The organism is Thalassotalea euphylliae, assembly GCF_003390395.1.
Lineage (GTDB): Bacteria > Pseudomonadota > Gammaproteobacteria > Enterobacterales > Alteromonadaceae > Thalassotalea_F > Thalassotalea_F euphylliae_C.
Genome location: NZ_QUOV01000001.1, coordinates 2,422,200 through 2,479,870 on the forward strand (window position 1 = coordinate 2,422,200; position 57,671 = coordinate 2,479,870).

The 57,671-nt window shown below is 42.4% G+C and carries 53 protein-coding genes, 5 tRNA genes and 1 riboswitch (1 of these 59 only partly in view); of the genes, 15 read left to right on the forward strand and 43 right to left on the reverse strand.

The annotated features are described in order from the left end of the window. The 33 genes from DXX92_RS10765 to yceD form a co-directional block, all read right to left on the reverse strand. Positions 1–481, reverse strand: the start of a protein-coding gene (locus DXX92_RS10765; RefSeq protein WP_116000445.1) for an efflux RND transporter permease subunit. The gene continues 1,856 nt to the left of window position 1, outside the view; the window shows 481 of its 2,337 coding nt (coding positions 1–481); it begins with the start codon at positions 479–481; its stop codon lies off the left edge, out of view. Positions 482–486: 5 nt separating this feature from the next. Beyond that, positions 487–1,497, reverse strand: coding sequence for a WD40/YVTN/BNR-like repeat-containing protein (locus DXX92_RS10770; protein WP_116000446.1), 1,011 nt, complete (start codon positions 1,495–1,497; stop codon positions 487–489). Between the two features lie 80 nt (positions 1,498–1,577). Further along, positions 1,578–2,945: a DUF1329 domain-containing protein gene (locus DXX92_RS10775; RefSeq protein ID WP_116002389.1), complete on the reverse strand. Its 1,368-nt coding sequence runs from the start codon at positions 2,943–2,945 to the stop codon at positions 1,578–1,580. Between the two features lie 10 nt (positions 2,946–2,955). After that, entirely contained in the window at positions 2,956–5,007 is a 2,052-nt protein-coding gene (locus DXX92_RS10780) for a DUF1302 domain-containing protein (RefSeq protein ID WP_116000447.1), read from the reverse strand. Between the two features lie 863 nt (positions 5,008–5,870). After that, the gene (locus tag DXX92_RS10785; protein WP_116000448.1) at positions 5,871–6,086 is read right to left on the reverse strand and encodes a DUF2835 domain-containing protein; all 216 of its coding nucleotides are present in this window, start codon (positions 6,084–6,086) and stop codon (positions 5,871–5,873) included. 20 nt (positions 6,087–6,106) lie between these two features. After that, positions 6,107–8,719 (reverse strand): aminopeptidase N, encoded by a 2,613-nt coding sequence (gene pepN / locus DXX92_RS10790; RefSeq protein ID WP_116000449.1) that lies wholly within the window; start codon positions 8,717–8,719, stop codon positions 6,107–6,109. Between the two features lie 326 nt (positions 8,720–9,045). Next, on the reverse strand, positions 9,046–10,512 hold the full coding sequence (nhaC, locus tag DXX92_RS10795) for a Na+/H+ antiporter NhaC (protein ID WP_116000450.1): 1,467 nt from the start codon (positions 10,510–10,512) through the stop codon (positions 9,046–9,048). A gap of 275 nt (positions 10,513–10,787) precedes the next feature. Next, positions 10,788–12,827 carry a carboxy terminal-processing peptidase gene (prc, locus tag DXX92_RS10800; RefSeq protein WP_116000451.1) on the reverse strand — a complete coding sequence of 680 codons (2,040 nt, stop codon included), beginning with the start codon at positions 12,825–12,827 and terminating at the stop codon, positions 10,788–10,790. Between the two features lie 15 nt (positions 12,828–12,842). Then, positions 12,843–13,487 carry an RNA chaperone ProQ gene (gene proQ / locus DXX92_RS10805; RefSeq protein ID WP_116000452.1) on the reverse strand — a complete coding sequence of 215 codons (645 nt, stop codon included), beginning with the start codon at positions 13,485–13,487 and terminating at the stop codon, positions 12,843–12,845. 20 nt (positions 13,488–13,507) lie between these two features. Then, positions 13,508–13,789, reverse strand: a complete 282-nt coding sequence (locus DXX92_RS10810) for a hypothetical protein (protein ID WP_116000453.1) — start codon at positions 13,787–13,789, stop codon at positions 13,508–13,510. Further along, positions 13,789–14,250, reverse strand: coding sequence for a GAF domain-containing protein (locus tag DXX92_RS10815; RefSeq protein WP_116000454.1), 462 nt, complete (start codon positions 14,248–14,250; stop codon positions 13,789–13,791). The genes DXX92_RS10810 and DXX92_RS10815 overlap by 1 nt, the downstream gene beginning before the upstream one ends. 83 nt (positions 14,251–14,333) lie before the next feature. Continuing rightward, positions 14,334–15,119, reverse strand: coding sequence for an SIMPL domain-containing protein (locus DXX92_RS10820; RefSeq protein ID WP_116000455.1), 786 nt, complete (start codon positions 15,117–15,119; stop codon positions 14,334–14,336). A 57-nt stretch (positions 15,120–15,176) separates the two neighbouring features. Then, positions 15,177–15,815 (reverse strand): DUF2057 domain-containing protein, encoded by a 639-nt coding sequence (locus DXX92_RS10825; protein ID WP_116000456.1) that lies wholly within the window; start codon positions 15,813–15,815, stop codon positions 15,177–15,179. Positions 15,816–15,939: 124 nt separating this feature from the next. After that, the gene (prpF, locus tag DXX92_RS10830) at positions 15,940–17,118 is read right to left on the reverse strand and encodes a 2-methylaconitate cis-trans isomerase PrpF (RefSeq protein WP_116000457.1); all 1,179 of its coding nucleotides are present in this window, start codon (positions 17,116–17,118) and stop codon (positions 15,940–15,942) included. Continuing rightward, positions 17,111–19,816, reverse strand: a complete 2,706-nt coding sequence (gene acnD / locus DXX92_RS10835) for a Fe/S-dependent 2-methylisocitrate dehydratase AcnD (protein WP_116000458.1) — start codon at positions 19,814–19,816, stop codon at positions 17,111–17,113. The genes prpF and acnD overlap by 8 nt, the downstream gene beginning before the upstream one ends. Before the next feature lie 198 nt (positions 19,817–20,014). Beyond that, a complete protein-coding gene (gene prpC, locus DXX92_RS10840) occupies positions 20,015–21,142 on the reverse strand; it encodes a bifunctional 2-methylcitrate synthase/citrate synthase (protein WP_116000459.1) in 1,128 nt (375 codons plus the stop codon). Between the two features lie 97 nt (positions 21,143–21,239). Beyond that, positions 21,240–22,118: a methylisocitrate lyase gene (gene prpB, locus DXX92_RS10845; protein ID WP_220347693.1), complete on the reverse strand. Its 879-nt coding sequence runs from the start codon at positions 22,116–22,118 to the stop codon at positions 21,240–21,242. Positions 22,119–22,144: 26 nt separating this feature from the next. Beyond that, entirely contained in the window at positions 22,145–22,861 is a 717-nt protein-coding gene (locus tag DXX92_RS10850) for a GntR family transcriptional regulator (RefSeq protein WP_245961463.1), read from the reverse strand. Between the two features lie 146 nt (positions 22,862–23,007). Continuing rightward, entirely contained in the window at positions 23,008–24,237 is a 1,230-nt protein-coding gene (locus DXX92_RS10855) for a nucleoside recognition domain-containing protein (protein ID WP_116000462.1), read from the reverse strand. Positions 24,238–24,856: 619 nt separating this feature from the next. Next, entirely contained in the window at positions 24,857–25,624 is a 768-nt protein-coding gene (locus tag DXX92_RS10860) for a TatD family hydrolase (protein ID WP_116000463.1), read from the reverse strand. 19 nt (positions 25,625–25,643) lie between these two features. Beyond that, complete coding sequence (locus DXX92_RS10865) at positions 25,644–25,970, reverse strand: PilZ domain-containing protein (RefSeq protein WP_116000464.1); 327 nt, start codon at positions 25,968–25,970, stop codon at positions 25,644–25,646. Positions 25,971–25,980: 10 nt separating this feature from the next. Further along, entirely contained in the window at positions 25,981–26,937 is a 957-nt protein-coding gene (locus tag DXX92_RS10870) for a DNA polymerase III subunit (protein ID WP_181901742.1), read from the reverse strand. 10 nt (positions 26,938–26,947) lie between these two features. Further along, the gene (gene tmk, locus DXX92_RS10875; RefSeq protein WP_116000466.1) at positions 26,948–27,571 is read right to left on the reverse strand and encodes a dTMP kinase; all 624 of its coding nucleotides are present in this window, start codon (positions 27,569–27,571) and stop codon (positions 26,948–26,950) included. Further along, positions 27,571–28,578, reverse strand: a complete 1,008-nt coding sequence (gene mltG / locus DXX92_RS10880) for an endolytic transglycosylase MltG (RefSeq protein ID WP_116000467.1) — start codon at positions 28,576–28,578, stop codon at positions 27,571–27,573. The genes tmk and mltG overlap by 1 nt, the downstream gene beginning before the upstream one ends. Continuing rightward, positions 28,575–29,432, reverse strand: a complete 858-nt coding sequence (pabC, locus tag DXX92_RS10885) for an aminodeoxychorismate lyase (protein ID WP_116000468.1) — start codon at positions 29,430–29,432, stop codon at positions 28,575–28,577. The genes mltG and pabC overlap by 4 nt, the downstream gene beginning before the upstream one ends. A gap of 188 nt (positions 29,433–29,620) precedes the next feature. After that, positions 29,621–30,853: a beta-ketoacyl-ACP synthase II gene (gene fabF / locus DXX92_RS10890; protein ID WP_116000469.1), complete on the reverse strand. Its 1,233-nt coding sequence runs from the start codon at positions 30,851–30,853 to the stop codon at positions 29,621–29,623. A gap of 147 nt (positions 30,854–31,000) precedes the next feature. Beyond that, the gene (gene acpP, locus DXX92_RS10895) at positions 31,001–31,234 is read right to left on the reverse strand and encodes an acyl carrier protein (RefSeq protein WP_116000470.1); all 234 of its coding nucleotides are present in this window, start codon (positions 31,232–31,234) and stop codon (positions 31,001–31,003) included. A 166-nt stretch (positions 31,235–31,400) separates the two neighbouring features. After that, a complete protein-coding gene (fabG, locus tag DXX92_RS10900) occupies positions 31,401–32,135 on the reverse strand; it encodes a 3-oxoacyl-ACP reductase FabG (protein WP_116000471.1) in 735 nt (244 codons plus the stop codon). A 47-nt stretch (positions 32,136–32,182) separates the two neighbouring features. Continuing rightward, positions 32,183–33,115, reverse strand: a complete 933-nt coding sequence (fabD, locus tag DXX92_RS10905; RefSeq protein ID WP_116000472.1) for an ACP S-malonyltransferase — start codon at positions 33,113–33,115, stop codon at positions 32,183–32,185. A 26-nt stretch (positions 33,116–33,141) separates the two neighbouring features. Further along, a complete protein-coding gene (locus DXX92_RS10910; protein ID WP_116000473.1) occupies positions 33,142–34,101 on the reverse strand; it encodes a beta-ketoacyl-ACP synthase III in 960 nt (319 codons plus the stop codon). A 3-nt stretch (positions 34,102–34,104) separates the two neighbouring features. Next, complete coding sequence (plsX, locus tag DXX92_RS10915; RefSeq protein ID WP_245961547.1) at positions 34,105–35,106, reverse strand: phosphate acyltransferase PlsX; 1,002 nt, start codon at positions 35,104–35,106, stop codon at positions 34,105–34,107. Between the two features lie 54 nt (positions 35,107–35,160). Next, a complete protein-coding gene (rpmF, locus tag DXX92_RS10920) occupies positions 35,161–35,331 on the reverse strand; it encodes a 50S ribosomal protein L32 (protein ID WP_116000475.1) in 171 nt (56 codons plus the stop codon). Positions 35,332–35,369: 38 nt separating this feature from the next. Next, on the reverse strand, positions 35,370–35,882 hold the full coding sequence (gene yceD, locus DXX92_RS10925; RefSeq protein WP_116000476.1) for a 23S rRNA accumulation protein YceD: 513 nt from the start codon (positions 35,880–35,882) through the stop codon (positions 35,370–35,372). 128 nt (positions 35,883–36,010) lie between these two features. Here yceD and DXX92_RS10930 point away from each other — a divergent pair, with 128 nt between their 5' ends. Next, positions 36,011–36,616: a Maf family protein gene (locus tag DXX92_RS10930; protein ID WP_116000477.1), complete on the forward strand. Its 606-nt coding sequence runs from the start codon at positions 36,011–36,013 to the stop codon at positions 36,614–36,616. A gap of 41 nt (positions 36,617–36,657) precedes the next feature. Here the strand turns inward: DXX92_RS10930 and DXX92_RS10935 are convergent, their stop codons facing one another. Together DXX92_RS10935 and rluC are read right to left on the reverse strand one after the other, a co-directional pair. Beyond that, entirely contained in the window at positions 36,658–37,308 is a 651-nt protein-coding gene (locus DXX92_RS10935) for an HAD family hydrolase (RefSeq protein WP_116000478.1), read from the reverse strand. 129 nt (positions 37,309–37,437) lie between these two features. After that, complete coding sequence (gene rluC, locus DXX92_RS10940) at positions 37,438–38,400, reverse strand: 23S rRNA pseudouridine(955/2504/2580) synthase RluC (protein WP_116000479.1); 963 nt, start codon at positions 38,398–38,400, stop codon at positions 37,438–37,440. Between the two features lie 602 nt (positions 38,401–39,002). Here rluC and rne point away from each other — a divergent pair. Continuing rightward, positions 39,003–42,122 (forward strand): ribonuclease E, encoded by a 3,120-nt coding sequence (gene rne / locus DXX92_RS10945; protein ID WP_116000480.1) that lies wholly within the window; start codon positions 39,003–39,005, stop codon positions 42,120–42,122. Positions 42,123–42,201: 79 nt separating this feature from the next. On the opposite strand, the gene DXX92_RS19380 is transcribed toward rne, so the two are convergent. Together DXX92_RS19380 and pyrF are read right to left on the reverse strand one after the other, a co-directional pair. Next, entirely contained in the window at positions 42,202–42,507 is a 306-nt protein-coding gene (locus DXX92_RS19380; protein ID WP_116000481.1) for a ComEA family DNA-binding protein, read from the reverse strand. A gap of 122 nt (positions 42,508–42,629) precedes the next feature. Beyond that, positions 42,630–43,328, reverse strand: coding sequence for an orotidine-5'-phosphate decarboxylase (gene pyrF / locus DXX92_RS10955; protein WP_116000482.1), 699 nt, complete (start codon positions 43,326–43,328; stop codon positions 42,630–42,632). 218 nt (positions 43,329–43,546) lie between these two features. Here pyrF and DXX92_RS10960 point away from each other — a divergent pair, with 218 nt between their 5' ends. Continuing rightward, positions 43,547–45,763 (forward strand): EAL domain-containing protein, encoded by a 2,217-nt coding sequence (locus DXX92_RS10960; protein WP_116000483.1) that lies wholly within the window; start codon positions 43,547–43,549, stop codon positions 45,761–45,763. A gap of 281 nt (positions 45,764–46,044) precedes the next feature. On the opposite strand, the gene DXX92_RS10965 is transcribed toward DXX92_RS10960, so the two are convergent. The 3 genes from DXX92_RS10965 to gltX all read right to left on the reverse strand — a co-directional run bounded on the left by DXX92_RS10965 (position 46,045) and on the right by gltX (position 49,677). Further along, positions 46,045–46,668: a hypothetical protein gene (locus DXX92_RS10965; RefSeq protein ID WP_147301950.1), complete on the reverse strand. Its 624-nt coding sequence runs from the start codon at positions 46,666–46,668 to the stop codon at positions 46,045–46,047. A 36-nt stretch (positions 46,669–46,704) separates the two neighbouring features. Then, positions 46,705–48,072 carry a DEAD/DEAH box helicase gene (locus tag DXX92_RS10970; protein ID WP_116000485.1) on the reverse strand — a complete coding sequence of 456 codons (1,368 nt, stop codon included), beginning with the start codon at positions 48,070–48,072 and terminating at the stop codon, positions 46,705–46,707. A gap of 192 nt (positions 48,073–48,264) precedes the next feature. Continuing rightward, complete coding sequence (gene gltX / locus DXX92_RS10975) at positions 48,265–49,677, reverse strand: glutamate--tRNA ligase (protein ID WP_116002390.1); 1,413 nt, start codon at positions 49,675–49,677, stop codon at positions 48,265–48,267. A gap of 284 nt (positions 49,678–49,961) precedes the next feature. Between gltX and DXX92_RS10980 the strand changes: the two genes are divergently transcribed. The 11 genes from DXX92_RS10980 to DXX92_RS11030 all read left to right on the forward strand — a co-directional run bounded on the left by DXX92_RS10980 (position 49,962) and on the right by DXX92_RS11030 (position 54,743). Next, positions 49,962–50,037: transfer RNA gene (locus DXX92_RS10980), tRNA-Val, on the forward strand. A gap of 75 nt (positions 50,038–50,112) precedes the next feature. Continuing rightward, a tRNA-Val gene (locus DXX92_RS10985) sits at positions 50,113–50,188 on the forward strand. A 153-nt stretch (positions 50,189–50,341) separates the two neighbouring features. Next, positions 50,342–50,417 (forward strand) — tRNA-Val (locus DXX92_RS10990). Between the two features lie 152 nt (positions 50,418–50,569). Next, positions 50,570–50,645 (forward strand) — tRNA-Val (locus tag DXX92_RS10995). 47 nt (positions 50,646–50,692) lie between these two features. Then, positions 50,693–50,768: transfer RNA gene (locus tag DXX92_RS11000), tRNA-Val, on the forward strand. A 597-nt stretch (positions 50,769–51,365) separates the two neighbouring features. After that, complete coding sequence (locus DXX92_RS11005) at positions 51,366–51,788, forward strand: hypothetical protein (RefSeq protein ID WP_116000486.1); 423 nt, start codon at positions 51,366–51,368, stop codon at positions 51,786–51,788. 204 nt (positions 51,789–51,992) lie between these two features. After that, positions 51,993–52,913: a LysR family transcriptional regulator gene (locus DXX92_RS11010; protein ID WP_116000487.1), complete on the forward strand. Its 921-nt coding sequence runs from the start codon at positions 51,993–51,995 to the stop codon at positions 52,911–52,913. 235 nt (positions 52,914–53,148) lie between these two features. Next, positions 53,149–53,460 (forward strand): ArsR/SmtB family transcription factor, encoded by a 312-nt coding sequence (locus tag DXX92_RS11015; RefSeq protein ID WP_181901743.1) that lies wholly within the window; start codon positions 53,149–53,151, stop codon positions 53,458–53,460. 8 nt (positions 53,461–53,468) lie between these two features. After that, positions 53,469–53,837, forward strand: coding sequence for a rhodanese-like domain-containing protein (locus DXX92_RS11020; protein ID WP_220347647.1), 369 nt, complete (start codon positions 53,469–53,471; stop codon positions 53,835–53,837). After that, the gene (locus DXX92_RS11025; protein ID WP_116000489.1) at positions 53,813–54,250 is read left to right on the forward strand and encodes a YeeE/YedE family protein; all 438 of its coding nucleotides are present in this window, start codon (positions 53,813–53,815) and stop codon (positions 54,248–54,250) included. Before DXX92_RS11020 ends, DXX92_RS11025 begins: the two co-directional genes overlap by 25 nt. Before the next feature lie 55 nt (positions 54,251–54,305). Next, positions 54,306–54,743 (forward strand): DUF6691 family protein, encoded by a 438-nt coding sequence (locus tag DXX92_RS11030; RefSeq protein WP_116000490.1) that lies wholly within the window; start codon positions 54,306–54,308, stop codon positions 54,741–54,743. Between the two features lie 98 nt (positions 54,744–54,841). On the opposite strand, the gene DXX92_RS11035 is transcribed toward DXX92_RS11030, so the two are convergent. Then, complete coding sequence (locus tag DXX92_RS11035) at positions 54,842–55,189, reverse strand: DUF3718 domain-containing protein (RefSeq protein WP_116000491.1); 348 nt, start codon at positions 55,187–55,189, stop codon at positions 54,842–54,844. 73 nt (positions 55,190–55,262) lie between these two features. Further along, positions 55,263–55,374: riboswitch (cyclic di-GMP riboswitch) on the reverse strand. Positions 55,375–55,524: 150 nt separating this feature from the next. Here DXX92_RS11035 and DXX92_RS11040 point away from each other — a divergent pair. Then, positions 55,525–56,088: an RNA-binding S4 domain-containing protein gene (locus DXX92_RS11040; RefSeq protein WP_245961464.1), complete on the forward strand. Its 564-nt coding sequence runs from the start codon at positions 55,525–55,527 to the stop codon at positions 56,086–56,088. Between the two features lie 72 nt (positions 56,089–56,160). On the opposite strand, the gene DXX92_RS11045 is transcribed toward DXX92_RS11040, so the two are convergent. Beyond that, the gene (locus DXX92_RS11045; RefSeq protein ID WP_116000492.1) at positions 56,161–56,646 is read right to left on the reverse strand and encodes a GNAT family N-acetyltransferase; all 486 of its coding nucleotides are present in this window, start codon (positions 56,644–56,646) and stop codon (positions 56,161–56,163) included. Between the two features lie 100 nt (positions 56,647–56,746). Then, positions 56,747–57,583 (reverse strand): S-formylglutathione hydrolase, encoded by an 837-nt coding sequence (gene fghA, locus DXX92_RS11050; RefSeq protein ID WP_116000493.1) that lies wholly within the window; start codon positions 57,581–57,583, stop codon positions 56,747–56,749. Positions 57,584–57,671: the final 88 nt, after the last annotated feature.

Here is a 57,671-nt window from a genome sequence, read left to right on the forward strand (position 1 = left end):
TGCCTACGATACCGGCTTTTTCAATGTTAGCCTTTACAACCGCCATGCCTTTTTCATCGCTTGGCTTAAAGCTCGCAGGAATTACTGGGCCACCAGAGAAACCATCTTCGACTACTTCAACAAAGCGAGTGCTTGGTGAGTAAAGTGATTTTACTTGAATACGATCAACGCCTGGAATGAAGAATAGTTGATCATGCACACCTTTTAAGGCGTTAAAGAAAGGTTCGTTAAAAATATCACCATCAACATCACACACAGAGATAAGTACATTGTTTGCACCACCAAAATCTTTTTGATGTTTTAGGTAGGTTTGCATGTATTGGTGGTTAAGTGGAATATTTTTGGTAAACGCAGCATCTAGTTTTAGATGCGTCGCTTGGTATAAAAGCACAAAAGTCGTAATCACGAATAGTGCTAAGACGAATGCTCGGTGACGGAAAATACCGAATTCAATTTTATTGATTGCTGAATTAATACTCATAAACACTACTTCGCGATTGTTATTGTTCTAACACCATCTTCAGAAACGGCAACTAGACGATTGTTAAACCAGACACCAGCGATAAGTGACTTACCATCTGGCTGTGACCAAGCTACGAACTTTTGGCCATCGTCTTCACTCACTAATAATGCACCACCATTACCTAACAGTAGTAAGCGATCATCATCAGTTAACACGATATCATTAATCAGTGCTGTGGAATCTGTCGGAATATGTTGCCATGGGGTGCCATTTCTAAGGCTTCTAAAAACATTGCCCCTTAGGCCAGCGGCAAGTAAATTTCCTTGCTGCGTTCGCTCGATATCGAAAAATGAGCCTTCATAAATAGGATCGAATTGCTGCCAGCTTTGGCCAAAATCATTACTTTTTGCGATTAGACCAATCTCGCCAACGAGATATGATGTGCGACCATCCATGACCATTTTATTAAAGTGCGGTAAAATACTGCCTCGCTCGTCAAGGTAGGCTTCCTCGTCCTCCATCTTGAGCTCATTGAGGTACTCAATGTCTTCTTCAGGTAAAAATTCGCCGTGAAATTCTTCTACCCAGTTTTTACCGCCATCAGTTGTGCGATAAAACAAACCGTAAGCACCAATAGCAACACCGTTGTTCTGATCTTTAAATACAACATCAAGCAAAGGCTTTTGCTTTTCAGGTAAGTATTGCTGAATAGTCCAAGTAGCACCGCCATCAGTTGTGGCCAATATGGTTGCATCGTAACCAACAGCCCAACCATGATCTTCATCTGCAAAAGTGACCGCAGTTAGTGTTGATTGCACCGGCACCGCTTGTTGTTGCCAGTTTTCGCCATCAGTAGAAAGGAGTACGTGCCCTCTCTCGCCCACAGCAACTAACTGTCCTTGTTCTATCTGGTGAATATCTAATAGTAGAGATTTACTCGCTAGAGGAGCTTGTATCGCAGGCATAGGCTCGGTAACAGCATAAACCTTTGTCGCTAATGCGCAGCATAGTGCCGCTGCAAATACATTCTTCATTCCTAAAACCACGCTTTCTTTCTAGTTATAAACAAAAACGGCTGGCCCGGTGCCAGCCGCTCATCGCTAATCAAATGTGATTAACGACGTCCTTCTCGTCTTAAGGCTGCAGGTGTAAACACCTTGTCTTTCAGCTTAACACTGAAGTCATACATGGACTCTTCGTTATCTAAGCCAATAGCGATATAACGGCGAGCTTGCAAGTCATGGAAAACTTCCAATGTAGTCCATTGTGTTGGCACTTCATAGTAGTTTATACCATGAGCGATACCCACTCTGTACAATTCATCTCGGTTATCATAAATATCAGTAACCGCTACTTGCCAGCTATCTTCGTCAATGTAGAACACACGCTTCTTGTAGATATGACGTGTGTCATCTTTCAAGTTAGCTTCTACTACCCATACACGGTGTTTTTCATAGCGCACTAGATCTTTATTGATATGACCAGGCTGAAGAATGTCATCATACTTTAGGCTGTCACTGTGTAAGCGGTAATCGTTGTATGGAATCAACAATTCTTGCTTGCCTTTTAATGTCCAGTTGTAGCGGTTTGGTGCGCCGTTGTACATATCGAAATCATCGGTTGTACGCAAGCCATCTGACGCTGTACCTGGTGCATCATAAGCAACGTTTGGTGCACGACGTACACGACGTTGACCAGTGTTGTAAGTCCATGCTTGGCGTGGCGTTCTAATTTGATCCATGGTTTCATGAACAAGCAATGCGGTACCGGCGATACGTGCTGGCTTATTTACCTTTTGCTTAAACTTGAAAACGATATTCGACTCTTCAAGCTCTGCTGGTGTTGCGCCTTCCTCGTGGTAGGTAAACATCAACTGTTGATCAAAACCGATGTAGGTGTAATCACCACTTGCCGTAGGACCCGCTTGACCCGCTTTGTTCTGCATAGAAACACCGCGGTAGCGCAAGATGTGGTTCCAAATAGCTTCTAAACCGTTTTGCGGCATTGGGAATGGGATACCAACAGCACCATTTGCAATACCGTTACCGCCTGTTACTAACTCAGTGCGCGATGCGTTGTTAATTGACTCATCATAAACGTGTTGTGGATATGATGCAGAGCGGCGCGTTTGATAAACATTCATTTTGAATGTTTCCGGGTATGTTTCAAATAACTTAATTTGACCCGGTGTTAACAAATCTTTGTACTCGCCCATGTTTTGAGCGGTAACTGTGTACAGAACTTTATCGTCTGGGTACGGATCAGGATGATGGTCACCTGGCTTGTAACCAGCTGGCCACTCTGTAATACCCCCTGTCCACTCAGGAATAGAACCGTCTTCGTTAGCGCCGCGCACTGCCCCCATCGGTGTAAACTCTGTTTTTAGCTTGGCAGCTTCGTCTGCCGAAACCTTGGCAAACACTGACGTGCTGCTCACCGCAAGCGATACGGCTAAAGATAATAAGGTGAGTTTTTTCATTATCATTACTTCCTTAAATTGAATACTTAACGCTAAACGAAATAAAGTCGCGATCTTCAAGAATGTTAGTCGTGCCTACGCCGCCAAAGAAGGCATTGTAACCAAAACTACCAGACCAACGGTTTTGATAATCAAAGTCGAGACTAAATGCTACAGACTTGCGATCTTCAATAAACATAAACAATGGATCAGGCGTGATACCTTCAACATCATGAGAAAATACGATACGTGGTGAAACGTTGATACCCGCGAATACGTTATTGAAATCAAGCTTCAATAGCGCTCGATAACCCCATGAAAACTCATCTGGGAACGGGTTGGTTTCAACACCATCTTGAACGGCAAGTTCTAAACCTTCAATACCTGCGATACCGCCATTTCTTGCTGTACCAGGACCATTTAAGCGCAGTACATCTTCATCCGGCATATCGTTGATATTAACACCACCAACTTCAAGTAAACCCGTTACCTGATCCGCGCCCATCATAGGACCGAATAAGTGAGTTAAGGTAAACTGTGCTTGTAACGTGTCCGATAAAATGAAACCTTCAGCACGCTCGCCTGGTGCAAAGATGTCCATCTGCGAAATACCGTTTAGATCTGGACGAATACCAGCGTTGGCTAACTGCTGCGGCATAGCAGCAAATAGTAACTCTACGTCATCAATTTGTAGTGGCTCATCTTGACGGTAGCTTACTTCACCCGCGACCGCTGTAGCACCTACTGTAGTATTAAAGCTAAATGCATATAGTTGAATGTCTTCTGGGTAGTCTAACTCTACTTTAGAGAAGCCACGCAAATCAGCGTAGTTATCATAGGTAATTTGGTTTTGTGCGATAAAGGCTAAATCAGCGCCAATAGCAGGCGCTGTAAAGTCTGCAACAACACCTGAGAATAATGGACGACGGCTGTGGTAGTTCATGTAGTACAAACTAATTTCAGAGTCATTCAATTCAGGTAGGAACCAAGAAAGACGTAAACCGTATTGACCGCCATTGTCTGGACGTACAAGCGATTCATTGCCCGGTGCTTTTAGCGTTAATCTTGTACCGTGCGCTAGGTAAATTCCTGCGGCTGCCGCAGCTACTGCTGGATCACCGCTGCGTAGTGCATCGCCTAAGCCATTTAGGTTACCGATTAAGTAATCAAGATCCATATCTGGGTTACTTGCAAAGTTTAACTGAACGTTATTGAAGTGACCGCCGTCACCCGCAAAATCGTTGCCTGCGAAGTAGCTACCCGCTGCTGGAATTACGGTTTTTTCCCAGTCGTACTGATAGAAGGCTTCAATGTTAAAGTTCTCTGTTACGCCTAATGAACCCCATACCGCGCCAAACGGGATGAAAGCTTCTTTTAATTCTGCACCTGGTGCTCTTAAACGAGCAATATCTACTGGGTTTAATTCACTAATACCATGCGGAATTAGTGCACTCTCACCCCAGCTAATAACCTGTTGACCAACACGAATTGAGAATGGCATTTCGCCAATATCGAAATCGCCATAGAAGAAGGCATCAAGAATACGGAAGTCACTACAAACTTGCTCTTCCGCAATAGAGTCACGACAAGGATCGTCGGTACGGCCAGTTAAGGTATTTGTCCAGGCTCTATCTTCGTCCGACATTTCAAAATCGTAGAAGTATAGGCCACGAATGAACACACCCATGTTATCTCTGCGAATATCTAGCTCATGCGTGCCTTTGAAAATGGTAGAAAATGCATCACCAGCATCAAAGTTAAGATTTGCATTGTCACTGTTTGACGAATACTTACCTTCACCATTCCAGACATCAGCACCACTTGGTACTGGGTTAAATGCAGGATGGTAACTGCTAAAGTCAAATCCATTGTTCACGTTGTTTGGTTTACTGACGTGATTTGCCCAGTCGCGATTTTCAACGCGAATACTGGTACCTAATGAAAATGTTGAGTCAAAGGTAATTTCAAAATCACCTAATTCAAATATTGCGGCATTAACGCTTGGTGTAATAGATACTGCTAAGGCAGCAGCAACGCTTAGCGCGATTGGTTTCTTAAAAAAAGATATACGAGGGCTATGTTTCATTCAATCTCTCCCCAGTCCTGAAACAAAGTATTATCTACTTTTTATAAATTCTTATTGTTCTAGTGCTTGTTGTTTTTTTGCTCACGATTCTTGTGCGCAAAACCATAATTGCATCATTTATCAGAACAGGCAAGCGCAAATATTTTTCCTAAATACACTTATTTTTAAAGACTTACAGACTGGCTTTCACAATAACCAAATCAATGTTTAAAACATCTGTTTTAAACAAAAGCCATTGGATGGACTGACCACTTTGTGGGCTTTGTGCTGTCTACCGCCTACTAAAATAAACAATGACACTTCGAACAAATAAATGCCCCCTCTTGTTTAAAGTATATACTCTACGAAATTCCATTTGATTGAAAATAATTTGTTCAAACAGGCTTTTTCTAGTTACAGGCGCCTATTAACTTGGTGTTAAATTGAACACTAAATCACTGTCGTAAAAGGCTTTCGCAGCATTTCGTGGGTAATATTGAACGCTGTGTATAGTGACAATTAACCTAGTGAATATAAAAACTGTTTGAAATATATACTCTAAGACTTAGTTTTTATTTACTACAAGGTGGTAAAGAGAAATAGTGATTTATATTCAAACGCTTAGAATATTTGACGAATGATATAGCGGTTTAGCTCGATAAATTAGGAGGTGTAAGAGTCTTAGTTTATATCAGCGCTAAACGTTAAATAATGATTTGTTCAAGAATGAATTTGCTTTGAATGGCTAGGTTCAAAGGTTGCTTTAGTATATCCATAGCAAGTTAATGAAAAATGAAAGCAGCCTTAGGCTTCATAGACTGCTTTTCTTTGTGGCTTTATTATTCGCCAGTTTTATATTGTACTTACTCAAGGTTGATTAAAAGCTAAGACACTTTGGTTAGCGACACAAATTTATTGTTCTCAGTTTCCAAGCAGAACATGCCATATACACCACTTGGCGTCATAAACTTGCGCAAATGCATTGCCGGAAATTGAATGCGCTGTCCGTTAGTTGCAAATGCTACAACGGTAGACGCTTGACCGCGGTAATAAGGCATCACATCATCCGCTGACATAGATACCTTGAAATAATACTTCACACTAAGCTTCCTATATCTATTTAGTGCTGCGGTAATGCTGCGTTCAACTTTTCAGTAATATCACGCGATAATTCAGGCTGAGCCGCAATAAGCTCCAATGCTTTGATCATCAATCCACTGTGGTGCTCATCAAACGCTTTAAACTGGATTAACGGTGTGATCAAACGAGAAGCGACTTGTGGATTGATCTTGTCCATGGCGATAATCTGCTCGGCAAGGAATTGATAGCCTTTACCTTGCGCATCATGAAAATATCGCGCATTTTGCATAGCGAACGCACCAATTAACGAGCGCGCCCGATTTGGATTGGTCAGTGCAAAATCGTCGCGCGCCATTAGCTGTTCTAACCTTTCGAAAATCGTATCAACTTGCATATTCGCTTGCAGGCTAAACCACTTGTCCATCACTAAGGTGTCTTCTAGCCATGTTTGCTCGAATTGCGACAATATCTTGTCACCAACTTCTAGCGGTGCATGCCTCACAGCACTTTGCAGCGCACCAAGCTTGCTAGTCATCTCTTTGGCTTGCGTAAACTGTTGTTCAATTATGTGATGGTACTTAGATAACATACTTAAATAACTTAAACAGGTGTTTGCTAAAGAGCGAGCAGCGACTTGTTTGCCTTCTGTGCTTTCGTTTGTATGGTCGTCTGTGTCACCGTCTGTGTTCTGAATTAATTGTTCGCTCGTTTGATAAAGCCCAATTAAATTTTCATCAAATTGCTGAGCAATAAATAATTTCAGTTGCCCAACTGCGCTTAACAACTGTTGCGGATTAACTTTATCTAGACCAGAAACGAGCTCATCAAAAGACGGCAGCGTTAGCATTAGCGCCTTAAATTCGTCATCATAATCAGCTTTCATCACCGCAGCCATCATTCGCGTGATTGACTCGCTAGGTTTAGCACTTTGATTTGCCAGCAAGAATGCAACTTCCTGTGCCATGATCTTTTGACCGGCATCCCAAATACAGAAGCTGTTGTCACCCAGCTCGATGATTGACAGTAACTCCTCAACCGATTGTTCAAAATGTGTTTTAACCGGCGCGGAAAAATCACCAAGCAGCGCAACAATAGTTTGATTACTAGCATCAAACTGCCATGTTTGTTGTACATCAGTTAATTCCAACAATTGATTCGTCACTTGTTGCGTAACAGGGTCAATCAATTCAATGTTAATTGGAATATGCAAGTGGCGTTTTTCAGGTTGCGCTTCACTCGGCGGAGTATGCTGTACAATGGTTAACTTGAACTTATTAAGCTCTGCATCGAATTGCTGCGTTACTGTGAGCTCAGGTGTACCTGATTGATTGTACCAGCGTTTAAATAAGGATAAATCTTTGCCATTTGCGTCTGCCATAGCATCGACAAAATCGTCACAAGTCACTGCCATGCCGTCAAAACGTTTAAAGTACAAATCCATACCTTGTCTAAAGCCTTGTTGACCTAGCAAGGTATGTAACATGCGAATCACTTCACTACCCTTTTCATAAACCGTTAAGGTGTAGAAATTATTCATTTCCATCACTTTTTCAGGGCGAATTGGATGCGACATTGGTCCGGCGTCTTCAGCAAACTGTTGAGCCCGCAATAACTTAACATTTTGTATACGCGTTACCGCACTTGAGTGCATGTCAGCACTAAACTGCTGATCTCTAAATACCGTTAACCCTTCTTTTAAGCTTAACTGGAACCAATCACGACAGGTAACACGGTTACCCGTCCAGTTATGGAAATACTCGTGTGCAATAACCGCTTCAATATTAAAGAAGTCTGTATCGGTGGCGCTGTCTTTATCTGCTAGCACGTATTTGCTATTAAATACGTTCAGCCCTTTGTTTTCCATCGCTCCCATATTGAAGAAGTCAACGGCGACTATCATGTAAATATCAAGGTCGTACTCTAAACCAAAAACTTGCTCGTCCCATGCCATCGAACGTTTCAGTGAGTCCATTGCATGAACCGCTTTATGCTTGTTGCCACGATCAACAAAAATTTCCAAAGCAACACTGCGGCCAGACTGAGTCACAAACTCATCTTTGAGTAAATCAAAATCACCCGCGACCAGTGCAAATAAATAACAAGGTTTACGGAATGGGTCATGCCATGTCACGAAGTGCTTGCCATTGGCAAGTTCGCCACGCTCAACTGGATTTCCGTTAGCCAGTAAGTACGGGTATGTCGCTTTGTCAGCAATCACCTTAGTGGTAAAAATTGCCATCACATCTGGGCGATCTAAATAGTAAGTAATGCGCCTAAAACCTTCTGCTTCACATTGCGTACAAAACGCACCACCAGATTTATACAAGCCTTCAAGTGCGGTATTGTTAGCAGGGTCAATTTCAGTGACTAGTTCTAACGTAAATTCATCAGGTACATTGAAGATGGTAAGCTGCTGTTCAGTTTGTTCAAAAGCATCACTTGTTAGTTGCTCACCATTAATTTTCGCGCTAACGAGCTTAAGATGCTCACCATCTAAAATGAGTTGGTTTTGTTCAAAATTCGCTTTTTTGATAGCAAGCGTGTTAGTGACACGAGTGTGATTGTCATCAAGTTCGACCGTTAAATTAACGGTATCAATGGTAAAATCTGACGGTAAATAGTCAGCTAAATATTTGGCAGTAAACTCTGACATAGCTTGTCTCGAAATGTGTTTTTAAAAATACCAATTTCATTAATTACTTAATCATTCTGGCTGGTTAAAACGCTCATTAACTACGTTGTTATTTTTGAAATTAGAACAACTAGTTAGCAAAAAATAACACCTTGCATACATGGATGTAGGTACTTAGGTTTTGCTGGGAGCACAAAACCTGTGTTTATGAACCTTTTTCCTGCGCCATAATTGCTCAATTCATTAATTCTATTGCTATAACTTACGAAAAATTCGAATAAAAAGCCTGCTCGAAGCAGGCCTTTACAAATTAAAATAGATAATTATTCATGCTAGCGCCATTGACGCTAGGCAGGCTGCTCAGACATTTTATTCATTTTAAAGCCAGCGTAACCATAAATAATCGCTAGTATTGGGTTAATAATATTAAAGAAGCAGTAAAAAATATACTCATAAGAACCTAATGCCAATGCCCCCATCATAAATGCACCACAAGTATTCCATGGGATCAGTGGCGAAGTGATAGTGCCAGAATCTTCTAATGTTCTGCTTAACGTCGTTGGATGGAAGCCTCTGCGTTCATATTCTTCTTTGTACATGCGACCAGGCATGACTATTGCCATATACTGATCGGCCGTAATTAGGTTAGTACCAATACAGGTAGCCACTGTGCTGGCAATCAAACTACCGGTTGATTTAGCCGCGGCTAAAATGGCATCAACAAAGCGACGTAACATCCCCAAATGTTCTAACACTGCGCCAAAGCTCAACGCCGTCATCACTAGCCAGATAGTGTTAAGCATGCTTGACATGCCGCCGCGGCTTAACAGCTCATCAATGTTGGCATTACCAGTATCGACGGTAACACCATCAAAAAATGCTGTCCAAACCACCATAATAGTTGCCTTGACACCTTCAACGCCCTCGGCGGCCATGGTCGCGATTAACTCTTGTTGAAAAATCACTGCCCACACAGCACCAATTAAGGCACCTACCGATACGGCAGGAAACGCTGGCATTTTTTTGTATGCTAATGTTAATAACACAGCTAACGGGATAAGATTTAACGCTGAAATATTGTAGGTCGCTTCAAGCGTAGAAGTTAGCGTAGTTATGCTGTCAGTATTGCCTGTACCCTGCCCTGAATGATCAAAACCAATAATTAAAAATAAAATTAACGCTATAGTAATTGAAGGTACCGTTGTCCATAGCATATTGCGAATATGGGCAAATAGTTCAGTACCAGCTACCGCTGGTGCCAAGTTTGTTGTTTCAGATAATGGCGACAACTTATCACCAAAATAGGCACCAGAAATTACCGCACCAGCAGTTACGGCGGTCGACATTTCAAAACCAGTTGCTATACCAATAAAAGCAACACCAACAGTGGCGGCAGTAGTCCATGAACTACCAATACTCATGGCGACAATACCACACACCACACAGGCTGCAGCATAGAACCAACTGGGGTCAATAATTTGCAGACCAAAATAAACCAGCGTTGGCACGGTCCCTGATAATAACCAAGTACCAATAAGCGAGCCAACGGCTAACAAAATCAAAACCGCACTGAGCGACAATGAAATACCGTTAACAATGGCTTTTTCAATAGAGTGCCAATCAAAACCATTTTTTAAGCCAATGATGATCGCAATACCCATTGCGATTAATAAGGCTATTTGGTTGGGACCATAAGACGAGTTATCACCAAAATAAACTACTGCGGTAGAAAGCATGGCAATCAGTGCAATTATCGGAATAAATGCATCCAGCATGCTCGGGATTCTAGGCTGCGAATCAAGAGGTTGTGACATTATTTATATAAACCCTGAAATAATTATTATATTCGCCGGGGCGGCGAGATGTATTAATCTGCCTAGACAAGTCGGTGACTGCAAGACATTTATTAAAGCAATTATACTAAAATTTGTCGGTGCAAAGAAATGTTTGCCAATAACTATTCGCTTTTGCTGTATAAAAATATAAACACTAGTGCTCTATGCAAAGGCGTTTCTTAGGAATTAACAAAGAAAAACGCCATCTAGCTAACCGCTAAATGGCGTTTTATTCGTTAGACTGCGCTTTGATATTATTGAGTGACTTTATTTTTTGCCACTTTTCCCAATGCAACTAAATCGTAGGTGATTTTCGCCGCTTCATCTAAGAAAGGATCGATTTCATCAAGCTCATCAGGTAGATCGTCTAGGCTTTCTACGGTTTTTAGCCCTAGCATAGCCAAACGTTCATTTGCTCTTACGAGCTGTTTAGCTTTGCGCGCTTCACGTTTTTCTTTACGTGCAACTAGATTAAGCGAAATCGACTTGTCGTCTTTCTCTTGCTTATATTCTTCAATATCACTTAGCAAATAGTTAAATTCAGCATTCGCTTTGATACGCTCTTGATGCAATGAGTCAAGATATGAAACATCCGTGGTAATATCATCAAGCGTTCGGTATTTTGCTTTGGCGATCTGGTCCCAAGGCAATGCATTCTCTTCTTTACTCTCGCCCCACTCCGCTGGGTCAATTGCCGATGGGAATAAGATGTCAGGCGTTACACCACGATGTTGCGTTGAACCACCGTTAATGCGATAAAACTTAGCGATCGTGAACTGAATACTACCAAACGGCTTATCAAACAAATCATATACTCGACCTAGCCCACGGTGCTGTTGCACAGTGCCCTTGCCAAAGGTTTGTTCTCCAACGATAACACCGCGGCCATAGTCTTGAATTGCCGCAGAGAATATTTCGCTAGCTGACGCACTGTAGCGATCAACCATTACGGTTAACGGGCCGTCATAATAGCTAAAACCATCGCGATCACTGTTGACTTGCACACGGTTCGCACCATCGCGAACTTGAACGACAGGTCCCTTATCGATGAATAAGCCAGTTAGTAACGTTGCTTCCGTTAACGAACCACCGCCATTGCCGCGTAAATCAACAATAACGCCCTCGACCTTCTCAGACTTAAGCTTTTCAAGTTCTTTTTTCACATCGCGTGATAAATTGTTGTAAAAGCTAGGAATAGTGATAACGCCAAGCTTCTTGCCACTTTGCTCTAAGTCATGCTCGTAGTAGACCTCAGACTTAGCAGCTCTGTCTTCTAACTTAATTTTATCGCGAACAATTGAGACAACTTTAATATTCGATGAATCATCTGAATCGCCAGGCAGCACTTGTAAACGCACATTACTACCTTTTGGCCCTTTGATTAAGTCGACAACATCATCTAAGCGCCAGCCAATCACATCGACAAAATCGTCTTGGTCTTGTGCAACACCAACAATGCGATCTTTAGGCTTTAATTCGTTTGATTTATCAGCTGGGCCGCCATTCACAATGCTTTGAATAACTGTGTAGTCTTCTTCTGCACGCAACACAGCACCAATACCTTCAAGTGAAAGGTTCATTTCCATTTGGAAACGTTCAGCATTGCGCGGTGATAAATAAGAGGTGTGAGGCTCAACAACACGAGCAAAGCTATTCATCACAATTTGGAAAACATCTTCGCTTTCACTTTGCTTTAAGCGACGAATAGCATAGCGGTATCGTTTACCAAGAATTTCTTGGACTTTTTCCCACTCTTTGCCAGCAAGCGTTAAGTTCAAGGCATCATACTTTACTTTTTGACGCCAAAGTTCATTCAGCTCTTCAATGCTCTGCGGCGCTGAGGCATCTTCGCGATCATAGGCATAAACTTCATCAACCGTGAAGTCGAATGGTTTCTCTAGCAATGTCAGCGCGTACTCATAACGCTCTAATCTACGTTGAAGGTTCAAGTTGTAGATTTCGTATGCAATATCAAGCTTGCCACGAGCAATCACTTGATCAAAATCATCGCGGTACTTGGCAAATTTTTCGATATCAGACGCTAGAAAAACATTCTTAGCGTAATCAAGTTGCTTGATATAGCGGTCGAAAATCTGCTCAGAGAGCAGATCGTCAACTTTTATTTGCTTGTAATGGGCACGGGTAAATTGTGCCGTAATGCGCTTACTGGCGGTAGCGTGTTGGCTTTCAGGTTTTAACGTTGGAAGAGCGTCAGGTTCTTGAGCCTTCTCTGCCATTACATTGGCAGAAAATGCTAGCGATATGGCAAGTGCTATACGACAAAATTTTTGCATGCCAGTTACCTCATATTATTCGGAGAAAATATTTTGAATGTGAGTTTTAATCACCATTCCTGAGTCAAGTTGAACACTAATATCATCACCTGCTACTTCTGTAATTGTCGCGTTCATTGGTGCTTGGCCAATTCGCACCTTAACTTGTTGGTTGACCTTTATTGTAGTTGATTCTACAGGCTTTAGCTCAACCGCTGGTTTTGGTGCACGCTTAGTAGGTGATTTAACAGCTTTAAACTTCTGGCTACGCTTGTTGTCGCCAGTAGCTTGTGCATTGTTGTTCTTCTTACCCTTATAAGGCTTTTTGTCCTTGTTGTCTTGCTGTTTTTTGTTAGCAAATTTATCTTGGCTTTCTTTGAGTGTCTTCGCAGCGTACTCTGCTTGCGCTTCATCAATTGCTTCAGCATTGTTGCCAGCTAAGTCAACACGGTGACTGCCAACTTTAATTGACTTCAGGTAACGCCAGCTACTAGTGTAGTGACGAAGTGCTTGACGTAAACGTGTTTTACTGACCGTTTCATCTTCACTTAATTGCTCAGCTAAATCTTGGAAAATGCCAATTTTTAAAGGCTTAGCAGCACCTTCTATGCTAAAGCACGCAGGAAATTTTTCTGCTAAATAGGCAATAATTTCTTTGCTGCTAGTTCTTTTAGTTTCCATAATACAACTTATATACTCAATTACTGTTGAATGTACTGGTCTCGATTTGTCATAACATGTCGACACCAATCATAAATATCTTCCATATCTAATTCTGGAAGTGCTTCTTGCGGAATCCAGGTGTCCCACACTAACGCGAGAATAGCGATAAGCTCTTCAGGAGCAATATCATCTTCTGCCATATCGTATAGTGCGTGATAGATTTCATTAATGCGTTCAGCAACTAGCTCTTCTTCACCGTCCCAGTCGCCTACCACAGCTTCTGAAACTAAGTAATCGTGAATAACGACAAACTCTTTCATTAGCTAGCAGCTTGTTGCTCAAGTAAACGCACTATGGCTTCTAAGCCATCTTGGTCTGCTTGTTCAAAGCGGTCGTATTCGATGCTATCTATATCGAGTACCGCAACCACTTCGTCATTTAATTTTACTGGAATAACAATTTCAGAATTGCTCGCAGCATCACAAGCAATATGGCCTTCAAAAGCATGTACATCAGCGATACGCTGCGTTTGTGCTGTTGCTGCTGCTGTGCCACAAACGCCCTTACCTAGAGGGATGCGAATACAAGCAACTTTGCCTTGAAACGGCCCTAACACTAGGCCATCACCTTCACGACGGTAAAAGCCTGCCCAGTTAACATATTCCAATGACTCGAACAAAAGTGCGCTGATGTTTGCCATGTTGGCAATTAGGTCGTGCTCACCCTCAATAATAGCAGCCACTTGCTTGTATAACTGCTGATAAAATGCGGTCTTATCCATTAAATCTAACAACACCGTTAAAAAGCGCTAAAGATACCTTGATAACGCCTTAAATTAAAGTTTTAATCGCTTACCGTTAGCATTTAATTGCTTTTTAACATAAATGTAACGGTTACCTCTGCGCTAATCTCACTTGTACCTGAATAACTTTTCATCTGTCGAACGCCATCAAACGCCTCAGCAGCCATCATCACTTGCCCAGGCGCTCTATAAGCATGCTCGTTCAACATTTGCACTGGTCCTAATTCTACGCCTAAATTCTCAGCCAAACGCAACGCCTTAGTTTTCGCATTGGCAACCGCTTGAGTTAATGCTTGTTGGTATAGTGTTTCTGCTTTAGCGAGGCTTGATTGCACAGGAGAAATGCGTGTTACGCCAATTTTTAAAGCCTTATCCAACAAGCGCTCATAATCATCAACATCCGTTAATATCACTTCCACTTGACGACGAAGATCAAAGACAATCTCTGCGCGACGATTAGGTTTCGCCTTAGTTTTAGATTCTGCATTGCTATTTAAGGCAACCACACCGTCACCTTGATTAAAGTCTTGCTCAACATACACGCGATGAAGGTTGGTATTTGGTTTGGGGTAAATCGGCACCACTTGAACGCTAGTCGTTTTGATATCATCATCTTTGATGCGCATTGCTTTGGCCGAGCGTGTTAGCAAATTGGTTTGTTGATCTATTTTTGCCTTAGCTTTAGCAATGATTGCCGTGCGTTGTTCAAACGTAAAGACCACTTTAAATTGATCGGGTGCCTTAGCAATCGACGCTTTGCCAACAACGGTAATACCTTTAGCTTGTTCAGCAAATAAATAATTGCTGTTAATCACAAGTAAAGTGAAAAGAAATAACCTGAGCTTCATCTGGCCTCCTGGTTAGCGATATGAATGATATTAGCGACACTAGCTAAGCATTTTCGACTATAAATTGTGTTGTTGTTTAAAGGCAGCTTTTTCTTGTTCACTTGCTTGCTGCCACCAGTAATTGAGCATGTCTAATGCACGAGAATGAGCTGTTCTATCGCTACCTACTTGATTAGGAAGTGCTGGCAGCATTGCAGGTTTAGCTGACGCTCCCTCGTTACTAGAACGAGTGTCTAACACCGATTGATATTGACGCTGCTCAAAATCGGCCAACGCAAAAGTTTGGTATACGACCTTTTTGTCACTTGACGTCGTTAATGTTAAAGATGGCGATTTCGCATATTCACGCGCTTGTTTTTCTTCTTGGTTTCTAGGAGATGAAACTTTAATGGTTTCTTCTGCTTTATTGACAACCAAAACAAATTGATCAGATTTAACCTTTACATGATCGTCGTTATCGGCATCCTCAAAAAGCTCGCTGTAACGATATAGAATCACGTGGCGGCCAACAGGCAAGGTAATCTTGCTTTCAGATTCAAACAAGCCACGGCTAAATGAATCGCCATTAACTTTTAAAACTTCGTAAACGTCAGGAAAAATAAGTTCTTTGGCAGATAAACTCTGAACATTGAAAAGAATAAAAAAGCTTGTAGCAAGGCTAATAAATTTTAAAGGGGAGATTAAGGATGATTTCATATCGATTGAATTTTATGGTTTTTGGCTCATGGGCCAAAGAATCTTGATGCCCTTATTTTAGGCAATCATAACCCAAAGAAAAAGCACCAACTGGTGCTTTTTCATGTTTATTGTTCTGCTCATACTAAAAGCTATCTGCAGGAACTGCCACTCGCCCTTCCATTAGCAGTCGAGCGCTTCGACTCATCACAGCTTTATCAATCCGCCACTGCCCGTCAATATCGCTCGCCTTCGCGCCTACTTTTAACGTACCTGAAGGGTGACCAAATACGATGCTTTCTCGCTCACCACCTCCTGCTGCGCTGTTCACAACTGTACCAGGGATAGCAGCCGCACTGGCAATGGCCACCGCAGCCGTGCCCATCATGGCATGATGTAACTTGCCCATTGATAACGCTCTAACGTTGATATCTATATCATCCGCCGATATTAGCTTACCGCTTGATGCCTGATAACTTTGAGCAGGCGCAACAAACGCAACTTTAGGCGTATGTTGGCGCGTTTTCGCTTCGTCTGGATGATTAATCAACCCCATTTTCAGCGCACCAGCCGTGCGAATATTCTCAAAATAGGCCAGCTTTTCAGCCGAGTTGTTAATATCGTCTTGCAGTTCAGTCCCCAGATATCCAATTTCTGCCGCATCTAAGAAAATGGTCGGAATACCTGCATTAATTAATGTCGCATTAAAAGTGCCAATTCCTGGCACCTCAAGCTGATCGACAAGATTACCCGTTGGGAACATGGCTTCGCTGGGATCAACTGGCTCAATGAATTCAACCGGTACCTCTGCTGCAGGAAAAGTCACGCCATCTAATTCAAAGTTGCCTGTTTCTTGCACTTCTCCGTTAGTGATAGGAACTTGCGCAATAATTGTTTTGCCAATATTTTGCTGCCAAATACGCACAGTACAAACACCATTTTCCGGTATTTTTGGCGGTTCAACCAAGCCCGACATAATCGCAAAGGCGCCAACAGCAGCAGTTAAATTGCCACAGTTGCCAGACCAATCAACAAAAGGCCTATCAATTGCCACTTGACCAAACAAATAATCCACATCGTGATCTGCTTGACTAGATTTAGCAACAATCACAGTTTTTGATGTGCTGGAGGTTGCCCCGCCCATGCCATCGGTTTGTTTACCATAAGGATCAGGTGAGCCAATGACGCGAAGTAACAAATTATCACGCGCCTCACCTGGCACTTGGCAGCGCTCAGGCAAGTCAGTTAAGCTGAAAAACACGCCTTTGGAGGTTCCGCCGCGCATATAGGTGGCGGGAATTTTTACTTGTGGTGCGCTAGTCATTGCTTGCTGCCTCACTTTCTAACTGACAGGTTGATGACTCTAAAAAATCCTGCGCGAATTTTTGTAATACGCCGCCCGCTGCGTGCACAATCACTTCTTCAGCAGTATCTAAGCGGCACTTCACTGGAATATTAATTTGCTCGCCAGCATTAGCACCTTTTTGACGGGTCATCACTACTGTCATGGCACCGCCTGGTGAGGTTTTTCCTTGCACATCGAAGGTTTCACTACCGTCAATTTGGTAGGTATTACGGGTATCACCGTTAACAAACTCTAGCGGTAAAACTCCCATACCTATCAAGTTAGTTCGGTGAATACGTTCAAACCCTTCTGCAACAATCACTTCAACACCTGCTAAGCGAACACCTTTTGCTGCCCAGTCGCGTGAAGATCCTTGTCCATAGTCAGCACCAGCAATAATACACAGTGGCTGCTTACGCGACATATATGTCTCAATCGCTTCCCACATGCGAGCTTGTATACCTTCGGGTTCAACACGCGCAAGTGATCCTTGGATTACCTGCCCTTGTTCATCACGGCACATTTCGTTAAAGAGTTTAGGGTTAGCAAAAGTTGCCCGCTGCGCGGTTAAATGATCGCCGCGATGAGTCGCGTAAGAGTTAAAATCTTCTTCTGGCAACCCCATTTTAGCGAGATACTCGCCAGCAGCTGAGCTGGCAAGAATCGCGTTCGACGGCGATAAATGGTCGGTGGTGATATTGTCCCCTAAAACCGCTAGTGGGCGCATGCCTTTCATCGTACGCTCACCTGCTAACGCTCCTTCTCCTTCGGTTGCCCAATAAGGTGGACGGCGAATATAAGTTGACATTTCGCGCCACTGATAAAGCGGGTCGATATACGGGTTTTGCTCGTCACCAAAATCGACTTTTAAGTCGATTTCCTTACTAAACCCTTTGTCTCTATTGAACATTGGCTCGTAAATCTTTTTAAATTGCTCAGGTTTTACCGCAGCGTTGACGATGGCGTCAATTTCTTCATCACTTGGCCAAATATCTTTTAACGTAATTGGCTCACCGTTCTTATCGATGCCAAGTACATCTTGCTCGATATCAAAACGCACTGTGCCCGCAATCGCATAGGCGACTACAAGTGGCGGAGACGCTAAAAACGCTTGTTTCGCGTAAGGGTGAATGCGGCCATCAAAGTTGCGATTACCTGAAAGTACTGCGGTGGCATACAAATCGCGGTCAATCACTTCTTGTTGAATTTGTGGGTCTAATGCCCCAGACATACCATTACAAGTAGTACAAGCATACGCGACTATGCCAAAGCCTAATTGCTCAAGTTCGGTTAGCAAGCCAGCTTCTTCTAAGTACAGCTTGGCCACTTTTGAGCCGGGTGCAAATGAGGTTTTAACCCAAGGCTTACGTACTAAACCCAATTCATTAGCGTGCTTAGCAACTAGTCCTGCAGCGACGACATTTCTAGGATTTGAAGTATTTGTACATGAGGTAATCGCCGCAATTATACAAGCACCATCCGGCATATTGCCTTGCCAGTTATTTAATTCCGGTGATTGCCACTGACCAGCCACACCTCGCGCTTGCAAATCGGACGTTGGCAAACGACGATGTGGATTAGAAGGCCCTGCCATATTGCGCGTTACACTGGATAAATCAAAGGTTAAGACGCGCTCATACTCAGCATTTGCTAAGTCGTCTGCCCATAGGCCGGTGGTTTTCGCATAGTTTTCAACTAAAGCGACTTGCTCTGGCTCACGACCAGTAATGGTCAAGTAATCTAAAGTTTGCTGATCGATATAAAACATCCCCGCAGACGCACCATATTCCGGTGTCATATTCGAGATAGTTGCGCGATCACCTATAGTTAAGCTTGCGGCTCCTTCACCGAAAAACTCTAAGTAGCTCGACACCACTTTTTCGTTGCGAAGAAATTCCGTAATCGCTAAAACGATATCGGTTGCGGTAATGCCCGGTTGGCGCTTACCGACCAATTTAACACCAACAATATCAGGCAAGCGCATCATAGATGGACGGCCTAACATCACTGTTTCAGCTTCTAGGCCACCAACCCCAATAGCGATAACCCCCAGAGCATCAACATGTGGCGTGTGCGAGTCAGTGCCAACACAAGTATCGGGAAAGGCAATACCATCACGAGCTTGAATGACTGGCGACATTTTCTCTAGGTTAATTTGATGCATAATGCCGTTACCCGCAGGTATAACATCAACATTTTCAAAAGCAGTTTTGGTCCATTCAATAAAATGGAATCTGTCTTCATTGCGTCTGTCCTCAATAGCGCGGTTTTTCTCAAACGCATTAGCTTCAAAGCCGCCGTGTTCCACGGCTAACGAGTGATCAACAATCAGTTGAGTGGGCACCACAGGATTGACTTTCGCGGGATCACCTCCTTGCTCGGCGATAGCATCACGTAAGCCCGCTAAATCAACGAGTGCCGTTTGTCCTAAGATATCGTGGCAAACAACGCGAGCGGGATACCAAGGAAAGTCTAAATCACGTTTATTGCCAATGATTTGCTGCAATGCGGCTGTCAAGTTTTCAGGTTCGCAGCGACGTACTAATTGCTCCGCTAATACGCGTGACGTGTAAGGTAATTTTTGATAACTACCCGGCTCAATATCTTCTATTGCTTGGCGGGTATCGAAATAATCTAGCTGAGTGCCAGTTAATGGTTTGCGGTAATTTGTATTCATGATCTGATAACTTGTGCTCTAATAGCTGGAAAGTGATTAGAAAATATAAAGGCTAATTAGCGGTAAATACTGAGATTACAGCCTTAATCTGTGATCTAGCCGTTGCGAAGAAGCTTACTAGGGGAATACTCGTCTAGTTAACTATCTGAGTATTCCAAGCCATATTGCTGGTTAACAAACGACGTCAACTAGCCGCCACTATCTGTTTTCAATCGCAACATAATCGCGTGCGTCTTCCCCTATATAATCAGCAGACGGTCGAATGATTCGATTATTAGCTCGTTGCTCCATCGCGTGTGCAGTCCAACCCGCGACTCTTGAGCAAACAAAAATTGGCGTAAACAGCTTAGTCGGAATGCCCATAAAGTTATACGCAGAGGCGTGGAAGAAATCGGCATTACAGAAGAGTTTTTTCTCACGCCACATCACCGCTTCACAACGCTCAGAAACATCATATAAACGTGTATCGCCAGTTTGCTCAGCTAGCTTTTTAGACCATTCCTTAATAATCGCATTACGCGGATCTGACTCGCGATAAACCGCATGACCAAAGCCCATAATCTTTTCTTTACGGTCAAGCATCCCCATAATATTGGCTTCGGCTTCATCAGCACTTTGCCAATCTTCAATCATCTCCATGGCCGCTTCATTGGCTCCGCCATGCAATGGACCGCGCAATGAACCAATGGCGCCAGTAACAACCGAGTGAATATCTGATAAGGTTGAAGCACAAACACGGCCAGTAAAGGTTGATGCGTTAAATTCGTGCTCTGCATATAGCACCAACGAGGCATGCATCACATCCACATGCATTGGCTCTGGTTTTTTATTATGTAGCGTCCAAAGGAATTGCTCAGCGATTGAATCTGCTTCGGTTTCAACCTCAACACGAATACCGTGATGGCTAAAGTTATACCAATAGTTAATTAAGCCAGGAAACACCGCCAACATGCGATCCATGTGGTCAAGTTGGTCAGAAAAGTCGCCCTGCTCCGTTTCCAAATTACCCAACATTGAGCAACCTGTGCGCATTACATCCATTGGATGGGCATCTTTTGGAATATTTTCCAACACCACTTTTAAGGGTGCGGGTAGACCTCGCATTCCTTTTAAGCGTATCTTATAAGCCGTTAGCTCAGTTTGATTAGGTAATTTGCCGTAAAGTAGCAAATAGGCCACTTCCTCAAATTGTGCATTTGCGGCTAAGTCTTTAATGTCGTATCCGCGATAGGTTAAACCTGAGCCTGATTTACCCACTGTGCATAGGGCAGTTTCGCCCGCACTTTGCCCACGTAAACCGGCACCACCGAGTTTCTTATCAACCATTACACTTTCCTCCATAAATTCACTTGTTGTTAGCTGCCTTGCCTCATACTCTGACGGTTAGATGGCATGCAGCTTTTTTATTCTTTTTACTGCATTTTTACTTATTTTTACCTTCGGCAAACAATGAGTCGAGTTTTTGCTCGTACTCGTGATACCCCAAGTAATCATATAATTCCATACGCGTTTGCATATTGTCGATTTCGGCTGTTTGATCGCCGTCAACCAACAATGTTTTATAAACTGACTCAGCCGCTTTGTTCATTGCTCTAAATGCCGAAAGTGGATAAAGCACCATAGCGCAGCCCCACTCTCCTAATTGCGCTTTGTTCCACAACTCGGTTTTACCAAATTCGGTAATGTTCGCTAAAATTGGCACATCTAGCGCCTCAGCAAAGGCACGATAATGCGCCTCAGTTTGCACTGCTTCGGCAAAAATGCCGTCTGCACCGGCAGCAACATACGCATTTGCGCGCTCAAGTGCTTTTTCTAGACCTTCTTGAGCAAACGCGTCGGTGCGTGCCATGATAAAAAAGTCATCATCAGTGCGGGCATCGACTGCTGCTTTAATGCGATCAACCATTTCTTCGGTGGATACAATTTCTTTATTTGGCCTGTGGCCACAGCGCTTTTGCGCCACTTGATCTTCAATATGTACTGCTGCTGCCCCCGCCTTTTCCATATCGCGAATAGTTTTAGCAATGTTAAACGCACCGCCCCAACCAGTATCAATATCGACCATCAAAGGTAAGCTAGATGCAGATGTAATTCGCTGAACATCGGCGATAACATCGTTAAGTGACGTCATACCTAGATCTGGCAAACCGTAAGATGCGTTTGCTACGCCGCCACCCGATAAATAAATGGCTTGATGCCCTAGTTGCTCCGCCATCATGGCGCAATAGGCATTGATCGTACCGACAATTTGTAACGGCTTATTATTGGCAAGTGCTTGTCTAAATTTAGCCCCTGCTGACATTGGTATTGACATATAACTACCCTTTATTACCCTGTTGTAGTGTCTGTATTTAGCGAGTGCTTAGCTGATGCCAGCTGCGCTATTTTGTTTTCTATGTTCTTGCGAGATGCAGCGATATGCCGACGCATCAAGAGTTCTGCTAATTCGCCATCGCGATCAGCAATGGCTTCGATAATGCGCGAATGCTCATCAAAGGCGCGACTCGCTCGTGGGCTATTCATGCCAAACTGACAGCGATACATGCGTAGTAAGTAATACAACTGGCCGCATAAAATATTAATGAGTTGTTGATTATGGCTGCCTAAAATGACTTTGTAGTGAAAATCAAGATCGCCTTCTTCTTGGTAATAAGCGATGCCGTCTTGCAGCGCTTTTGCTTTCGCGTGCTCAGCGAGCATTGCCTTCATCGCGGCAATTTCTTCATCAGACATATTTATTGCGGCTTGACGACAAGCCATACCTTCAAGTGCTTCGCGCGCAATGTACAAGTCAAGCAACCCTTCGACCGTGCAATCTACGACCTTTGAACCAACGTTCGCTTTACGCTCAATTAAATGGCACTTTTCTAATCGATTTAGCGCTTCGCGTAAGGTAGAACGAGAAATTTGATATTGCTTGGCAAGCTCTGGTTCACTAATTTTTGTACCAGCGCGAATTTCACCGCTAACAATCGCTTGTTGCAGTTGTACGAAGACTTTATCTGAAGTAGTGATTGGTGTGTATTCGGTTGGATTAACTGACACTAGATTGTCGACAATTGATAAACATTGAGTTCAGTATAGTGATTGAAAGTTAAAGATCAACCAAGAAATGAACATATTGTCGACAATAATTGAGAGTAGAGTAAAAAAGGTTAGCGTAAAGCCTGTTTATAGAGAACGCTAATAGGCTAGCCAAAGAACCAGTAGCATACGCAAATAGCAGCGAACATGCCGGCAAAGTCAGCAATCAGCCCACAGGTAACCGCATGACGGGTATAGCGAATACCCACAGAGCCGAAATAAACCGCCAATACATAAAAGGTGGTTTCCGTAGAACCTTGCATAATAGAGGCTAAACGCCCTGCAAATGAATCAGCGCCATAAGTATTCATGGTCTCTATCATCATGGCGCGCGAGCCTGAGCCACTAAGGGGTTTCATTAAAGCCGTTGGCATAGCATCAACAAACGCCGTATCAAAACCTAATAACGCAACAAAATGGCGAAAAGTGTCGACAATCAAGGTTAATGCCCCGCTCGCACGAAGCACGCCTATCGCTACCAACATCGCTAATAAATACGGGATCAGCTTGATACTGGTTTCGAAGCCCTCTTTAGCACCATTTATAAAGGCGTCGTAAACATTAATCTTGCGCCACATTGCTACTGAGATAAACGCTATGATGGTTAGGAAAATTAACGAGTTACCTAAAATAGACGACTGCTGAGCCAGAAGTTCGCTGCTGAGTTGGGCAAAATAGATAATTAATGCAATTAACACTGCTGCACCAGCGCTAAAATAGAGTAAGATCACTTTCTGCATTAATTGAATTTTTTGTTTGTAAGCCACTGCCAGTAAACCAACAAAACTAGAGGCAAAGGTTGCCAGCAGAATAGGAATAAACACATCGGTCGGATTTGCCGCCCCTTGCTGCGCGCGATAAACAAACACTGCGATTGGAAAGAGTGTGACTGAGCTAGTGTTAAGTACCAAAAACAAAATTTGGGCATCGGTCGCGGTATCTTTTTTGGGGTTAAGAGTTTGCAAGTCCTGCATCGCTTTTAGCCCGAGAGGCGTAGCCGCATTGTCGAGTCCGAGAAAGTTTGCCGATAAGTTCATGGTCATTGAGCCCATCGCCGGATGACCTTTTGGCACTTGTGGCATCAACTTTTGAAACAAAGGTGAGATCATTAATGACAGGCGATTGATCACCCCTGCTTGCTCAGCTACCTTCATCATGCCTAGCCAAAAGCTTAAAATACCAATCAAGCCGATCGCAATTTCTACCGTAACCTTCGACATGTCAAATATGCTATTGATAACGGCTGAAAAGATTTCGCCATTGCCTAGAAAAAACCATTGATGTAGTGATGAAAATAAAGCGAGAAAAAAGAAGCTGATCCAGATTTTGTTTAGCACAAGTTATTCTTATTTATGAAATTGCACGCTGTAATATGATGGCATAATTGCTTGTGCTATATCTACTGTCCTGCCTTTACTTATGACAGTAAATAATTGTCTTTATTACGATGACGTAGCTGTAGAAAAAGTGTTAATAACCCGTATAAAGGTAAGGGATAAGCTGTGGTTTAACACGTAATAAATAGATATTTATATTTAACTTTCAACAAGATAAAAAATATAGAGAATTTTCTCGCAAAGCTATCAGTTTGCACTACAATTTAGTTTGCACTGTCTATTTTTTAAACATTATTCAAAATTTTAATCTTTCAGTATTTAAATTGAGAATATATTATTAAGTTCAATAGAATAGCGGTGATTAAAATATGCTCGCAAGCTCTGTTATATAGAAGTTAGGTTGAAGTTGTAGTTACCCAACAAAATCTATGGTTAGACTTAAAAGGATTTAGGTCAAATATTATTGATTGAAGTCTGAACAAGTTAATTAGCGCACGGCTCAACTCCTTTTGAGCCATTCCCCTGGAACCCGAAATTGCTGTTTATTTCGGGTCCTTTTTTATTTCTCTATCAACAACCTACGTAATAACTCCATCTACTTTTCTAAAGGCTGAACCATTTAAAGCTCGAACAATTGATTAAAGTTTTCAGTCGATTGTCTTGCAATATCTTCCACAGAGCAGCCACGAATACTTGCTAAATGCTTGGCCACTTCAACCACATAAGCGGGTTGATTTTGTTTGCCACGATGCGGAACTGGCGCTAAATAAGGAGAGTCGGTTTCAATGAGAAATCGGTCCGCTGGTACTTGCTTAGCAACTTCTCTTAGTTCATGTGCATTCTTAAAAGTTACGATCCCTGAGAATGAAATATAAAACCCTAAATCAATCGCTTGCTTAGCCATTTCCCAGTTTTCGGTAAAGCAATGTAAAATACCACCGACTTCTGAAGCATGCTCGCTACGCAGTAAATCAATGGTGTCTTGTCGTGCATCACGAGTGTGAATAATTAAAGGTTTTTTTACGTTACGCGCAACCTGAATATGCTTAACAAAAGCATCAAGTTGCAATTCTTTCGTTTCTGGCGCGTAATAGTAATCCAAGCCAGTTTCACCAATCGCAATGACTTTATCCGTTGCAGATAATTGTTCTAGCTGATCGATTGACGTAACGTGCTCTTGATTAAGTGGGTGAACGCCGCACGACAAATAAACATTGTCGAAAGCTAGCGTTTTCTCAACCATCGAGGGAAATTCTTCAAGTGTTACGCTCACGCATAACATTTTTTCAACGCCGACTGCACTAGCAGAAGAAACGACGTTAGCAATACTTTGGTTAAAATCAGAAAGATCGAGTCGATCTAAATGGCAGTGAGAGTCAATATACAAAATACACCTAATTGTTGTGTTACATGGTTAATGTTGGCTCAGAGGAGTTTAGGTGGCGTGCGATCATTTTTTCAATTTGTGCGCGAACATTTTCCGTGTCTTCAACAAAGCTTACACCAATACCAGGCGGTGTACCGTTTTGTGCCCCCACAGGTGTTAGCCAGCAAATAACGCCTTTTACACGTGATTTTTCTAATGAGTCTGGCAACAGCACATCTAGCTCTATTTCCGTGCCTAATTCAAAATACTCTGGTGTTCTAACAAACAGACCGCCGTTTTTCAAAAACGGCATATATGACTGATATAAGTCACGCTCTGTTAAGAACTCCAAATACAAGCTATCCATTCTTCCCCTCTTATACGGTAACAATTTCTTTTATTGTTATAGCAAGCTGTTGAGTTAATACATCTTGATTTGCTTGCTGATAGTCACGTGACCGCTTATTTGCTGACAATATTACCTGAAAAATACGCATCAGCGTATCACTATCCATAGATTGTGCCGCATGCCAGTTAATTTTATCGCTTTCGGGTGCCTGCCATCCCTGATTAACTCGCAATAATGTTGAAACAATACGTTCAAGCCAGATAAGCGCTCTAGGCTCCGCTAGAAGTGCTTGCTCAAATAATGGAAAGTTCAACGTACCAACAAGCAAATCTATGGTGGCCGACGCTAACTCTTCGTATGCTTGATTCTCTTGCACGCTCTGCAATTCTGGCAAGTAAGTTGTATTGGCGTATGGCTGGTGACCGATGTTTTGCTTGAATTGCTCGGTCAATAGTGGCCGTAATGATACTAACTGACATCGACTCAAAATAGTCGGCAACAAGCTTTCAATGTTGTTGGTTGTTAATACCAAAGTATTACCCAGTGAAGGCTCTTCAAGCGTTTTCAATAAGGCGTTAGCCGCCGCAACAGTCAGTTGCTCTACTTGTTTAATCAGCACGGTTTTTTGTGAGGCGATCTGTGGTCGAGTCTCCAGGAACTTGGTAACCGCACGGATTGACTCAACACCTATGGTCTTGTCGCCTTCATCTATGGTTAATAGATCGGGAAAACTTTGGCTCGCGATAAGTTTACAATGCTTACAATAACCACAAGGCGCTTGTTTAATGTTAACAGCAGTCTGATCGGCACTTTGTCCATTATTAACGTTAACGCACGCCAAACGAGATGCCAGCCAAAGCGCCAGCGTTGCTTTGCCAGCGCCAGCTTCACCAGTTATCAGTAGCGCGTGAGGCAGGCGCTGGGTGCGAATTTGCTGTACTAATGACTGCTGATGTTTGCTAAGCCAAGGGTATGAAGAGCTCATATTGGTCATATTAACTGACAAACTGGGCTAGTGCTTGTTTAATGTCTTGATGCACTTTTGACATCTCTTGGCTCGCATCAATTGATACTATCGTTTCATCTTCAGCCGCTAGTGATTGGTATTTTTGATGAACACGCTCAAAAAAGTCCATCTGCTCTAGCTCGATTCGATCGAGTGCACCACGCGCTCTCGCTCTAGCAAGGCCAATGCTAGGCGCAATATCTAAATATAAGGTCAAGTCAGGCTTAAAGCCTTTTAGCGTTACATCAGCAATCGTATTCATGACTTCATCCGCAATTTGTCGGCCGCCCCCTTGGTAGGCACGGGATGATAAATCATGACGATCGCCAATCACCCAAGTACCATTTTCAAGCGCTGGTTGAATAACGTTGGCAAGTAACTGACTACGGCTTGCATACATCAGTAAAAGCTCAGTTTCTTGGGTGATCGTTTCTTGGTGATCAGCAGATTTAACGATATTGCGTAATTGCTCGGCAAGCTTGGTACCGCCTGGCTCTCTGGTTTGAATAAAGTTAATATTTTGTTGGCTTAAATAGTCGGTAATCACATGAATAGCAGACGATTTCCCTGCTCCTTCCATGCCTTCAACAACAATAAATTTACCTTGTGTCATTAAGACTTTCCTAACTGATATTTTCTAACTGCTCGATTATGCTCAGTTAATGTTTTGGAGAATTGGTGGCTGCCGTCGCCTTTACTGACGAAATATAAGTAGTCACTATGCTCTGGATTCAACGCGGCTTGTATCGCCGATAACCCGGGCATTGCGATAGGCGTTGGTGGCAAGCCATTAATGCGATAGGTATTATACTCGGTTTTTTCTCTTAAGTGGGCACGCGTAATATCGCCTTGATAACGATCCCCTAAGCCATAAATAACCGTTGGGTCCGTCTGCAAGCGCATTTTTTTGCGTAAACGATTGACGAATACCGATGCAATGCGTGGCTGTTCACGTACTAAGCCTGTTTCTTTTTCGATGATAGACGCCATTATCAGTGCTTGATAAGGCGTTTGATATGGCAAGTCTGGTGCTCTGTTTTGCCATTGTTCATTCAAGGTTTCGTTCATCCGCTGATAAGCACGTTTGAGCAATTCAATATCTTTAGTGCCGACAGTAAATGCATAAGTATCGGGAAAAAACCAACCTTCCGGTTGTGTTAGCTCAAGCCCCAAAGCATCAACAATTGTTGATATATCGACGGCCGTATCACTTTTTTCAATCATTGGTTCATTGCGCAGTTGCACCAACCACTCACTCAATGTAGTACCTTCAATAAAGGTAATTTGTGCTTGATACTCTTTACCTTGTGCAATTCTGTCGATTAATGAATACAAATTATCTTGCGGTGTTACTTGATAGGTACCCGTTTTCAAGGCGACACGTGTTGGGTTTAAACGCGCGAAGTTTCTTAACCAAAAGCGATTCTCAATCAACTTTTTATCGACTAATGCCTTCGAAAATCGATGCATAGTATCGCCAGGCTTTATCGAGATAAGTTGCGCTTCGTTAATATTCAGTGGTGTACTCATGGCTTGTTGCATTTGTTGCCAGCCAATCGCGGCAATCACTGAAATAAGTGCACCTAATGCCAACAGGGTGAAAACTAACTTCTTGATCATAGCGTAAACTCTTTTTGCAACTTGTGAACAGGGGCGAGACTAAGTGCAGAGCCCGCAAACTTATGGACAGGAGCAATCCCAAGTACAGAATTACAAACTAACATGCTGTTGATGTCACTCATTACCAATTCCTTTTGTTCAACAATTTCCACTGAGTATTTATCGCTTTTTTTTAACTGCTGGATAAGATATTGCCTCGCCAACCCATCTACGCCCGACATCGAAAGGTTAGGTGTTAACCAAGTGCTTTTTTCATCAGAAGTTGCAAGACTAGCTTGCTGCTTAGTAAGCCAAAAAACATTGCCAGCACTCGCTTCAATTATATGACCTAAACAATTACTGACCAACAAGTCATCCTCTTCGCGTTCATCTAGTTCTTGTCTCACGAGTACTTGTTCTAACCGATTGAGATGCTTTATACCGGCCAGCAACGGATTAACGCCAAGCGCAGTTTTCGCTAACCCTAGATTGATCCCCTGTTGATGCCACGTGTTGTAATGTACAGGAAATTCATGAATTGAAATGATTACCTTACCTTGGGTGCAACCAAGTCGAGAATACCCTCTTCCCCCCTCACCTGCTGAAATCAGGACTTTGAGCACTGCCAGCGGGTAGTCTTTGGCAAGCTCGGCTAACCGCTGCTCTAAACCTGATAACTCTACATCAATTACAAGGCGCTGAACGCCGTTTAACAATCGTTCAATATGTGCAGATAGGTTTAATACTTTACCCTCAGCAATTTTTGCAGTGGTAAAAAGGCCATCACCATAGGCCAAGGCGCGATCACTGGTACTAATCTTTTGTCGGTTTTGTTTTTTTGGTTGTTGGAATATTTCGACGTAGCTATGTGACATGTAAAAATGACATGTAATACTTACATGCTAAAAATAAAAAAGCTTGAATACCTAAAGTATTCAAGCTTAATTGATTGATAGCAAGCGATATTTACGTGTTAACTACACCTTAGACGGTAATTAGCGACCGAAAATTTATTTAGCCTGTGTTACGTAAACTGCTTACTAATCGACTTTTTTAAACTCTTCTAAACTTTTTTAAATAATAAAGAGCCGTTTGTGCCGCCAAAACCGAATGAATTACAAAGTGCATATTCAAGGTCAACGTCGCGGGCGCCATCAGCAATGTAATCTAAGTCGCAGCCTTCGCTTGGGTTTTCTAAATTAATCGTCGGCGGTACTTTGCCATTAGCAATGGCCTGAATAGTAAAGATCGCTTCAACAGCACCGGCGGCACCAAGTAAATGACCTGTCATCGACTTTGTTGAACCTACCATCAATGCTTTTGCATGATCACCAAATACGGTTTTTACTGCGTTGGTTTCAGCAATGTCACCCGCAGGTGTCGATGTACCATGGGCATTAATATAACCAATTTTTGTAATATCGATGTCGGCATCATTAATAGCATTTTGCATTGCAGCAGCCGCACCTTCACCATCAGCCGGTGGTGACGTCATATGATGGGCATCACCGCTCATACCAAAGCCAACAAGTTCAGCGTAAACTTTTGCACCACGAGCTTTCGCGTGTTCATACTCTTCTAGCATAATTACGCCTGCACCATCACCCAGTACAAATCCATCTCTGTCTTGATCCCAAGGGCGAGAGGCTTTCTCTGGATCGTCATTTCGTGTTGATAAGGCACGTGCCGCGCCGAAGCCACCCATGCCTAGTGGCGTTGAAGCTTTTTCTGCACCGCCAGCAAGCATTGCATCGGCATCGCCGTAAGCAATCATACGCGCCGCATGACCAATATTGTGAACACCGCTAGTACACGCCGTGACAATTGAAATGTTTGGACCTTTTAAGCCGTACTGAATAGACAGGTGGCCTGAGATCATATTGATAATGGTCGCAGGAACAAAAAATGGTGATAGTCTACGTGGGCTGCTATTTAATAACTTCTCGTGGTTCTCTTCAATTAAGCCTAAACCGCCAATCCCTGAGCCGACAGCAACGCCAATACGTGCTGCATTTTGTTCTGTCACGTCAATGCCAGAATCTTTAATTGCCTGAATACCTGCGGCTACGCCGTACTGGATAAACAAGTCCATTTTTTTGGCTTCTTTTTTTGGCATATAGTCTTCAACATTGAAGTCTTTTACCAAACCAGCAAACTTAGTTGGGTAGTCTGTGGTATCAAAATGCTCAATCATGCTGATGCCACTTTGACCAGCAAGCAAGGCATTAAATGTTTGTTCAGGTGAATTGCCCAGCGGGCTCAACATACCAAGACCGGTAACTACAACACGTCGCATAGGAAGAGTTGCCTCCGATAGAATAGATTTTAGATAGGTAATTATAGTTCGTTAATGCTCAGTTTAGTTGATTCTATTTAACACGAGCGATAACGAGATGACTTAGGTAGAAAGTAATCAGGCGGTATGTACCGCCTGATTTAATAATTACTGGTTAGCTGTTACGTAATCGATTGCAGCTTGAACAGTTGTGATCTTCTCTGCTTCTTCGTCAGGGATCTCTGTGTCAAACTCTTCTTCTAACGCCATAACTAATTCAACAGTATCAAGTGAGTCAGCGCCTAAGTCGTCAACGAAAGATGCTTCATTCGTTACTTCGTCTTCGCTTACACCCAGTTGCTCAACTGTAATTTTTTTTACGCGTTCTTCGATAGTACTCATTTTTTTTCCTTTACTAGAATATGCAATTTTGCAAATTGCGTGTAGTGTATTCGCCAAAAGTTATCCATGCAAGCAACTAATTTTAGTTTTTGTTCTGGTCTAACCTGCTGGCCTGTATATATTTATATCAATTTTGTAGCATTTAACAAGGTCTGTAGCAAGCCTACTAGACCATGTACATACCACCATTTACGTGAATCGTTTCACCGGTAATGTAAGCTGCTGCATCAGACGCTAAAAAAGCAACCGTGCTAGCAATTTCTTCCGGCTTACCTAAACGATTCGCTGGTACTTGAGAAAAAATACCTTCTTTTTGTTCATCGGTCAGCGTTTGCGTCATATCTGTGTCGATAAAGCCAGGTGCGACGGTATTAACCGTAATTCCACGTGAGGCAACTTCTCTAGCCAATGACTTGGTGAAACCTAACAAGCCTGCTTTAGCTGTCGCATAGTTGACTTGGCCAGCATTACCCATAGTGCCAACAACAGAGCCAATATTGATTATGCGACCACAACGATTCTTCATCATTGGGCGCAATACAGCTTTACTTAGTTTAAAAACAGATGACAAATTAGTCTCGATAATATCGTCCCATTCATCTGCTTTCATGCGCATGATCAAGTTATCGCGCGTTATACCAGCGTTATTTACTAAAATATCGATAGCGCCATGCTCTGTTTTAATGGTTTCAAACATCGCCGCAATAGAATCATCACTGGTCACATTTAACACTAAGCCATGCCCTTGGCCTAAGTATTCACTAATTTTTTCAGCACCGTGCTCTGATGTAGCAGTACCAATAACAGTTGCGCCAAGCGCCTTAAGTTGGCTTGCTATAGCTTTACCAATACCGCGACTTGCGCCTGTAACAAGTGCGATTTTACCTTCTAAAGAAAACATATATTTCCTATTTTTAGTAGCTTTTAATAATCGCTAGGCTAAATCACTTAGTAAAGTGATTTAGCCTTTGCGAGTGTGTCATTGTCATTAACCGCTAAACACGTTAATGCTTTATTAATTCGTTTCGTTAAGCCCTGTAACACTTTACCTGGACCCACTTCTAATAAATTTTCTACTTGTTGGCTTGCCAAAAACTCAACCGTTTCTGTCCAACGAACTGGGCTGTATAATTGGCGAATCAAGGCGTCTTTGATGGCTTCAGCTGAATTTTCAAGCGCAACATCAACATTATTAACCACTGGTATGCTAGGTTCATTAAAAGTGACTTCAGCAAGTACCTTGGCTAGCTCGTCAGCCGCAGGCTTCATCAGCGCGCAATGTGATGGAACACTAACAGGCAATGGTAAAACACGCTTTGCACCAGCCTCTTTACAAAGTTCAGAGGCTCTTACAACCGCTTCACTGTTACCTGCAATCACGACTTGCCCAGGAGAGTTAAAGTTAACGGCGGAAACAACTTGATCTTGCGCTGCTTGCTGACAAGCTTCAACTATTGCATCATCGCCTAAGCCAATAACAGCAGCCATCGCCCCCACACCTTCAGGTACCGCAGCTTGCATAAATTCGCCACGCTTTTCTACGAGTGTTACGGCATCTGCAAGTGACAAGACACCCGCACATACCAATGCAGAGTATTCACCTAAACTGTGGCCAGCAAGATAAGCAGGCGCCAATTCACTTTCTGCTTTTAGCACACGCCACAACGCGACGCTGGCTGTTAGCAACGCAGGCTGAGTAAAGTTGGTTGAGTTAAGCTGTTCGGCTGGGCCCTGAGCAATTAATTGCCATAAATCATAGCCCAGTGCTGCAGATGCTTCTTGAAAAGTTGATTGTACAACTTCATGGTCGGCAAAATCGCTAAGCATGCCAACCGCTTGTGATCCCTGACCAGGAAAAACAAACGCTAAAGTATTTTGCATTTTTCTACCTAATATAATGTTGTTTATTAGTATTTAATAAGTGCTGAGCCCCAGGTAAAACCACTACCAAAGGCTTCTAATAATAAGGTTTGACCGCGCTGAATTCGACCATCTCGAATGGCCTCGTCAAGTGCTGTAGGGATTGTTGCAGCCGAAGTGTTACCGTATTTGTCCAACGTAACAACAACTTGTTCCATCGGCATATTAAGCTTTTTCGCAGTTGCTTTAATAATTCGTAAATTAGCTTGGTGCGGCACCAGCCAGTCGATATCGGATTTATCTAGATTGTTCGCAGCCAATGTAACGGTAACGATTTCACTCAGTTTTGTCACCGCACATTTAAAGACTTCATTACCTTTCATGTACAGGTATGCTTGCTCTTCGGTTAACAAACCACCGCGTTTTGGGGAATCCGCACCTAATAAGGTGCCATAATTGCCATCAGCATGAATATGGGTCGACATTACACCCGGTTGCTCTGACGCTTCTAGTAAAACAGCACCTGCACCATCACCAAATAAAATGATAGTGCCTCGGTCAGTCGGATCACATAAATGAGACAGCACATCTGAGCCAATCAGCAATACGCGTTTGGCCATGCCAGACTTAATATATTGATCTGCGACACTTAAGCCATAAACAAAGCCAGAGCATGCTGCTGCTATGTCAAATGCAGGAATATGAGGAATATTAAGATGTTTTTGCACATAGCAAGCTGCACTTGGTAAATCGGCATGCGAGCTTGTTGTTGCGACAATGATCATGTCAATGTCGGCAGAATCTATACCCGCCATCTCAATCGCGGCTTTAGCGGCTTCAGCGCCCATAAAGCCGACATTTTCGTCTTCACTGGCGATGCGGCGCTCTTTGATACCAGTGCGCTCTGTGATCCACTGATCTGTGGTATCTACCAGTTTTTCTAAATCTTCGTTGGTTCTAACTTGTGAAGGAAAGTAGCTGCCTGTGCCAACAATTTTTGCATACATATATTATTTAGGGCCTTGTAATAATTCTTGTTCCAACGTGTTTTTAATTTTCTGAGGAACTTGCCTTTCTACTTCTTTTACTGCTTCTAATATGGCGGTAAAAAGTGCTTTTGAATTAGCATTACCGTGGCTTTTGACGACAATGCCCCGCAATCCTATCAGACTTGCCCCGTTGTACTGGTCGGGGTTCAAGGTTTTAAACAGTTTTTTTAACGTTGGGGCCAAAAACTGCCCTAATATTTTGGTCACAACGTTCTTATCAAACACTTCTTTGACTTTTTCAAAGACTAAATTGGCTACCCCTTCACAGGTTTTTAACGCAACATTACCGACAAAGCCGTCACACACAATAACATCGGCTTTGTTATTGAAAATGTCATTGCCTTCAATAAAACCAACATAATTGATATCGGGACTCTCGGCAAGTTGTGCCGCCGCGAGTTTAATATGATCACTGCCCTTGATATCTTCTTCGCCCATATTAAGCAATGCAACTCTGGGTTTGTTGATACCGTCAACCTGCTCAGCCATCACCGCGCCCATCACACCAAATTGGTATAAGACATTAGCATCACAAAATACGTTGGCGCCAAGGTCGAGCATAAATACATGTTGGTTGGGTTGCTGTGTCGGCAAGGCTGATATCAATGCTGGCCGTTCAACGCCTGGCAAGGTTTTAAGGATCAAATGCGCAGTAGCAAACAAGGCGCCAGTATTACCCGCACTGACACACGCGTCCGCTTTTCCCTCGTTAACAAGGTCAATGGCTCTGCGCAGCGACGAATCTTTTTTGGTGCGCATTGCTGCGAGCGGCTTCTCGCCCATGGTGACCACTTGCGTGGTATGAACAATGGTAATTTGTGGGTGGTTTAACGCTTTTTGGCGTCTAAGATGACCTTGAATGGTGTCTTGGTCACCGCATAGGATAAGAGATAAGTAAGGAAGTTTTTCGACCGCCATAATTGCTGCTACGATCGAAACAAGGGGGCCTTTATCGCCCCCCATTACATCTAACGCTATGGTTAGATTCTTCAAAGCTGTGCTCGCCTAGTCGATTGACTATTTAGCGATAACTTTAACACCTTTGTAGAAACCGTCAGCTGTCACGTGGTGACGACGGTGAGTTTCACCAGATACTGGATCTACTGATAAGTTTTCTGCGGTTAAAGCGTCGTGTGAACGGCGCATGCCACGTCTTGAACGAGACTTTTTGCTCTTTTGAACTGCCATAGCCTAACTCCTAAAATCGGTTGCTAACTAAAATATAACTACTTGAGTTGTTTCAATACGTCAAATGGATTTGGCTTATCAAGCTCTTCAGGCAGTTCGCCCCATGTTGTATCGGCTTCACCTTTACAATCATCGAGTTCATGCCGTGGAATTAATGGAATCGCAAGTAATAACTCGTCTTCCACTAACTCTCGCAAGTTAACTTCACCATTTTCATCTAATTCTATTGCGTCATAATATGACGGCAAATCTGCAGCACCTTCTGCATTTTTAACCGGGCTAAACTGGAAATCAATTTCCAGAGTATGCGCAAATTCGTCATTACAACGTTGGCATATCAGCCCTACTGATGCCGAGCCCTTACCTGATATTACTATTAGGCCAAGTTCATCCACATCAAATTGAAAACTAACTTCGATTTGCTCGGTTGTGCTTTCACACGAGTCGAGTAATCGGTTCATTTCCGCTAACTGAAATATCCCGTCACACTCAAGTCTTCGTTGAGCGCTTTTGTAAGGATCTATCGTTACTGGTAGCTTAAGGTTCTGCATAGGGCGCGAATAATAAAGGGCTGACCTGCATGTGTCAAAAGAATTTTGTGCTTTTTCTTTAATTTTCGAGATTCAAACCTATATCAAGGAGTATCTTGTGCAAACTATGATAAGAAATTGTATAAATTATGAGAAATATCGTTCTAGGCTCTACTTCTATTTACCGAAAAGCCTTACTTGAAAAGCTCAACCTTCCCTTTGAGTGTATTAAGCCCAACGTTGATGAAACACCTTTAGAAAACGAGTCCCCCGAAGCCCTAGTTGCTCGCTTAGCACAAGCTAAAGCAAAAGCCGCTGGCACCAATTTGAACAATGCATTAGTGATTGGCTCAGATCAAGTTGCTGTTCACCAAGGAAAAATTCTTGGCAAACCTCACACCGTAGAAAATGCTATACAACAATTGACTGGTTTTAGTGGGCAATCTGTGACTTTTTTAACTGGGCTTAGCATTGTTGACACTCAATCAGGGCAAACACAAACAATTGTTGAACCTTTTATTGTACACTTTAGAGAGCTAACTCATGAAGCAATAGCAAACTATGTACATGCTGAAATGCCGCTTAATTGTGCGGGCAGCTTTAAAAGCGAGGGATTAGGGATCTGTTTATTTGAAAAGCTCGAAGGCGATGACCCTAATAGTCTAATCGGCTTGCCGCTAATTAAACTCACTAAGTTATTACAGCACTTTGGCGTTGATGTGCTAAATCAGCAATCAAGTAATAAACCATGTTAACGTTGCTAAGTAAAAGTTGATTAACAAAGGAAATAATAGCGCTAGTGCCCTGTCACTAGCGCTTTAAGCTCCAATATGGAATCGACAATGGCATTTGGCTGGCAAGCATCGAGAGACTCTCGCTTATCAGCTCCTAAGGTAATACCAATGCTGGCCACACCCGCGTTATTTGCCATGTTCAGATCGTGACGTGAGTCCCCTATCATCACGGCCTCTTCCGGTTTAACATTTAATTTTTCTAATAGCTGATGAATCATATCTGGCGCTGGCTTTGAAACAGACTCATCTGCACAAATAGTCATATCAAAGTGTTGATGGAGCTGAGTTTCATCCAACATATGATTTAACCCCTGCCGTGCCTTACCTGTTGCCACTGCCACTAACTTGTTTTGTGTTCTTAACAAGCTCAGCATTTCTTTGACATGCTCAAATAAAGGCGAGGCAACTTCAGTCGTTGAATATTGCGCTTTATAAGCAGCAATCATCTCATTCACAGTATGTGCTTCAAGATCGGGAAAGAGCTTTTGTAAAGCAGGTACTAAACTCAGGCCAATAATACTCTTTGCATCATCATCACTTGGTGGTGCTAAAGATAAGCGCTCTGCGGCAATTTGAATAGAAGTAACAATTCGGGCAATGGAGTCCATTAAGGTGCCATCCCAATCAAAGATATAAAGCTTGTAATTATCCATCGTTATTAGTTTGACCTTACTGCATCAATCTCGTCTTTATAAACTTCAAATGAAGTTGACCTTGAAACTGATATTAGATTTGTTTTTCTGTTTAAGTCGGGCAAAGAGGTTGTTAAAACAAACCAATCACTATTTAGATTGGCTTGTTTTAAGGTTTTTAAGTGCTTTGGCTAAGGCATTGTCCAGCGGTGCCTCAACCTTTAAACGTTTCTCGGTGCGCGGGTGGGTAAACTCAATACTTGCCGCATGTAAAAACAAACGGTTAAGGCCAGCTGCTTTCATTGCACCATCAAAATCTTCATGTCCATATTTCGGGTCACAAGCAATGGGGTGCCCTTTCGTTTGGCAATGCACACGAATTTGATGCGTTCGCCCTGTTACTGGAAAAGCGCGAACTAAGGTAGCACCATCATAATGCTGAATCACTTTATAGCGAGTTTCCGATTCTTTGCCATTAATGTTGTCAACAATCACCACTCGCTCGCCTGACTTAAGGTCATTTTTGCGTAGGCCTTCCGTCACTTTAGTTAGTTTCGGTGACCAACGACCTTTTACCAAAGCATGATAAAACTTCTGAACATTCTTCTTACGTAGTTGTTCGTGCAAATTACGCAAAGCGGAGCGTTTCTTTGCCACCACTAAACAGCCCGAGGTGTCACGGTCTAGACGATGCACTAGCTCCAACATTTTGGCTTGTGGCCTAAGGGCTCGCAATGCCTCAATTACGCCAAAGTTAACGCCACTACCACCATGTACTGCCATACCTGATGGTTTGTTAATAACTAGCAGCACTTCATCTTCGTATAGAATTTGTGACTCTAAGTTAGCAACGACATTAAGCTGAGTAGAGACTGGCGCAGACTTTTCTGAGACGCGAATAGGCGCCACGCGAATAATGTCTTCATCTTGCAGTTTATACTCTGGTTTAGTGCGTTTTTTGTTAACGCGAATTTCCCCTTTGCGGAGTAACCGATAAATCATACTTTTCGGCACACCTTTAAGGGTTTTCAATAAATAGTTGTCGATTCTCTGACCAGCGTCATCCGCTTCAACGGTAAAAAATCGTACTTTAGGTTTGTTCTCTTCGTTCATGGCGCGCAGTCTAGCATAAAAACGTAGTTTTTTAGCTAAAATAAACAGGTATTTGATTGCTATCTGCTAGCAGATAGTGGGATAATCGAGCCGCTGTGTCGCACAAGCATAAAACACAGCGTAAATTGGCAGCATTGTGTAGAAAAAGTCGAACGAAGACGAAAGAGAGTAAGAGGCAAAATGAGGCTACTTTAATGTGCGAAATAAGACACATTAACTGACAAGCCCGTTGTACAACAAAGCGCGTGTAACTTGCTTTGAGGCTACATAAACATTTTGTCCAGCGTACCAATGCTAAATAACAAAAATAACAACATCACCTAAGCCTTGGATTAACTCAATCATGTTAAACAAGCTTAGTTAAACACGTATGTTGTTGGCAGCACAGCACGCTAGCTGAGCACATAAAGAATTATTGTAGTGAGTCTGACAAACTTGCTATCTAACAATCAGAAGAAAATAACAGCTTACCGGGCAAAGGCACACTTAAGTCGGGTAAGAATGACACCCGTGAGGCTGACAACTAGCTGTTACCATTGCGATAGATTGCTTTGTGTTCTAAGCAAATGGTGTGCTGTGACCAAAATAGAGTCACAGAAACTATGAAACGTATGTTAATTAACGCTACACAGTCTGAAGAGTTACGTGTAGCCTTGGTCGACGGGCAACGCCTTTACGATTTAGATATCGAAAGCCCTGGCCATGAGCAGAAAAAGGCAAATATCTACAAAGCGAAAATTACTCGCATCGAACCCTCACTAGAAGCTGCTTTCGTTGACTATGGCGCCGAGCGTCATGGTTTCCTACCAATGAAAGAAATTGCCCGCGAATACTTCCCTGAAGGCTACAAATTCCAAGGCCGTCCTAACATTAAAGACGTGTTAACTGAAGGCCAAGAAGTAATCGTTCAGGTAGATAAAGAAGAGCGCGGTCAAAAAGGTGCTGCGCTTACTACCTTTATCAGCCTAGCGGGTAGCTACTTGGTACTAATGCCGAACAACCCACGTGCCGGTGGTATTTCGCGCCGTATTGAAGGTGACGAGCGCACTGAACTTAAAGCGGCACTTAGCAAACTAGACCTACCTAAGGGCATGGGCTTAATTGTTCGTACCGCTGGTGTGGGTAAAGACTACGAAGAGTTGTCTTGGGATTTAGACATCCTTCGTCACCACTGGAACACCATTGAAGAAGCTGCGGCAAGCCGCCCTGCTCCATTTTTGATTCACCAAGAAAGTGGCCTAATCCAGCGCGCTATTCGCGATTATTTACGTCGTGATATTGGTGAAGTCATCGTTGACCGCCCGAAAATTTTTGAGCGTGTTAAACAGCATATCGAATTAGTTCGTCCTGACTTTGCCAGCAAAATTAAGCTATACACTAACGACGTTCCGCTATTCACCCACTACCAAATTGAAACGCAAATTGAATCTGCGTTCCAACGTGAGGTGCGTTTGCCGTCAGGTGGCTCGATCGTTATCGACCCAACTGAGGCGATGATCTCTATTGATATCAACTCAGCACGTGCAACAAAGGGTGGCGATATTGAAGAAACGGCTTTCAATACCAACCTAGAGGCAGCAGAAGAAATCGCTCGCCAATTACGCTTGCGTGACGCTGGTGGCCTTGTGGTTATTGATTTTATTGATATGACGCCAACACGCCATCAACGCGAAGTGGAAAATCGTTTACGAGACGCTGTTCAACAAGACAGAGCGCGCATTCAGCTAGGTCGTATTTCACGCTTTGGCTTGATGGAAATGTCACGTCAGCGTTTACGTCCATCGATTGGTGAAACTAGTCAAAATGTTTGTCCACGATGTAACGGCACTGGCCAAGTACGTGGTATTGAATCACTAGCGTTATCAATTCTTCGTTTAATGGAAGAAGAAGCCATCAAAGAAAACACTGCGCATGTGCAAGCACAAGTACCTGTGCCAGTGGCAACTTACTTATTAAATGAAAAACGTCGCTCGGTAATGCACATTGAAAAGCATCACGGCGTAAAAGTATTGATCATTCCGAATCCGAACATGCATACACCACAATATGAAGTATTGCGCGTTCGTGAAGACGAAACTATTGATGAAGCAAGCTACAACGTTAAGACAAAGCCTGCTGAAGTTGAAGAAGCTGTAATGCCAAAATTCAACAAAGAAGCAGCGAAAAAAGACGAGCCGGTTATTCAAGGGATGTCTGCTCCTAAGCGAGCACCTGCGCCTGCCCCAGCAAACAACAAGCCACAAGCGAGCAACAAACCTGCAGAGAAAAAAGGTTTATTTGCTTCTTTTGTTAACTGGTTAGGTGGTTTGTTCTCTGAAGAAGAGGAAGAGCAAAAAGAAGCGCCGAAAGCTAAACCAAGAGGTCGTCGTGACGACAGAGGCGGCCGTGATAATCAGCGTAACCGTAAAGGTCGCAACGCAAACCAGCGTCGCAACAATCGTCAGTCAGCTAAAGACAGAGACGAAAACAAAGACGTTAGAGAAGCAAAAGACACGCGCAATAACAAACCGAAAAAGCCACGTAAGCCAGAGCAAGATAAAGCTGCGCAAAAGCCTAAGGAAGAGAAAGTTGCAGAGCGCAGACAGAGACGTAACAATCGCAAGAAAGTGCGTGTGGCTGATGAAAATGCAGTTCAAAGAGAAACTGACGTTTCAGTAGCAAAAGCTGAAGAACGCAATTCAGACGCTAAACCATCAAGACAAGCGAAACCGAAGAAGGCTGAACATAAAAAGGCTGAGCACAAATCGGTTGAACGTAAGTCAGCAGATGAAAGCACTGTTTCAGAGAGCGCTCAACACGAAAGCTCTCAACAGGAAACCAAACCTAAGCAGTCAAAACCGCAAAGAAAGCGTAACAAACCGCATGCGGAAAAAACTGACAATGCAGCATCTGTTGAACAGCTAACGGAAACGCATACGAGTGAAGTCCCAGCGACTGAGGCAGTAGAAGGCGATAAGCCAGAGCGTACACGCAACCGTCGTTCACCGAGACACTTACGCTCTCATGGTCAGCGCCGCCGCCGCTCAGCGGAAGACACAAATGCCGAAAAAAATGCAGCAGGTGATAATTCAGCAGTTGCTGCGTCAGATATCGCTAACACTGAAGTCAATGATGCTCAGACAACCAGCACTCAAACTGACAGGGTGCAAGTTGAAAGCATTCAGCAACCTGTTAACGAACAAGCTGTTGCTGAGATTACTGAAGATCCAGTAGAAGCACGCTACCCTGAAGTTACTCAGCAAACTGAAGCTGCTATTGTCGCCGAGCCAAAGGCAGAAGTTCAACAAGAGCTGCCTGGCTTAGATTCAGGTTTAGACTCTCGCTTAGGCAACGAACAGCAAGCTCAAGCTATTGCTGAACAACCTACGGCCGCTGATATAGAAGTTAAAGCACCTGTAGTAAAAGACGCAGTGGTGCAAGCTGTTGAGGAAGAGGCTGTGGCAGAAACATCTACAGATGTCGAACAAGAAGCCCCAGTTACTGCTGAAAAACCAGTAAAAGTAGCTGCTAAAGCTAAAACGGCTAAACCTAATAAAGTGTCACAATCGTTTAAAGGTAAAGCAAGTTCGCCTATGGCAAAACCTATCACTGTTGATACGGTGAACTCGATTCCGTCGGCTGCAATGCCAATTGAACAGCGATTGATTGTTCAGAAGTCTGAACAGCAAGCAATTAGAGCGCTAGTGGTTAATACAAGCCAATCAGGGCCAGCAAAGCCCTAATCAACTCTACTAAAGCTAAAATACAAAAAGGCCAGCGATTTAGCTGGCCTTTTTAATTTACTCTTATTGAAAACAGGCTTTATATCTTGAGTAAGTGCCGATTATTTTCAATAAAACGCTCCCCTATTCCCTTTACGTTTGTTAAATCATCAATGCTAATGAAGTTGCCATTTTCCAGACGATAGTCGATGATTGCCTGCGCTTTTTTCTTGCCGATTCCTTTTAGCAGCACAAGTTGTTCCATCGTTGCCTGATTGACATCTATTAGCTCCTGAATAACCACCTGAGTGTTGGTAGCACTTATTTCAGGCACGTTGTTCGCCAATGATGAATGTGAAAAAAGAGTAAGGGACGCTACTATCGCAGCGAAGATAATGTTTTTCATGATCAATCCTTGTAATGTTTTCCATTTTATTTAATCAGCTACTTAATGTAGCTGACTAAACAATTAGTACGCATTTCTCAGATTGTCAAAATTTATGCCGTTGTTTGAAGTTGTAACAAGAATTAGCTGCTAAGTGACTGATTGATCTCTCGCAATACTTGGTGAGGGTTATCTGATTTTGTGATTGGACGGCCAATTACTAAGTAATCTACACCAACAGCTACGGCCTGCTCAGGTGTCATGATACGTTTTTGATCATCCGTACTGCTACCTGCTGGTCGAATACCTGGAGTTACCAGTTTAAAATCATCGCCAAAAGTATCTTTTAGTGATTCGGCTTCCCATGCAGAACATACCACACCATCTAGGCCAGCATTTTGTGTCAGTGTAGCTAGACTGTTAACATGCTCAGCAGGCGATTTTTCAATACTAATACCCGCAAGATCGTCTTGGCCCATGCTTGTTAGTACAGTCACTGCAATCAAAAGCGGTGCTTTATCACCATAAGGTAGTAACGCTTCTTTTGCTTTTTCCATCATTTTTGTACCACCAGAGGCATGTACATTTACCATCCATACACCTAATTCTGCAGCGGCAGTAACTGCTTTTGCCACTGTGTTTGGAATGTCATGAAATTTCAGATCTAAAAATACATCAAAGCCACGTTTAACGAGCTCGCGCACAAACTCAGGGCCAAAGTAAGTAAACATCTCTTTGCCTACCTTAAGGCGACAATCACCTGGCTGTATCTTATCTACAAAGGCTAGCGCGTCTGCTTGGTTATCAAAATCTAAAGCAACAACTACTTTTGCATCAGTCATGAAGAAATCTCATTTGTAAAATTTGCGCTATTCTAGCTTGAAACTGTTTAAATATCGAAAGATTAGTTTATTGATGGCCAAAACAATACCAATCTATCGCCAATAACAAGGCACTTGATCTATATGATCATTGATTTTTTCTAATCAATTGACTTAGATAAGAAATAAATTCTAAAGAAATACGATCTAGTAACTAATCTTAAATAAAAACTAAGCATATGAAGTCGATATTCAGCTCGTTTAAAAAGCGTCTCCAGCAGCCAAAACCTTTGCAGTGGTATATCAGTGCCCCCTTACCCCTGTTTGCCGGACTAGCGCTAATGTTGGTATTGCTAGTCGCACCCAAAGTCATTGAAGACCTAGTAAAAGCTAATGCCGTTGAAACCGCGGTTGATTTGACTAAAACGTTGCAGAAAATCAGAAACTATTATGCAGAGCACGTGCTTAGTGAAGTAAGTAATACCGAAAGCATCGAAATCACCCACTTACATAAGCTGAGCGACAACAGTATCCCTATTCCAGCCACCTTTTTAATGGAAATGGCACAGTCATATTCTGAAGAAGACAAGCTACGTGTCAATGTGACTAGCCCATACCCTTTTAATTCAAGAAAAAGCAGGGCCATGGATGACTTTCAAAAATTGGCATGGCAGCAATTAACACTTAATCCAGAACAACCGGTTAGTACCTTTGATAATGTTGCGGGAAATCGTGTCGTTAAAGTAGCGCTTCCAGACAAACTAACAGCAAGTGCCTGTGTTGACTGCCACAATTCTCATCAAGATTCGTCTAGAAGAGATTGGCAACTTGGCGATGTTAGAGGCATTCTGGAAATTACTGTCGATGTAGAGCTCAGTTTGAAACGTGCAAACCAACTAAGTTTTATGATGATTCTAGTGAGTTTTGTCAGCTTATTGATACTTGTACTGTTTAACCGCCATATTGCCAAAAAAGTTGTTACACCACTGTCTGCAATAACTTCAGCAATGACATCTTTGTCGGAACGCAAAATTGTCAGTACAGAAAGCTCACACTCAGGTTACAAAGAAGTTAATGCGCTAGGTAACGCATTTTTAAACTTCCAAAATAGTGAGCAGAAGCGACAAGCGCTAGAGAACGAAGTACGTCAACTTGCTTATTATGATTCGTTAACTGGCCTACCTAACCGCAGTGCCGCGTTAGAGCGGCTGAACGAGCAAGCAAATTTGGCAAGTACCAAGCATTCATTTGCGCTGATCATCATTAACATTGAAAAATTCAATGAGATAAACGATACACTTGGCTACAACATTGGCGATCAAACACTAATCCAAGTAGCTAAACGCATCACCGACGTTTTTGCCCAAGAGTATGTTGCACGCTTTAATACCACAGAATTTGCGGTAATAATGCCGTGTAACAACGCCAAGGGCGAACCATGCCCATTGAAAGTAGAAGCAATGACCAAGCAAGTTATTAATCGCTTGCAATCGCCAATGATGATTGAGGAACATCAATTGCACTTGTCGATTTCAATTGGTATTAATCAAGTCGTGAATTCAGCGAGTAATGAACAACAAATAAATGAAATCGTCGCTCATGGTAATATTGCCCTTCACCAAGCTGAAACCAGCCATACGCAAAAAATTGTTACCTATACACCAGAGCTTTCCAATGCGCTCAACCAGCGTGTTTCAATGATTAAAGCACTTAAACTTGCCATTGCTAACAATGAATTAGTGCCTTTCTTTCAACCGCAGCTTGACTTAACTAGCGGTGAACTAGTGGGTGCCGAGGTACTACTTCGCTGGATCAAACCAGACGGCACATTGGTACCACCCTTTACTTTTATTCCACTTGCCGAAGCTTCAGGGTTGATTTTACCAATCGGTAAACTCGTACTTGAACAAGCATGTCAGCTCAACAAGCAATGGCAAGACAAAGGATTTAAACCTTTTAGAGTGGCGGTAAATGTCTCAGGCGTGCAGTTTGATCAGGACAACATCGTTGATGAAGTCAGTAATGCATTAACATTGTCTGGGTTAGAGCCTAAGTGGTTAGAACTTGAGGTTACAGAAACCGCGTTAATGGCAGATATTAACGAAATCATCGCTAAGTTGTCACAGCTTCGAGAACTAGGGATTGAATTAGCCATTGACGATTTTGGCACTGGCTATTCTTCATTAAACTATTTGAAACGCCTGCCAATTAATCGACTGAAAATAGATCAGTCTTTTGTCCGCAATGTTATCGACAATGAAGACGATCAAGCAATTATTGAAATGATTTTAAATCTAGGTAAATCAATGAAGCTTAGTGTGCTCGCGGAGGGCGTTGAAGGGCCCGCGGAAGAAGCATTTTTGAAATCAATGAACTGTGATGAAGTGCAGGGTTACTATTACGCTAAGCCTATGCCTGCAAGTGATTTTGAAGTTTATTTATCTAAACTCAACTAAGGCTAATTAATGTAACTATTGCGAATATTGCATGTTCAAGCACTAACTCGTTGCGCTCTTGTTAACATTACTCTAGATATGATGATTGACAGCTGAGCGCAGTAAAATTTAAGAGCTTAGCAATAAGTGTAGTTTCGCCCAGTTTTTTCTAGCCTTTTGCTAACAATTTCTATTTAGCCTTAAGGTAGTGAATAAACTATTAGCCCACCTTGTCTACTTCCCAATGAATGTAACAGTTTTCTGCCAAGGTAAACCTGCGAATAAAAAGCTAATCAGATAGCTCAAAAGCTAGTTTTATCAGTTTTTGATAGGCACCTAAAACCGCTCAGAAATTCCTGATAGCCCTTGCTGTCGAAATTAGTTGAACATTGGTTTAAATAACCATGTGAATATGGCACTTGATAGGCGGTCACATTTTCTTTAGTGGCCAATTTTTCAGTGAGTGCAGTTACGTCAAAATGAGATTCAGATTGCGGAAAAATTAGCCTTGTTTCTACATCAGGTGCTAGCGCGCTATAGTTGCGAATTTGACCACCATAAATACCGATAAACCTCCCTATTTCCGGTAGATTATAATCAAATAATAAACCAGTGTTATTCGAATGGCATGCCAGTAACCAAGCGGCAGATGCACCAACGCTAAAACCTAACACTGTTAAAGGCTTTGCTAGTTCATCTTGATTTAATGAAGTTAGAAATTTAACCAGCATATCAGCGTATGTTTCAACGCCAATATGCTGAGAGAAATACTGATAGGCAGCTTGTTCGTCGGTGAAATTAAGCTTTTCACCTTGGTATGGATCAAACAAAACTGTTTGCGAGCCTGTTATATCGGCAAGTGAATTAGCGAGCGCTTCAAACGCAGGTGTGCGACCGAAGATATCGCTTACCAATACTATCGTCACCTGCATATTCCCTTAAACACGCAAAAATACCTAGCCTTATTCTTCGTCCTGCTTGTCTATTTCTTGGGCTATCTCGCGATCTATTTCGTTGGGCGCTAACTTAGGACCTTTACGCATAATTGGCATATCGCCAGCGTCTTGTAGTGTAAACATAGTTTTCTTATTCACACGTTTAGCTTTTGGTGCTGTCGATTTAGCCGCTGCTTTTTTCGGCTGCACTTTTTTCATTGGCTTTTTCTTCGGCTTAGGTTTTAAGCCTTTAAACTTGGCTTTTAAACCTTCAATTTCATCAAAGCTTATAGTTTGCTGTAAAAAGCCTTCTACATTTTTGAAGCTCAGCCAGTCTTTAGGACCAACAAATGAGATGGCATCACCTTTGTTACCTGCACGACCTGTACGACCGATGCGGTGGACAAATTCTTCGGTATGCTTCGGCATATCAAAATTGATCACGTGCGATACATTCATTAGATCTAAGCCACGCGAAGCGAGGTCTGTAGTGATCAATACTTTGTGACGACCTTTAGCAAAACTTTCCATAATCTGGTTGCGCTTGCTTTGGTTTAAATCACCGCTTAGGGCAATGGCGTCTATGCCCTGCTCGCTTAGCTCTCCTGCCAAACGTTCAGTATCACTGCGGGTTGCAGTAAAGATGATTAGCTGCTGAATCTCTTCATTTTTTAGCACATGGCTCAGCATAGCTTGCTTGTGATCTAGGTTGTCCACTAGATAAAAACGTTTGTTGATATCTTGGTGCTCAGTGTGACCGTGTTCAATCGCGATACGCTTAGGTGACTTTAATAAATCAACAGCAAAGTCATTGACTTGGGCGTGATCTAAGGTTGCTGAGAATAGCAAGGTTTGGCGTTTACGGTGATCGGCTGCCTTATTTATTTTCGCTAGTTGCTCAGCAAAACCTAAGTCGAGCATGCGATCGGCTTCATCGAGTACTAAAAGCTCTAAACCTTGTAAGTAGAAATGCCCTTGGTCTAAGTGATCCGCTAAACGACCTGGCGTTGCCACAATAAAGTGTGGATCTTTACTTAAGGTTTTGACCTGATCGTTAAAGTTTTCACCACCTAAAATTAATACCGTTTTAAATTGAGTATTGGCGGTAAATAAGCGCAGTTGACCGTATACTTGTTTCGCTAATTCGCGCGTTGGCGCCAAAATCAATACACGCGGATCTTTCTTGGATAACGCGCGTTGAGTACTAACACGTTGAATAGCTGGCAAAATAAAGGCTAAGGTTTTACCCGAGCCAGTTTTAGAAGACGCAATTAAGTCGTGACCTGCCACTGCAACCGGAATGGCTTTAGTTTGAATTTCGGTAGGCTCAGTAAACCCTTGATGTTCAATACTTTCCATTAAACGTTTATCTAAACCAAAATTGCTAAAATTCAATACTGTCTCCTAAAAATAAAATCTTGAATGACCTCATTATAGTTGCTCTGACCGCGACAACTTAACTAACAAAGTCGATGTAACTAATAAAAACTAAAAATGCTGAGCTGCCACATTTATAGAACTAGCAGCTCAGCATTCAAAAAGATAATGACTAGGTGCTTGCAGCCATCATAGCCATATAATAAACAATTAACTGTTCGCAACGCGCTCAGCAATAACCGCTAACGCCATATCAATACGCGCTAATACTTTTTCTTTTGGTAAAAGCTCTAGCGTGATATCAAGCGATGGTGAGTTACCAGCGCCCGTTGCCGCAACGCGAAGTGGCATACCCACTTTACCCATGCCTAAGCCAAGTTCTTCAGCCGTACCGTTAATCGCAGCGTGAATATCTGCTGCAACCCAGTTTTCAAGCGCAGCTAGCTTTTCTTTCACTAAAGTTAACGGCTCTGCCGCTACTGGACGTAAGTGTTTTTTCGCCGCTGTTGCATCAAACTCGGTAAAGTCTTGGTAGAAATAGCTAGAAATTTGCGCCATTTCTTTCAATGTTTTAACGCGATCTGCTTGTACTTTAACGATTTCAGCCAGTGCAGGGCCATTGTCAGTAGTGATACCTTGATCAGCCATATGCCATGCTAAATGCTCAGCCACATATTCTGGATCCATGGTTTTCATGTAGTGCTGGTTTACCCAGATAAGCTTGTCTGTGTTAAACGCTGATGGCGCACGGTTACAACCGGTTAAGTCGAATAGCTCAATCATTTCATCAATTGAGAAAATTTCTTGGTCGCCGTGTGACCAACCTAAACGCACTAAGTAGTTTAATAACGCTTCTGGCAGGTAACCTTCATCGCGATATTGCATTACGCTAACCGCGCCGTGACGCTTAGATAGACGCTTGCCGTCATCACCTAATATCATTGGAATATGAGCGTACTCAGGCAAGGTTGCGCCTAACGCATTTAAGATGTTGATTTGACGCGGCGTGTTGTTAACGTGATCATCACCGCGAACCACGTGAGTTACACCCATATCCCAGTCATCAACAACAACGGTTAAGTTATACGTTGGGCTGCCGTCTGAACGTGCGATAATCAAGTCATCAAGTTCTTGGTTAGCAATTACGATCTCGCCTTTAACTAAGTCTTTGATCACCACTTCACCGTCTAATGGGTTTTTAAAGCGAATTACGTAAGGCTTATCTTCAGGCCAATCTGTGCGCTCACGCCACATGCCGTTGTACTTCTCTTTTTCGCCTTTTTCACGCGCTGCTTCACGCATGGCTTCAACTTCTTCTGGCGTGCAGTAACAGCGATAAGCATTACCTGATTCAATTAACTGCGCAATCACTTCTTTATAACGGTCAAAACGCTCTGTTTGGAAGTAAGGGCCTTTGGTCCAATCTAACTTTAACCAGTTCATACCATCCATAATGGCGTCAACCGATTCCTGAGTTGAACGCTCTAAATCGGTATCTTCGATACGTAGGATAAAGTCGCCGCCATTTTTCTTTGCATATAACCAGCTATATAAAGCAGTACGAGCACCGCCAACGTGAAGGTAACCGGTTGGGCTTGGCGCAAAACGCGTAGTTAAAGTCATAAGTAATTCACCAACTAATTGAGTGAACAGACAAAGCGCGGTTTGCCTGTTCATTATTCTTAAAAAATTGCGCGCTATTTTATCAGCGCTATGCCTTATATAACAGCCTTATATACTAGCTTTTATTATGGTGAATACTGTTTAAGTGCCAAGAAAAGTATGTAAAACCAACACATTGCCGAATATTCCCGCAAACCATCTAAAATGCTGGCGATTTTCATAAAAATCGACTTTTATGTGTTGACAGTAAATCAAAGCTCCCTATAATACGCCCCCACAGAGACGGACGGTTAGCTCAGTTGGGAGAGCACCGCCCTTACAAGGCGGGGGTCACTGGTTCAAGCCCAGTACCGTCCACCACTTCTCACCTCAGGTTTTAAGTGTTAGGTCTCAATCACTTTATTACTCAGTGACTAAATAAGTAAATAATGACTCGGACGGTTAGCTCAGTTGGGAGAGCACCGCCCTTACAAGGCGGGGGTCACTGGTTCAAGCCCAGTACCGTCCACCACTATCTTTTTTGGTAGTAATGGTCTAGATGGTTTGTAAAAATGGAGTACACCTTCTACTCTTTACAACCCGAACCAAGTCACTGATTCAAATCAGTAACTTAACCACTTCTCTTGAGAAACAAGTGGCTAAATAAAGATAACTCAATCGACCCGGACGGTTAGCTCAGTTGGGAGAGCACCGCCCTTACAAGGCGGGGGTCACTGGTTCAAGCCCAGTACCGTCCACCACTATCTTTATTGGTAGTAACGGTCTAGATGGTTTGTAAAAATGAAGTACACCTTCTACTCTTTACAACCCGAACCAAGTCACTGATTCAAATCAGTAACTTAACCACTTCTTTTGAGAAACGAGTGGCTAAACAAAGATAACTCAACGACCCGGACGGTTAGCTCAGTTGGGAGAGCACCGCCCTTACAAGGCGGGGGTCACTGGTTCAAGCCCAGTACCGTCCACCACTTTTCTTGAGAAACAAGTGGCTAAATAAAGATAACTCAAACGACCCGGACGGTTAGCTCAGTTGGGAGAGCACCGCCCTTACAAGGCGGGGGTCACTGGTTCAAGCCCAGTACCGTCCACCACTTCTTAAAGTTATATCCTCTTAATTTATCCATTTATTCGTTTATCCCTTAATCTAGTCCTGTAAGTTTTATTCCTTTAACTACTGGTAAGCAAAGAGAACTCTTTACTCTTTACTCTTTACTCTTTAAAACCTATACCAATGCATTAGTTCAAGCCCTACACTTTCAGCTACGTTTAATTTTCTTCTTAATACTCTATTTAGTTCTAAAAATTAAGAACACTTTGTACGGTTTGTAAACACCACAGAGCTATTACTTCACCAGCGCTATTTACTAACACTGTTTGCCAACACTAGTTGCTCCCTAGCCAAAGGCTTTGAAGTAAAGAAACCATTCTAATTTTGTCCGCTATTGTCAAAAATAAATGAGTTGTCACGTGCTCTTATTCCATAATAAATTCTGTTTTCAAAACTTTATTTATTACGACTCATAATGACTTCTGTCTATTCATCAAAGCTCGCTTCAGATTACTTGCCCAAATATGTGCTATCGTTATTTTTTAATGACTTTATTTTGACTAAATAAAATGTGTGGTTGGGTAGACTTCCCACCTCTACCTAGTAGTTGTAAGGGACACTTACGTATAGGAAATATCCAATGGCTACAATCACATTAACCGAAGAACAGCGTAAAGCGATAAAGCAGGATTTTGAAAACCAAGTAGAAATGCTGAGTGACGAAGAAGTTGAGGTACTCGCAAGTAAGATCAATGACAAGGTCAATATTCCCTTCGTTAGAGAGAAAAAGGAGCAAATGATCTTAGTCAAAACGGTGAAAAAGTTTGATCGCCTGCTCTATAAAAACTTGCCAAATGAGTTGTACGGTTTAGTTAAAGACTCACAAGATGGCATCTCTGATGACGAAGCCAAAGAGCTTGAAGCTACCTTAACCGAAAGACTTAACAAAAAGTTTGATATTCCCTACATCCCAGAAATCATTGAAGTTAAAATTTTTAAGTTATTAGTTGGCTTTATTGTAAGTGCGATGAGAAAAAACTTCAGCATTCTTCACCAAGCTTGATCACTATCGGTACTATGGAAGGTTAACAACTATAGCCTTGTTACTAAAAAGCCTTCCATAGCGTAAAGTTCGCCCTCACTTTTAGGGTACTCCTTTATTTGCTCCCCAATGCTGAGTAAACGCCATATCTCACTTAGTAAATGACTAGTTTAAGTCTATAATCCAAGATAATTATTCAAAGATTATCAAATAGTATTAAACAATATGCTAGTAGACGATTTACAAGTTGTACTAAAAGTTGCTGAATTTCAAAGTATTAAACAAGCCGCCGACAGTTTAGATATCCGCGTAGCCACTGCGAGTACAGCAGTTAAGCGAGTAGAAAAGCATTACGGCATTGAACTGTTCGTGCGCTCGACAAGACAATTACGTTTATCTTCTGCTGGTGAAAAATATATTCCACGTATCGAACAAGCAGTATTAACCCTAAATCAAATAGGTCAAAGCGCTCAGGATGAACTTAATCTTGTTGATGGCGAATTACGCCTTGCAGTGCCTTCAGATTTGGGTCGTAATATCTTACTGCCGTGGTTAGATGATTTTATTGAAGAACACCCAAAACTCAGCATTAAGCTAAATATCGGGGACCGAAACACAGACTTTTATCGCGATCCGGTAGACGTTGCCCTACGTTACGGCGTTCCAAAAGACTCAAACATGTTTGGTTTTAAAATATGTGACGTACCACGAATATTATGTGCAGCCCCGTCATATCTCAACAAAGTTACACCACCTAAGCACCCTAACGATCTAACGAAACTAAATGGTTTGTGCTACCAAATTCGAGATTTAGTTAACAATACATGGGAGTTTTCTAAAGGTGACGAGACCTTTAAAGTTAAAGTCCCTAGTAACCGTGTTGTCAATGACGCCGAAATAGTTAGACGCTGGTGTGTAGCAGGTTATGGCGTTGCGACGAAATCGGTGTTAGATATGTCGACCGATTTACTTGCTGGTCGAGTAGTCAATTTAATGCCTGATTATTCCCCAAGCCCTAAAGAGCTTTGGCTGATCTGCCCTTCTCGTCAATTAATTACACCTGCAGTGCGTTTACTTCGTGACCACATTACCCAGCGATGCCAGCAATTACTCGAGGAATTGCGCAGTTCTGGCCATCTCGTATAACCTACTATCGCCAATCTAGTTAGGTTTGAAATATTTAAAAAATAATTTTCATACACATACACATACACATACACATACACAATAGTGCCAATTTAAATCAAAGATTACATTGGCACTAACCAATTTAATACATTACTATATTAGTAATATCTAATTTAGGTTTTTCTAATTTATATTTTCCTAATGTGACTATTTCTAATGTTAGAAAATACTAATGTAAAACTTTGGTATGAAAATGAACCCTGAACAATTGCACCAGCAAGTTACTCTTGCAAGTAGCTATTTAAAACGTTTAAGTCATCCCGTGAGGTTGCTGGTGCTATGTACGCTGGTCGAAGGCGAACGTTCAGTTAGCGAGCTCAGTGAGTTAAGTGAACTTGCCAATGTCAGCCAATCCGCTCTTTCACAGCACCTCGCGGTACTGCGCGAACATGGTTTAGTCAGCACGCGACGTGAGTCTCAAACCATTTTTTATTCCCTAGCAGATGAACACTGCATCAAAATTATTGATGTACTCCACGAAATTTTTTGTCCTACAAGCGAATGAGTAGCTTTATGAAAATGACACCAGCAAGCCTTGTCGACCATGCTCGCCAAGAAATCAATGAAATTAGTATTGAGCAATGGCAGCAAAATGCAGAAGACTTTCTAGTCATCGATGTTAGAGATGTAAACGAGCTAGACAAAGGACAACTACCAAGCGCCAGCCATATTTCTCGAGGTTTATTAGAATTTCAAATATTGAATCACCCAAAGCTTGCTAAATTAACCGATGCAGAAAAAGCAGCAGCAAATATTTTACTTTATTGCCAGTCAGGTGGGCGCTCAGCGCTTGCTGCTCAATCACTTATGAATATGGGCTTTAATAATGTAAGTTCACTTGCGGGAGGCTATAACGAATGGTTGAAGTTAACAGCCAAGTAATCGTCAGCGCTCTCTCTGGTGGTGTACTCATTGGTTTAAGCGCCGTTTTAATGATGCTGCTATTTGGAAAAATAGCTGGAATTAGCGGTGCATTTGGTCAACTGATAACGATTAGCAAAGGTTCATTGAAAACAGCTGCATCAAGCTGGCAGTTCTACTTTCTTATTGGTTTGGCACTTGGTGGCTGGCTGTATAGTAAAGCTTTCGGTATTAACTTCGACATGCGAGAAAATTTCTCCACTAGCTTGCTTATTCTTTCAGGAATATTGGTCGGTTTTGGTACACAACTTGGCAACGGTTGTACTAGCGGTCACGGCGTTTGTGGCATCGCCCGATTATCGATACGTTCTATCCTAGCCACTTGTCTGTTTATGGGAAGCGCAATAGTTACCGTGTATTTAGTTAAGCTCTAAATGGATACTTAACTAGAAAAATACTACTAAAAATATTTGATTTGGAAGCAGCAGAATGAAACCGATCATTGCGCTAAGTATTGGCGTCTTATTTGGCTTTGGTTTAACCCTGGCACAAATGACCAACCCGCTAGCCGTTATTGGCTTTTTAGATATCACAGGAAAATGGGATATTCGACTTGCCTTTGTTATGTGTGCGGCACTACTTATTACGTTAGTTGGCTATCGTATTTTATTCAGTAAACTCAATAAGCCTTTGCTATCGCTTAAATTTCGTTTACCCAATAAAAGTAACATCGACAGTCAACTTATCATAGGTTCAATAATATTCGGCGTAGGTTGGGGGTTAAGTGGATACTGTCCAGGGCCAGCGATCGCAGGAATCACAATTAACCCAAGAGAAAGCCTCATTTTTATACTGGCCATGTTCGTCGGCGTTAAAGCTCATCACCTCAGCGTTGAAATTCAGCGTAAAGTTAAAATAGCCCAGTAGTCACATAGCTAAATTCCCAATTGCGCATACGTAGAAGAACTCTAGGCATAAAAAAAGCGAGCTCTGAGCTCGCTTTTTATTGAATCTTTTATTTGATATTAGCCATTTACGCGCTTGTTAGCAGCTTCAATCAAAGTAGCGTCAGTAATTGATGCCATTGCATCTTTTACTTTTGATTTTGGTAACTTGCTGATCATTAATGAACCAGTTTTTACTGCGCTTTTCTCTGATGCGAATGCTAATAAGTTTTGACCGTTACACTGAACACCGTCAAATACTGAACGAATTTTAAGGTTATTACTTTTTAGGAAAGAACGTAAACGCTTTTTGTTATCTGCTGACACATACTCACATAGGCTTTGAGCAACGTCTGAAGCGTTTGCCGCTGGAGTAACAGATACAGAAGAGATTAACGCGATTGCAGGAACTAGCAATAATTTTTTCATGGATTAAAAACCTTTACACAACAAGTCAAAAATATAAGTAAGTACTTGAAACGCACAAAAGGTCCCTGCTGCATTAGGTAGTACCGCTGTCGTAGTAGTTTATTGAACAGAAAATCCTGTTAAATAAAAACCTTAGACCGATAACTTTGCGTAGCACCCTTTCAGATACCTTGCCGTTTCTTGCGGCGCGAATTATACGCAAGGTAGTTTATTTAGCAAGCAGTTTTTTACATCTTTTTACTGTTTTATCTCAATGTTTTACCAAAAAAATTGTCTATTTTTCATTCAAACCCATGAGTTTATTAGCAATGCAGCATTTTTAGCACTGTGATAAAATGCGAAAAATTTTTTATATCGCTGATAAAAATATGGCAAACGTCTACTTAGTTGAAATTGATCAACAACCTATCGAACTCTATAAACTGCTAAAAATTGCTGATTTAGTGTCTGGTGGTGGTGAAGCAAAAGTATTGATCGCAGAAGGTTACGTATTGCTAAATAATGAAGTGGAATTTCAAAAGCGTAAAAAAGTTTACGATGGTGATTATATCCAACTAGGCGATAACATCATTGAAGTGCAATATGTGGCGCCTGAGTATGAGCCACAGTTAGTTGAATCTGCTTTGCAAGAAAATGAGCTGGTAGAAAGCGGACAAGAAAACAGCGACGGAGATGAACCATTTGCCTATCAAAATACCGAGCCTAAGCCACGCCAAGCAGCAACTAAACAGCAAGCAACAGGCGTTAACAAAAACTCAAGCAAATCAAAATCTAAAGCAGCTAAATCAAAAACTTCAGCTTTTAATAAAGGCAAGAAGAAAAATTCAAACGAGCCAGCCGACAGTTCAGGTAAAAAATCCGATAAAAACTCAGGGAAAAGGCGCGCTATTTCGTTTTAACACGCCAGCTATTTAAAGCCCCAATGGGTTAAGTGGGCTAAGTGGCTTAAGTGGCTTAAATTGCAAAATAAGCTATTTAAGCTTTTTCTCCCAAAATTCGGCTTTGCCCATGGCTGGATCTAACTCGTAACCTGTAAAGCCAAATTTTTCATAAGCGCTCATCGCCACTTTATTGCCTGTTAGTACTTCGAGCGTCACCTTGCTACAGCCTTTTTCTCTGGCAAGTGTTTCAACCGCAGCCAATAATTTTTGGCTTAAGCCTAAACCACGAAATTCACTATTTACCGCCATATCGTGAATATTAAGGATAGGCTTACAAGCAAAGGTAGAGAAGCTTTCGATACAGTTGGCTAAGCCCGCTGGCTGGTCATCGACATAGGCGATCAAGCTGGTCATAAAGTTGCGCTGTTGCAATGCTGCCGCCAAATTTTGCTTAGTATCCGGTGATAACGCTTCACCACCGCCCATGGGATCTTGAGCATATTGATCTAGCAATGTGATCAGCTCTGCCATTTGCTGTGCGTTGTGATAATCGACCTTACGTATTTCGACTGCCATAAATTTCCTATGTAAAACAGTAATATTATCGCAAATAAGCTACCTGCTTAGCACAGATTGTCAACCCTTCACTAGGCTAACTCAGCGACTAAACCAACTGCTAACCTTGCAAATGCTCGGCGTGAAATATTAAATGGTCATCAATAAAGCTGGCGATAAAGTAATAACTGTGATCATAGCCCGGCTGCATACGCAAGGTTAACTTGGAGCCATGTTGTTCAGCCGCAGCAGTTAGTGCCTCAGGCATTAGCTGTTCAGTTAAAAACTGATCGGCGTCACCTTGATCCACTAACATAGGCAGTTCAGCTTTATCTTGGGTGAGTAAGTAACTGGCATCATAGTTTTGCCAAGTTGATTTATCAGTGCCTAAGTAAGCACTAAACGCTTTTTGGCCCCAAGGGCAGCGCATTGGGTTAGCAATTGGGCTGAATGCCGAAATTGAGCGATAGGCCGATTGATTTTTCAAACCTATGGTAAGTGCACCATGGCCCCCCATGCTATGCCCAGAGATTGATTTTACAGATGTAACTGGAAAGTTCGCTTCGATTAATGCTGGCAACTCTTGGGTGATGTAATCATACATTTGGTAATGTGCAGACCAAGGCGCTTGTGTAGCGTTAAGGTAAAAGCCTGCGCCCTGCCCTAAATCATAGCCGTCATCATTTGCCACGTTTTCACCGCGCGGGCTAGTATCAGGGGCAACAATCGCAATACCCAACTCTGCAGCTTTGCGAAACGCTCCGGCTTTGTGCATAAAGTTTTCATCAGTGCAAGTTAGGCCCGATAACCAATAAAGCACAGGAACTGGGCTGCTAGCACTTGCCTGCGGCGGTAAATAAATAGCAAAGCGCATAGTGCAATTAAGGCCGTTCGAGTCGTGCGTATATTGTTTTTGCCAACCGTTAAATACTTTGTTTTGACTGATATTTTCAATCATTTTTGATGTCCTTAGATGGAATTCTTGTAATAAAAAACTCAGAGGCTAATCGCTAACATCTGAGTTTTTAATAAATCTAAATCATATT

Coding starts and splice junctions, on each gene's coding strand:
- fabF (WP_116000469.1), bottom strand. CDS start 30,853: ATGCGACGTGTTGTAGTTACCGGTCTTGGTATGTTGAGCCCGCTGGGC.
- DXX92_RS11045 (WP_116000492.1), bottom strand. CDS start 56,646: ATGGCAGTCGAAATACGTAAGGTCGATTATCACAACGCACAGCAAATG.
- proQ (WP_116000452.1), bottom strand. CDS start 13,487: ATGGAAACTAAAAGAACTAGCAGCAAAGAAATTATTGCCTATTTAGCA.
- DXX92_RS11040 (WP_245961464.1), top strand. CDS start 55,525: ATGCGAAAAATTTTTTATATCGCTGATAAAAATATGGCAAACGTCTAC.
- DXX92_RS10960 (WP_116000483.1), top strand. CDS start 43,547: ATGAAGTCGATATTCAGCTCGTTTAAAAAGCGTCTCCAGCAGCCAAAA.
- fabD (WP_116000472.1), bottom strand. CDS start 33,115: ATGCAAAATACTTTAGCGTTTGTTTTTCCTGGTCAGGGATCACAAGCG.
- DXX92_RS10820 (WP_116000455.1), bottom strand. CDS start 15,119: ATGAAGCTCAGGTTATTTCTTTTCACTTTACTTGTGATTAACAGCAAT.
- prpB (WP_220347693.1), bottom strand. CDS start 22,118: ATGTCAGCAGGGGCTAAATTTAGACAAGCACTTGCCAATAATAAGCCG.
- acpP (WP_116000470.1), bottom strand. CDS start 31,234: ATGAGTACTATCGAAGAACGCGTAAAAAAAATTACAGTTGAGCAACTG.
- DXX92_RS10810 (WP_116000453.1), bottom strand. CDS start 13,789: ATGAAAGAGTTTGTCGTTATTCACGATTACTTAGTTTCAGAAGCTGTG.
- mltG (WP_116000467.1), bottom strand. CDS start 28,578: ATGATCAAGAAGTTAGTTTTCACCCTGTTGGCATTAGGTGCACTTATT.
- DXX92_RS10865 (WP_116000464.1), bottom strand. CDS start 25,970: ATGGATAGCTTGTATTTGGAGTTCTTAACAGAGCGTGACTTATATCAG.
- DXX92_RS11025 (WP_116000489.1), top strand. CDS start 53,813: ATGGTTGAAGTTAACAGCCAAGTAATCGTCAGCGCTCTCTCTGGTGGT.
- DXX92_RS11015 (WP_181901743.1), top strand. CDS start 53,149: ATGAACCCTGAACAATTGCACCAGCAAGTTACTCTTGCAAGTAGCTAT.
- pepN (WP_116000449.1), bottom strand. CDS start 8,719: ATGTCAGAGTTTACTGCCAAATATTTAGCTGACTATTTACCGTCAGAT.
- DXX92_RS11005 (WP_116000486.1), top strand. CDS start 51,366: ATGGCTACAATCACATTAACCGAAGAACAGCGTAAAGCGATAAAGCAG.
- DXX92_RS10935 (WP_116000478.1), bottom strand. CDS start 37,308: ATGGATAATTACAAGCTTTATATCTTTGATTGGGATGGCACCTTAATG.
- DXX92_RS10770 (WP_116000446.1), bottom strand. CDS start 1,497: ATGAAGAATGTATTTGCAGCGGCACTATGCTGCGCATTAGCGACAAAG.
- rne (WP_116000480.1), top strand. CDS start 39,003: ATGAAACGTATGTTAATTAACGCTACACAGTCTGAAGAGTTACGTGTA.
- tmk (WP_116000466.1), bottom strand. CDS start 27,571: ATGACACAAGGTAAATTTATTGTTGTTGAAGGCATGGAAGGAGCAGGG.
- pyrF (WP_116000482.1), bottom strand. CDS start 43,328: ATGACTGATGCAAAAGTAGTTGTTGCTTTAGATTTTGATAACCAAGCA.
- prc (WP_116000451.1), bottom strand. CDS start 12,827: ATGCAAAAATTTTGTCGTATAGCACTTGCCATATCGCTAGCATTTTCT.
- DXX92_RS11030 (WP_116000490.1), top strand. CDS start 54,306: ATGAAACCGATCATTGCGCTAAGTATTGGCGTCTTATTTGGCTTTGGT.
- pabC (WP_116000468.1), bottom strand. CDS start 29,432: ATGTCACATAGCTACGTCGAAATATTCCAACAACCAAAAAAACAAAAC.
- rluC (WP_116000479.1), bottom strand. CDS start 38,400: ATGAACGAAGAGAACAAACCTAAAGTACGATTTTTTACCGTTGAAGCG.
- prpF (WP_116000457.1), bottom strand. CDS start 17,118: ATGACTAGCGCACCACAAGTAAAAATTCCCGCCACCTATATGCGCGGC.
- DXX92_RS10825 (WP_116000456.1), bottom strand. CDS start 15,815: ATGAAATCATCCTTAATCTCCCCTTTAAAATTTATTAGCCTTGCTACA.
- DXX92_RS10930 (WP_116000477.1), top strand. CDS start 36,011: ATGAGAAATATCGTTCTAGGCTCTACTTCTATTTACCGAAAAGCCTTA.
- DXX92_RS11035 (WP_116000491.1), bottom strand. CDS start 55,189: ATGAAAAAATTATTGCTAGTTCCTGCAATCGCGTTAATCTCTTCTGTA.
- prpC (WP_116000459.1), bottom strand. CDS start 21,142: ATGGTTGATAAGAAACTCGGTGGTGCCGGTTTACGTGGGCAAAGTGCG.
- DXX92_RS10815 (WP_116000454.1), bottom strand. CDS start 14,250: ATGGATAAGACCGCATTTTATCAGCAGTTATACAAGCAAGTGGCTGCT.
- DXX92_RS11020 (WP_220347647.1), top strand. CDS start 53,469: ATGAAAATGACACCAGCAAGCCTTGTCGACCATGCTCGCCAAGAAATC.
- gltX (WP_116002390.1), bottom strand. CDS start 49,677: ATGACTTTAACTACGCGTTTTGCGCCAAGCCCAACCGGTTACCTTCAC.
- DXX92_RS11010 (WP_116000487.1), top strand. CDS start 51,993: ATGCTAGTAGACGATTTACAAGTTGTACTAAAAGTTGCTGAATTTCAA.
- rpmF (WP_116000475.1), bottom strand. CDS start 35,331: ATGGCAGTTCAAAAGAGCAAAAAGTCTCGTTCAAGACGTGGCATGCGC.
- DXX92_RS10780 (WP_116000447.1), bottom strand. CDS start 5,007: ATGAAACATAGCCCTCGTATATCTTTTTTTAAGAAACCAATCGCGCTA.
- DXX92_RS10870 (WP_181901742.1), bottom strand. CDS start 26,937: ATGAGCTCTTCATACCCTTGGCTTAGCAAACATCAGCAGTCATTAGTA.
- yceD (WP_116000476.1), bottom strand. CDS start 35,882: ATGCAGAACCTTAAGCTACCAGTAACGATAGATCCTTACAAAAGCGCT.
- nhaC (WP_116000450.1), bottom strand. CDS start 10,512: ATGTCACAACCTCTTGATTCGCAGCCTAGAATCCCGAGCATGCTGGAT.
- acnD (WP_116000458.1), bottom strand. CDS start 19,816: ATGAATACAAATTACCGCAAACCATTAACTGGCACTCAGCTAGATTAT.
- plsX (WP_245961547.1), bottom strand. CDS start 35,106: ATGGGGGGCGATAAAGGCCCCCTTGTTTCGATCGTAGCAGCAATTATG.
- fghA (WP_116000493.1), bottom strand. CDS start 57,583: ATGATTGAAAATATCAGTCAAAACAAAGTATTTAACGGTTGGCAAAAA.
- fabG (WP_116000471.1), bottom strand. CDS start 32,135: ATGTTTTCTTTAGAAGGTAAAATCGCACTTGTTACAGGCGCAAGTCGC.
- DXX92_RS10910 (WP_116000473.1), bottom strand. CDS start 34,101: ATGTATGCAAAAATTGTTGGCACAGGCAGCTACTTTCCTTCACAAGTT.
- DXX92_RS19380 (WP_116000481.1), bottom strand. CDS start 42,507: ATGAAAAACATTATCTTCGCTGCGATAGTAGCGTCCCTTACTCTTTTT.